Here is a 50,692-nt window from a genome sequence, read left to right on the forward strand (position 1 = left end):
CGGGGCAGCAGCAAGGCGGAAGCAGACTCATTCCTGGGCGAGACGGGAAACCTCCGTTTTCCCATTGACAATACTTATCATGGATGACCCCATTTGTTGGCCCCATTTGTTTGCGGCTCTACCATCTGCTTGAGATTCACATCATTCCTGTGTATAACCTGCCTCTGCAGGTGCGCCGGTCCGGCGCTAAGAGGAAAGACGGTGGGAATCCGTCACAAGCCAGTCCTTGCTGTATGCGAAGGCTGTAACGGCCGTCGGCATTTTCTTGCCGTCGTATCTCCGCATTTGTTTGCTGGAGTTGGTCACTGGGAAACCGGGAAGGCTGCCGTAACGCAGGATAATTCGCAAGCCAGAAAGCCTGCCTGCAGGGTGCGCGGTTCCGCGTCGCCCCCCAGAGTCAACCACTGGAGTTCTCTGTATCTGCCACGGTATCCTGCCCGGGATCGGGACAGGAAAGGTGCGGGTACGGAGCGCCGTTGCTTCTCCACGTTGTCCTTATCCGCAAAAAAGTGCGTATGTTCAAGCAGCTTGCCCGAGGAAGAACTGCTTATTCCGCAATGGGAGAGGACGCAATGGAATGGGAAAAAAACAGAGAATTCGGTCGTACCATCGGCAGATTGATCAATCACCGGCACCTTGACCAGGAAGAGGCGTATGCCGCCTTTTCCCTGGTTCTGAACGATGAGGTGTCCGAGATGCAGCAGGGCGCTTTTTTGGCTGCCCTGACCGCCAAAGGCGAAACCGCTGCCGAAGTTGCCGGTGGCTGGAAGGCCGTCTATGAACTTGATACGAACAAGGTCGATTTCGGTGATCTGCCGATCGTCGACAACTGCGGTACCGGCATGGACAGTTTCAAGACCTTCAATATCAGCACCGCCGCCTCGGTAGTCGCTGCCGCCGCAGGCCTCGCCGTCGCCCGCCACGGGGCCCGCGCCATCACCTCATCCTGCGGTACCGTCGATATGGCCGAACGACTCGGGGTCGACGTGGAATGTCCGGTCGAGGTGGTCGCCGCCAGTGTCCGCACGGCCGGCCTCGGCCTGTTCAACGGCATGAGTCCGGCGGTGCACCCCATCGCCCTTGGCCGTATCCTGTCCCAGATAGCCTTTGGCTCGCCTCTGAACATCGCCGCCTCTCTCGCCCATCCGGCCATGCCCCGTGTGGCCCTGCGCGGTGTCTATGACCGCTCTCTCCTCATGCCGGTCGCTGAAACGATGCGCACTATCGGCTACACCGATGCCCTGGTGGTCCATGGCACGATAGCCGGCAGCAGCCTCGGGATGGATGAGGCTTCCGTCTGCGGCACGACCTATGGCGTCTGGCTCAAAGACGGCCGCATCACCAGCCACCTGTGGCAACCATCGGATTGCGGACTCCAGCTCCACGACCCGGCCGGCCTTCGCGCCGACAGCGATCCTGAAACCGCCGCGGTGCGAATGTACCGCTTGCTGGCCGGCAGGGGTTCCGCCGCCCGCACCGACGCCGTTGTCTTGAACAGCGGCCTGCTCTTGTTAGTCAGCGATACCGTGAACAATCTTGAAGACGGGGTTGCCCTGGCCCGCGCAACAATCCAGTCCGGCGCCGCCCTGGCCACCCTGGAAAGCTGGGTCCGGAACCAGAACCGTGACCCGGAACAAGGGCTCGCCCGGCTGAACAACCTGCAAAGAGAGGCAGGCCGCCAATGAAAGAACTGCTCATCGTGAAGGCCGGCAGCCGGTACCTCCGCTTTCTGCCGCAAGGACATCAACTCTGCAGCTTCGATAAGGCCAGTGTATTTCCCCTCGATCAGGTGGTCCAGGTGCTGGAGCGAATGCATCGCGCCATTGGTGACGGGGCGGCGGATATCGAGCTGCGCAAATTGACCATCATCGAGGAACCGTATGCGGAGGCCATGTAACATGCGACTGACACTGAAAGAATGTCAACACATGGTGATGGAGGACCATCCTGGTCACCCGGTAACGGACGAGGATACGGTAACGCTGGCTGTTTCCTATTGTGCCATCTGCCGCACCGATGCCAAGATGTGGCGGGAGGGGCACCGTGACCTGGCGTTGCCGAGGGTGCTCGGCCATGAATTTGTCGGACGCGACCTCGCCACGGGTCAACTTTATGTCAGTTGGCCGGGCATGGTCTGCAATTCCTGCCGCTATTGCCGCTCCGGCCGGGAAAATCTCTGCGACAGCATGCGGATCATCGGTTTTCACGCCGATGGCGGCTTCAGCCGGCAGGTGGTGGTGCCGCGGGACGGCCTGATCATGGCCGATGCGACCGTCGATGAAATGCTCCTCACCTTCGCCGAACCAATCGCCTGCGTGCTCAACTGCATGGAACAGCTCAGACCGCAGGCGAACGAACGTCTTGTCATCTACGGCGGGGGTGTCGTCGGGATGCTGGCTGCGCTTGCGGCCCAGCAATCGGGTTGCCGGGTGACGGTAATTGAACGCAGTGCCGAGAAAATTTCCCGGCTGCGTGATTTCTGCGATCTCAACCGCATCAACATCGTCAAGGACACCACCGCCGCCGATTTTGATCTCGCCGTCAACTGCTGTGACAGCCACATCGCTTTCAGCCAGGCCATCACCAAGCTGCGCAAGGGTGGCCGAATGGGCTTTTTCAGTGGTCTCAGGAAACGCCAGGATCTCGAATCCGGACTGCTCAATCTCCTTCATTACAAGGAGCTCGAGATGTATGGCAGCTACGGCCCCAGACGCACGCATATGGCCCGGGCCGTCGGCTGTATCGGCAGCTGGCGCACATCGCTGCCGCTGCTGGTGGAAAAAGTCATCCCGCCGGCGGAAGCCGAGAGCGCCTTTCCTCATGTCTTGTCAGGCAACGCCTTGAAATATATCATTGATTTCCAAGAATACAGGGGTGAACGGTCCTTCGTCGCCCCGGAAAATTCGTTCGCTATCGATGCCCGCCCGGCCGTGCCAGCGCTCTCGACCTTTGTCAACGAGCTGATCTCCACCGTTACCCCGGTTGACGGCAGTTTCGAGCCGGTCGCCCGCCGCAAGATCGATCTGAAAACAAAACCCCTCGGCGCGCTTGGCCGTATCGAAGAGTTGGCTGTGCAACTTGCCGTCATCCAGCGGTCACTGATGCCGAACGTGGCTACGAAACACATCCTTGTCTTCGCCGGCGACCACGGCGTGGTCGATGAAGGCGTCTCCGCCTTCCCGGCCCGGGTGACGGTACAGATGGTCGAGAATTTCCTGGCCGGAGGGGCGGCGATCAACGTCTTCTGTCGCCAGTACGATATCGGTCTCAGTGTCGTCGATATGGGGGTCGACACTACGTTCGCTCGCCATCCGCTCCTCATCGACAAAAAGGTTGCTCGCGGTACCGCCAATTTTGCGGTACAACCGGCCATGACCAGAGAACAGGCCCTTGCCGCCATCGAAAACGGAGCCCGAGCCTTTCTGGAACAACATGCTGTAACTCCCATGAAAATCGTGGGGATGGGGGAAATGGGGATCGGCAACTCCAGCAGCGCCGCCGCTATCATCTGCGCCGCCACCGGGCTCGGCAGCGCCATGGTGGTGGGGCGCGGCACCGGTGTCGACGACGAGGGGCTCAAGCGCAAACGGGAGGTCATCGATCGGGCCTTGCGACTCCACCGCCCTGACCCCGACGACGGCCTTGAATTACTGGCAAAACTGGGCGGCTATGAACTGGCAGGAATCGCCGGGGCGGTACTTGCCGCTGCCGCGAACGGCTGCTGCGTCGTGCTGGATGGGATCATCTCCACTGCCGCCGGACTCATCGCCTACCTCATCTGCCCGGCAGTGCAGGGCTATCTGGTCGCCGGACATCGATCGGTGGAACAGGGCCAGCAGGCGGCCCTGCAACGGATGGGCCTTTCTCCGGGGATCGATCTCGACTTCCGGCTGGGGGAAGGCACCGGCGCCGCCATCACCATGAACCTGGTCGATCTGGCCTGCCGGACCATGCGGGAGATGGCCTCGTTTGCAGAAGCCGGGGTGGATAGCGGCAACATCTGAGGTGTATTTTCGTCTTTCGCCTGGGGAGAGTCTGTCAACGGCAACTTTGGTGATGAATTGCTCGATGGGGAAATCTTGGTTACCTTTCAGAGGCGAGAATGATGGTTGAGAATTGGCGACGTTGCGGCCATCACGGCTGACCTGAACAGGAACATTGAACCGGCTGCGCACAACGTCCCGCAAGACACAAAATGATGGTGGAGAAGATCGTGGAACAACAGGATTCCGGTCCCGGCGGCGCATGCCCCTATGACCAGCTGTACATTTATTATCTCAACGGCCGGGCCCAGACCGATGCGTCTTGGATGGGGCCGGATTTTATCGGCAACTGGGTCGAAGACGGGTTTTCATTTCTGTTTTTTTCCCAGCCCGCGGATGCGATGGTCCAACAACTTGTTGACAGCCAGAAGGATCTGACCCTCATCGACCAATACATCATGGGCTACAACGAATGGTTGGGGGAAAAGCCCGAGCCGGTTCAAATAGGGCGGTTCATCATTGCGCCGCCCTGGGCCCCGGCGGCCAGTTATTGCCTGCCCGCTTGCGACGCCATCCCCATCCTTCTCGACCCGGGGGTGGTGTTCGGCACCGGGACCCATCCCACCACCAGGGATTGTCTGGAGCTGTTGGATATGGCCGTCAACAACGGGCCGGCGGACCGGGCACTGGACCTGGGGTGCGGTACCGGCCTTCTGGCCCTGGCGGCGGCGAAACTGGGATGTGCAAAGATCCTGGCGGTGGATTTCAATGAGCTTGCCGTGGAAACCACCTGGCGCAACATCCGTCTCAACCAACTGGAAAACCAGATCCTTGCAGTTCAAGGGATGGCCGAGGAGATGACCGACATAGCCGCCGATCTTCTGATCGCCAATATTCACTACGATGTCATGGAAAAAATCATCCGGTCCCCCGGATTTGTCACCAAGAAACAGTTCATCTTGTCGGGCCTGCTCACATCCCAGGCGGCAAAAGTCACGGAGATCCTTGCCGGACTTCCCGTCACCATCCGCGAAACCCGCGCCCAAAACGGTGTCTGGCATACGTTTTACGGCGTCTGCGAATAGGTTTTTCTCCTGCGGCCCTCTGCCGGGAGTACGCGTGATCCGTTTTTGTATGTGATTGAACAGGAAAATTTTAATCAATAGGCTGAATTGGAGGTCCAAATTATACCCATGAACTCGATCAAGTACTATTGGGAAGACTTCACTCCAGGCTGGCAATGCGAGTCCCAGTCGAGAAAACTTACGGCGCGCGAGATCACGGACTTCGCGCGCGAATACGATCCACAGCCGTATCATATCGATGAAGAGGCGGCGAAGTCGACACCCTTCGGCGGGCTGATCGCCAGCGGCTGGCACACGTGCAGCATCGCGATGCGGCTCATGTGCGATAGTTACCTGCTCCAGACCTCGTGCATTGGATCGCCGGGACTCGATGAGCTGCGTTGGTTCAAGCCGGTGCGGCCCGGGGATTCATTGCGACTGAAGACGACCGCTCTCGATCAGACCCCATCGAAAAAGGACCCGACGCGGGGCACCGTGAAATTCCGCTGGGATGTACTCAACCAGAAGGATGAGGTCGTGTGCACCATAATGGGCAGGCAGCATTACCGACGCCGCACGCCAGCTGTGGGCCAGGATTAAGATATGTCGGGAGCGCCCAACAGATCTTTCTGAAAATTAAAAACGCGGATGTTCTTGCAATAAAAACATAAAAATCACCGGTTAATCCGGTGTATTTTATTGTTGGAATTTGTGTGGCAAATACTTATGGTCTCTTAAACGGTGTTACGTAACCTTTCGTAAACAGCATTTCTTGTACTTTTTCCCACTTCCGCAGGAGCAAGGGTCGTTTCTCCCAGGCTTACGTTTCTTTCGTGATTTATTGAGAATATCTGCCATCTTGGTCGGTGCAGCCATCCGTCGGGTTGCGGCCTCCATAGCCTCATTGAACTGCCACTTATTTTGCAGGTTAACAACAAACCTTAGTTCTCCATCATAAGATGACAGGCAAACGCCGAACCAAGTACCTGCCTTCTGCTTATACTTACGTCTCAGACAATAGTCTCTGAGACGCGCCATAGAAATTTCTTTTGGATAGTCATTGCAATGAACTGTTAAGCCAGTATCGGACCCGCCCACGGCAACCGTAAAGTCATGATGTTCGCCATCCTTTTGTGCATCTCCAACGATTTTGTCTATGCCATTACTGATATTGCGAACTGAATCTTCACCAATAGTCAGCAACATGAAGCCCAACGCAATAGTGGCTGGATGTGGCTCTCGCTCAATAGTTGTTATTAATCTACCCAGTGAGAGCTTAGAGAGCCGAGTCAACACGCCATCAGGCGTTGCTTTTCCAGAAAAACCCTCTCTTCGAACCATCATTGCTGCATCGAGGTCTATTGAAAAGTTATCCTCGAGCGTGAACATGTCATATCGGTCCTGCAACCAGAGATTGTATTTGAGGTGGTATGAGAGAACTGTGAGCTCGTTTGTTGCCAGAAGGCGCTCTGTGTATCGTGTGCGACGATTAACATAGCTCAGCAGTCGTAAAGGAGTAGAAAGCATTTCAGTCAGCGCATCGAGCGTGAATATATCCATCACAAAGGGCGGCGCTATCTGGTCATTTGTTTCAAACTTTAGGAACTGCCTTGCCTGAAACGCAAGGGCAGGGTAGTGATCTGAAACCACGCAAAAGATGTAAATCTCTTTGAATGCGCACAGATTTATCGGGCGTCCATCTTTGGGAACAAATTTGTATTGGGGATTACCAAGCACTTTTGCACAGATAAGCCCTTGATCATAGGCATCCTGGACACTCTTCTTGAAGTCATCCTTAATCTGCAGATCATTTCCCTTTCTAGCTTCAAGTGTCAGCTTTTTGGATTTTGCTTGCAACAAAATTGCCTGGTTACCAAAGATGACAAGGACATCAATTTCGCCGATACGTTTTCCTTTAGATTCGTAGATATCGACATTCGCAAAAACGTCCTTATCGCCAAATACATGCGATAGGCGTTGCTCACAGAACTCCTCGGTAAATAGTCCTCGGTTTTTGGTTGCTTTTCCCCAATACCTTTTGTCGGAGGTCATCCAATAGTACGGTGCATCATAAAGAGCTTCGAGGATATTATATTGCTGAAATAGCAAGAATGAACCTGTGCTGGTTGGAATTAGTGGAAATGCGTTAGCTATATTGAAATCACTAAGCGATTGAAACCCAGTATTTGTATCGCCTTGCGGAACAGCGAAGGCCTTGACAACCGAATCCGCAGTCTCTTCGGAAACACCTGCGTGAGCAGCTAGTTCCTCTACAGAAAATTCAAAACCCCTCAGTAGTGTCCAATCTTCGGGAGGTAAATCCATAAAGGAATAATGTACTCGAGGTATTTTGGCTGCTTGTAGATCACATATTGCCTTTACCACTTCCCTTGCGGTATGAATCGAGAAACCCTTCGTTTTCTTGATCCATTCATCATCCTTTTGATATTTTCTGACGGAAAAGTCACGATATTGAAATCCATATGCCGACTCGCCACCGTAGAAGATCGGTTCCCGGAGAGAGTCTCCACTAGCGAATGGATCAAAGCCTCCATTGATCTTTTCTGGTGTCAAATGTGCAAACCAAGGTTCGCACATCGCTTCATGAATCTCATGCAGGAGGGTTTCGGTTTTTTCTATGTACCCCTGAAAGGTATCGGGTGCTGGAAGTGAGAGGTCCATCGGGCCTTTTAAGGCTAGACCTATCAAAGTGGATATTTCAGTACGGACCAACCTACCATAGCCGTACAGGTTTTCGAGGTTCTTCGCTTCTAATTTCTCACCGACCTTAACGAGGTTATCCCTGAAACAAAACCAGCAAATGGCATGAGCATAGCCTGGCTGTATGCAAAGAGACGTTAGATCATCAAATATTTTTTGCTCTTTCCTCAATTTCAATATCCTCGATGATTCTATTGTCGAATTTTGTGTTATTCATTTCATATTTTATGAGTACAACAAGTAACTCTACAAATCTGTATATCTCGACATTTGTGACGTTATACAGAAAGCTACTGTGTTAGGCAACTTGAAAGATACCGGGACTGGATAGAACAAGTTTTGATTGAAAATTGGCCATAATCCAAGGCATTTAATTGTTTGACTCAATCGAGGTGCTTCCAGATGTTCTTTGGGGCGGAAGAAGGAAAGCAGGCTTGCCGATCCCCGCCGATGCCCTCCTGTTTTACATACTTCGCTTTCTCATGCCTCAGCCTTGCCCTCTGCCGCGCACCCGCTCGATGCACTGCAGCCGCCAGGCGTCAATCGGCACCGTGTTCGATTCCCAGCGGCCGTCGATCACCACCGCCGGGAAGTTCTCCTCATCGGTCCACTTGCGGATGGTGCCATTGTCCCGCTTGGTCTAGGCGCTGATTTCCTTCAGGACCTCCAGTATCCATACATTCCCCTCCATTCCTCTGCCTCCAATGAATGTCAATTCGGCCACCACCCAGCAGTCCAGGTAATGGTTGGGGCGGCACTGAATCCTCCGGAAAATATGGGGGAATATGGGGATGTCATACATATTTCGTCCTTGACGTAATCATCCCTGGCGGCAGGTCAGACCGATGTCAAAAATTGCTCGTCTAAACAATCCGATCAAGCACTATTTGACGTAGCCTGGAAATCGGCAGGCAGGTGGCGGGGAAACTGGGTATTTGGGGAAATGGTGAGGTGGTTGCTAATGTGAGGAGGCCAACGGTGATCCGGGCAACAAGGTTGCCTATCTGGTCACCGGTCATTATGATGTGGTGGCCAGAGTCATCACACCAGGTGAAGGCGGTCGCCGCAATGACCGGCCCCACTGCCGTTTCCCAGATCATAATCCAGATGGAAGCGAAGCTGCAGGCGAGCAGCGACCAGACAGTACGAAGGAGTGCGGCGGAGGGCCGCACAACGCCGCAGCTGAAGTCATCGCGTGATTGAAAAGTGAAAGAAGGAGCTCACCATGCAGGATGCCTATGGGGCGCTGGTCGAACGGTTTCGCCAGCTGGCCCGGATCGATCACGCCCTGACCTTTCTCAACTGGGATCAGCTGGTGATGATGCCGCCGGCGGGCAACGACAGCCGGGCGGCGGCGATTGCCGAGTTGACCGCCATGCAGCACGAACTGCTGACCGCGCCGGTGGTGGGCGACCTGCTGCAGGCGGCGCGGACCCAGGCCCTGGCGGCGCCGGAACAGTGCAGCCTGCGGGAGATGGAGCGGCAGTGGCAACGGGCGGTCTGCCTGCCGGCCAGTCTGGTCAAGGCCCAGTCGCTGGCCGGGTCGCAGTGCGAGCATGCCTGGCGGCAGCAGCGCCGGGACAACGACTGGCAGGGCTTTGTTGCCAATTTCCGTGAGGTCGTGCGGCTGTCGCGGGAAGAGGCACGGTTGCGCCAGGCGGTGGCTGCCGACATGTTTGCCACCCCCTACGATGCCCTGCTCGATCTGTACTGCACCGGTGACGACAGCGCCTTCATCGGCCAGGTGTTCGCCACCCTGAAAGCCGAGTTGCCGACCCTGCTGGCCGAGGTGCTGGAGCGCCGGCAACCGGCTCCATCGCTGGCCGGCACCTATCCGCCGGCCGCCCAGAAGACCCTCAGCGAGGAGATGATGCGCTGCCTCGGCTTCGATTTTTCGGCCGGCCGCCTCGATGTCAGCATGCATCCGTTTTCCACCGGCGACCGGGGCGACCACCGCATCACCACCGGCTTCCGCGAGGACGATTTCGCCGGTGCCCTGCAGGCGACGGCGCACGAGACCGGCCACGCCGGCTACGAGGCCGGACTGCCCCGCCAGTGGGACGGTCTGCCGGTCGGACAGGCCCGCAATCTCTGCCTGCATGAGAGCCAGAGCCTGCTGTTCGAGAACCAGCTGTTTCTCGCCCGGCCCTTCGTCGCCTTCCTGACCCCGATGATTCACAAGCATCTGGTTGAGAGCCGCCACTTCAGCGAAGAGCAACTGTGGCGGGCGCTGACCCGGGTCGGCCCGAGCCTGATCCGCATCGAGGCCGACGAGGTCACCTATCCGCTCCATGTCGTGCTGCGCTTCGAGATCGAGAAGGCGCTGATCAACGCCGAGATCGAGCCGGACGACATCCCCGAGTTGTGGGACCTCAAGATGCGGCAGTATCTGGGGCTGTCGACCGCCGGCAATTTCCGCGACGGCTGCCTGCAGGATATCCACTGGACCGATGGCTCGTTCGGCTATTTCCCGTCGTACACCATGGGGGCTTTGAACGCCGCCCAGCTGTTTGCCGCCATCCGCCGGCACTTCCCGGATTGGCGGGAGGCGCTCGCCAGGGGGGATGTGGCCTTCGTCCGCCAGTGGCTCGGCGAACAGGTGTGGAGCAAGGGGAGCACCATGGAATCGCAGGACATCATGCGTCAGGCGACAGGGGAGGGCACCAATCCCGGTTACTTCCTCGATCATCTCCGCGCCAGATACCTTCACCAGCAATACTGATCCGGCACCGTCGTCCGACGGGCGGGATCGACAACCACGGAATGAGCTGACAGTGAGCCTCTTTCTTCCTCTACTCGGCAAGATTCTGCCGTTGTATACCAATATCGTCCTCGGCTATCTGGCCACCCGGCTGCTCAAGGTCGACCGGGCCGGGGCGGCGGCGCTGCTGTTCTATCTGATGGCGCCGATCGTCGTGTTCAGCGCGACGATGGGGGTGCGCCTCGACGCGGCGGTGGCGTTGTTGCCGCTGTTCCTGTTTCTCTTCTCCAGCCTGATGGCCGTCGCCGCGCTGTGGCTGTTCAAACGCTTGTGGCCGGACGCGACCGGCAATATCCTGGCCTTTACCGCCGGCACCGGCAATACCGGCTATTTCGGCATCGCCCTGGCCCTGATCGTTTTCGAGCCGCGGGTTGCCGATATCTACATCTTCACGGTGCTGGCCTCGTTCTTCTACGAGTCGACGACCGGATTCTACATCACCGCCAAGGGGACATTCACGGCCCGCGAAAGTCTGATCAAGGTGCTGCGGCTGCCGGTGCTGTACGCCTTCCTGCTGGCGTTGATCCTCAATTTGGCGGGGGTGATGCTCCCCGAATCACTGGCCGCCTATTTCGGGCAGTTCAGGATCGCCTACTCGATCATCGGCATGATGCTCATCGGCATGGGTCTGGTCGGTTTTCGCCAGGGCGGCGGCGCCGATCCCCGCTTCCTCGCCCTGACGCTGGCCATCAAGCATCTGCTCTGGCCGGCGCTGATTGCCCTGATCATCTGGACCGACAGCCGATTTTTCGGGTTGTTGCACCGCGACCTGTACCGGGTCATGTTCGTCTTCGCCATTGTCCCGCTTGCCGGCAACACCGTGACCCTGGCCGTGCTGCTCAAGGCCCGGCCGGAAAAGGCGGCGCTCGCCGTGCTCCTCTCAACCCTGCTGTCCATCGTCACCATCCCGTTCATGCTGGCCTGGTACGGGATGGAGTGAGCGATGCCGGCGGTGGTACGGCTCTTCACACTGCAGAGGTTCTGAATTCAGCGGCTCAGGTTCAATTTATCTCTTCTCTGCCTGTTCGCCGCACCTTTGAGATCGTCGGCCTGGAGAGCTCTGCAACGGAGATGACTCGGAATAGTCCTGATTTGCAGGTTTGCTTAAATGGTTAACCTTGCCAGGAGAAATTTCTTCCCCTGGAAAATGGAGTTGGATTGGTTGGAGATACAGGGAAATTTGGTGTAAATCATGTTATTTCAGTCTGTTGGTATCAATCCCCGGCTTCTGCCTGAGACAAATGACCTGGGTAAAAGACCCGGTGTGAATCCGTCGCAGAGGACGGTCGGAGGGTTTGGTAAACGGTTGGAAGTTTGGCTAGAAAATCTTGCTGGATAGGGGACAAACAGTTACGCTGCAACTAGCAATTGGAGGAGCTCCGGTCAGAGAGCCGATTTTTGAGGGATGCCGTCAAAAGCAGCTGCGTGTCACCTGTCTCCTCCCCTGGGCACCGGGGTGAGATCCTGCAGTCGATCCCCCACCCGGGACATGGAGACCCCTCTTATTACGATCATCTACCAAAAACAAATAAAAAGGAGGTTCCGGTGAGCACTGACAGTCCCTATCAAGCAAAACCATGGCTGGCGCACTATGAGGCAGGCGTCCCTGAGCATGTTCAATATGAGACCGTCTGCCTGCCGGACTACCTGAAGCGGTCGGCCACAGCGTTCCCGGATAAAACGGCTCTGACGTTTCAGGGGTACCGTGTCAGTTTTGCCAAACTGAACGACATGGTCGATCGCTTCGCCGCCAGTCTGACCGACTTCGGTGTGAAACAAGGCGACAGTGTGGCCATTCTCTTGCCCAATGTGATTCCGTGTGTGGTGGCGTACTATGCCATCCTGCGCATCGGCGCCATTGCGGTAATGAACAACCCGCTCTATTCGGACCGTGAGCTGGAGCATCAGTTTTGCGACTCGCGGTCAAAGGTGCTGATCACCCTCGACCTGCTCGGCAACCGGATGATAGATCTGCGACCCAGAACCAGCATCAAACAGATTGTCATCACCAGTATCGGTGACTACCTTCCCTTCCCCAAAAACCTGCTTTTCCCGTTAGTCGGCAAAAAAAAAGGGCTGTCCGCCGATGTCAAAGCGGCAGACAACCTCTATAAGTGGAAGGCCCTGCTGGAACGCCCGTCAGCCTCGATGCCGCAGGTAACGCTGGATTTCAACGATGTGGCCATGTACCAGTATACCGGAGGCACCACCGGCGTCTCCAAAGGAGTCATGCTCACCCACGGCAACCTGAGCCAGCAGGTCCAACATGTTTCGGCCTGGTTCCCGAGCTTCGGCAGCGATGAGATCATGTTGGGTGCTCTGCCGTTTTTTCATGTCTTCGGTCTCACCACCGCCATGAACCTGGCCATCTTCAAAGGATGGAACAACATCCTGGTGCCCAAACCCCAACCTCCGCAGCTGTTGGAGGCCATCAGCAAATTCAAGCCCACGTTTGCGCCTCTGGTGCCCACCATGTACATCGGCATGCTCGAACACCCCGATATCGGGAAAACCGACCTCACCTCCATCAAAGGCTGTTTCTCCGGCAGCGCCCCGTTGCCGGTGGAGGTGATCAAGGCGTTCGAGGCCAAAACCGGTGCGATCATCGTCGAGGGCTTCGGTATGACCGAGTCCTGTCCCGTTACCCACATCAACCCTTTCAAGGGTAAGCGCAAGGTCGGCAGCATCGGCATTCCCCTTCCCGACACCGAATGCCGCATCGTGGCCCTCGGCGATGCGACTACCGACGTTGCGATAGGCGAGACCGGCGAACTTCTGGTCAAGGGCCCACAGGTCATGAAGGGCTACTGGAATCGCCCCGATGCCACGGCTGAAGCCATTACCGACGGGTGGCTGCATACCGGCGACATCGCCATAATGGATGAGGAAGGCTACTTCTACATTGTTGATCGCAAAAAGGACATGATCATCTCCGGCGGTTTCAACGTCTATCCGCGAGACATCGAAGAGGTCTTTTTTGAGCACCCCAAGGTGGTGGAAGCCACAGCTATCGGCATTCCGCACCCCAAACGGGGCGAAGCGATCAAGGTATTTGTCGTTTTGAGGGAGGGCCAGACCGCCACGGTTGAAGAGCTGCTGAAATATTGTGAAGACAAGCTGGCCAAGTACAAGTGGCCCACGGAAATCGAATTTCGCGATGAGTTGCCAAAAACCAGCGTGGGCAAGGTCCTCAAAAAAGAGCTGCGCGTCATGGAGCAGCAAAAAGCCAGGTAGCTCGGGAAATCGCGTCGCTGATCAACGCCCGGAGGGATGGTATCGAACGGAAGCCATCCTTCCGGAGCCTTTTAAAAAACAGGATCTGCAATGTTCCAGCCAGTGGGTTTTGCGAGTGGCGAAAAAGCGATCCCGGCAAGCAGCCGTACTTTATCCGGCCCGGAGATACAGGTACCTTTTCCCGAGACAGCACTGGGCAGTTGGTGTGATCTTTCGGACCTTCGATAATCCGTAGAGAAAAGACCATGCAGGTCGGTTTCCCACTTTCTTGGCAATTGAAGATGTGCCGTTTGCTTATAATTTCTGAATGAGGATCCCGGGTAGATTCGACGCTGCCGGCATCGTCTTTTCTCCGCAGAGCTGGACGTTCATTTTCACAGTAAAGACAGTAACCAATTGAACAAAAAACGAATCAGATACAGAAGACTGACCAGAAATTCCTTCCCTTCCTCAACCAGTTTACCAAAAAGAGAATCTTGTGCTTCACCTTCGTCCTCATCTCCGCGCATCAGCCTCTTCGCTCTGGCTTCGGGATCGGGATGACTGGACAAAAAGGTGTGTTGCCTGGCTAATTCAGCGAGTTTATTGAGGGCCGAGACAGCAGAAGAAATCTGATACCCTTCAGTTTGCAGAAAAGCAGCACCATACATATCAGCTTGCCGTTCTTCATGTTGAGAAAACTGAGCATGAGTGAGTTGCTCAGCAAAGCTGCCAATAACAGAACTGGCGATTTGCCCTACCTGGTTATCCTGAGAGGCCAATCCTTTTCGCAGGGCACTTGTAGCATAAGCCAGCACAACCTTTTTCCTGGAATGGTCTTTTACTACATGCCCCATTTCATGACCGATCACGAAAAGCAATTCCTCGTCGTTCATGAGATCCATCAGGCCGCTATATACTCTGATGGTTCCATCGGCCATCGCAAATGCGTTGACCTCATTAGCAAGATATACTTTGTAATTAAAGGATCTTCCATCTCTCTGAGTATGATCGGCAATTAATTTTTGAAGGCGTTTATCGTAGGGGTTCCCAACTGGAGCAATATCATGTTTGCTATCTGAAACAAGAGCGGAACGTCTTGCCAGATCTTTCACCTCTTGATCAGAAAGGGTGATGGCTGTAACGGCTTCCGTAGTTGCCTCCGTCATCATCAAAACGTTGGTATCTTCGCAAGACGTAAGAAGCGTTATTGAAAGGAAAATGAGCAGGTATCGTATCATTGAGGATTTCTCCTTCGTAACCCAGCGTTGATTGCATTTTTTGCATTGAGAGCAAAGGTAATGCAGCACGTAGACGATGCAAGTTTCTCCAAGTTTCTCCCCACACCCTTACACGATGAAATCCGTCAAATAATCAAAGACATGGAGCAGAATCCTCTGACATCTGAGAATTTATAGATACGATCCTTGGTTGGATGGCTGAACTCCTCTCTCAATCAAAACAGGTGGGAATGAATGGCTATTGATAGGACATCTTTGACATACAATGATTCATTACCGGCTTTGAATCCAGCGTCAGTGAATCTAAAGTGAGAGTTCCCATGTGGTGCAGAAGTTTCTTCCGCACCACATGTTTTTTTGAAAAGCAGGCCCAAACCGGATGCACCGTAAATTTTTGATCCCCGAAAATCCGGGGTGACACGCGGTTGAAGGATCGGGGGAGAAAACTTTGCAGGATCGAGGTCAAGCTGCTACGATGGGAGTCGTAATCGGGGTGTTTTCTGTCAGGACGCCTGATTTTCAAAGGCAGCCGTAAAATGCACGTACTCATCATCAACTGTTGTCAGGTGAAACCAAATGTTCCCATATAATGCCGACAATCGTAGCCTTGTTGAAACTGCTCTCGGTAACAGGAAAGCTGATCTTGTTATCAGGAATGGAGAATTGGTTGATGTCTATACAGGGCGCGTTCTTCCCAAATATTCCGTAGCCGTGAGCGGCAGCTGGATCACCTATGTCGGTCCGGATGCTGATTATGCGATCGGAGAAAATACCCGCGTCATTGATGCCGAAGGGCGCATTGTTTCACCCGGCTTTATCGATGGCCACACCCATATTGCAAATTTTTTTGATATTGCCGATTTTCTCAAATACGCAATTCCGGGCGGTACAACAACATACATAACCGAGGTTGAAAGTTACTGCTTCGGCCTCGGTGTGCAGGGATTGAACATTTTTCTGGATCAGATAAAGGACCGGCCGGTCAAATTGCGCTGCACGGTCCCGGCAATGGTTTCAACGAGTCCTGCCTCCGGTCACTTCGCCATACAACCTGATGAGATGCGGGAATTGCTGAAAAACGAGAACGTGCTGGGTATGGGAGAATCGTACTGGCAGAACGCGATTCTCACGCCGGATAACCGTATACTCGAACTGATGCAGGAGACCGTCAGGGCCGGTAAATCGGTGCAGGGGCATGCTGCCGGAGCCGCAGGTAAAAAACTTGGCGCCTACGCCTGCGCCGGTGCCGTATCCTGTCATGAATCCGTGTCTCCTGAGGATATCGTGCACAGGCTTGAAATGGGGTTTTGGACATTTCTCCGTCATGGCTATATCAGGCAAGATGTGGGGAACTTGAAGCCACTTATCGGAAAAATGGATTTCAGAAGATGTATATTGTGCACAGACGGCATCGATCCCGAGCTCCTGTTGAGACACGGTTATTTTAACAATGTAATCCAGTATGCAATCAGTCTCGGCGTCCCTCCTGTCGAGGCAATCCGGATGTCTTCCCTGAACTGTGCCGAGCTCTATCACATGGATCATCTGATCGGAGGAATTGCCCCTGGCAGATATGCGGATATCCTTGTTCTGCCGTCACTGAATGAAATCAGGCCGGAGATGGTGATTTCCAACGGCAGCGTAATTTTCGAAAATGACAAAGTAACTGCCGAACTCAGGCGGATTCCTTACGATACAAAAATATTTACCACAGTGAATGTCCCGTTGACGAGACCGGAGGATTTCGCCGTTCCTGCCGCCGGTTGTTCGATTCCGGGTCAGGTGAGAACGATCGATATCCAGGCCAACGGGCTTGTGGCGAAAGAGGGCCTGGCGGAAGTTCCTGTTGCGGACGGGATGATTGCGGCTGATCCTGAAAATGACCTGCTGAAGCTGGTATTCATCGACCGGGCCACGGGCAGAGCCGATATGTTCATCGGTTTTGTGCGGGGGATTGGCATGAAGTCCGGGGCGGTCGCGACGACACAGGCCTGGGATGCGTCTGCAATCATCGCCGCGGGAGCGAGCGACGAGGACATTGCCCTGGCTGTGAACACTGTCATCCAACATCAGGGTGGGGCGGTGATCACCGCCGGGGGCGCGATTGCGGTAGACATCCCGTTCCCTGTCGCCGGCTATACCTCCACTGCTCCTGTGGAGGACATACATGCAGCGATGATCGATTTCCAGAGAAAGATGGAAGAACTCGGATCAACGCTGCGATCGGCGCATCTCACTCTTGTAACACTCACGTCTGCCGCAATACCGTTTATCCGTATTACCGAAAAAGGTTACTTCCGTTTTCGCGAGAATGATTACGTTGGAATATGAGCCCATTGCCGGAGATCATGATTATCGACAGATTCGGGCAACAAGATTCTGCAGACGGACATGGGCTGCAGCGATATCGGCGAGACAGGCAAAGGCCTTGACCGCTTCAGCGTGGGCCGGATTGAAACCGCTGCATAAAGGGTGACGACCGAGCAGCGCGGTGACGAAGGCGCGCTCCAGCCGATCGCCCGGCTCGTCCGACCGGTGTGTCTCGGCCAGATCATACCAGGCCCGAAACCGGGGCGAATCCAGAGACTGCCGCGCCTCCTGCTGAAGTCCCAGGGTCGCGCCAAAACCATGCCGGAACAGATCGGTTATGCTCCAGACTTCCAGCAGATCGGCCGCCTTGGCTGCTGCGCCGTCCGGCAGACCGGTTCCCCCGTGGACCAAAAGCGATTCCATCCCCAGGGAAATGGTGTCCCGCACCCGCTCGGCAATATCCGTTATCTGTTGCATATCTCGAGCATTCTCTCCATAGGCAATAATCGCGCTGTTGATGGCCCAGACGATTTCCTGTTCCAGACCTGACAACCGTTCCTTGTCGGTAATCAGGGACAGGGCCTGCTGCAACAGGGAGGTTGCGACCAAAGGGCCGGCATACACGGACGGCAGCCGGGAGATGGTGTTGTCCGTCGGTTTGAGCGGACGCGGCAAGGGCTGACGAGTGGCCGGCCGGGAGAAGAGGACAGCGGCCTCTTCTGGTGGCGCAAAGCCGATATCCTCCATGCGGCCGTTGCGGAAGCGCAAGGCCTCCTCTTCGATCTGGGTCGGCAGATCCACGCGGGAAGCGCTCAGCAGTTGATGGGACGCAGCAGGATCGTATTGGTACAGGGCGTCCAGCAACGAAAAAGGATGGGTCTTCTGCGCCACCTCATTCTTGACGTCGAGGACAAAAAAGCCGTCCGGGGTCGCGGCACGGGGCGTGTCTTTCTCTGTGTCCTCTTCGGGAACCTGATCGGTATCAGGATCATACACCGTGACGGTCTGGGCCAGATACAGGAGCTGCACGACATAGTCGAGGGAGAAAAAAGCCCTGGCCAGGGCTTCGGGACCGGCCAGCGCAAAGGCCGTCAGCCATTCATCAAGATTGTCGACGGCAAAGTCGTAACGATTCCAGCAATCCAGATCGATGCAGGCCTCCAGTTGTTGCTGATTCAACTCGAGGAGGATGGGCACGGCCTGATCCAGACCGATCTCTCTGACGATGTAATAGGCCTCCAGAGGTTCGAGGGCAGCGACTTCATCGGCCAGGTCGGCGGCAGCCAGAATCCGCTCGCCCCGGCGGGACAGGGAACGGATCAGATCGGCGCGGAACGGAGTCAATTCAACGATCGTGTTATCGGTCATGTTTTTCACATCAGATAGAACTGATTCAACTGATCAACGCCATGAAGCGTTCAGGGGGCAGAAGACTCTTCCGCACCCCTGATTTTTCTCTCCCCAGTGTCGATACCCTATATATTCCGCAGCAGCTCGATCGTCTCTTCGATCTCCGCACCGGTAACCGTGCGGCGGATCGTCTCCATCTCCGTCATCTTGCCGGCGAAGCGAATACCCTCGGCGGCGCTGATCCATTCCAGCTGCAGCCGTTCGGGGCGAATGCCCATCTTGCTCATCTTCTTGCGGATGCGGTTGATCCGCTTTTCGGTCCAGTGGTTGGCGTCGATATAGTGGCAGTCGCCGATGTGGCAGCCGCTGACCAGCACCACCGGCGCGCCCTTGCGGAAGCCGTTCCAGACGAATTTCTCATCGACCCGGCCCGAGCACATGACCCGCACCAGGTGGACGTTGGCCGGGTACTGCAGGCGTGACACCCCGGCGTAGTCGGCGCCGGCGTAGGAACACCAGTTGCAGGCAAAGACCAGGATCTTCGACTCCGGCGCCGTCTGCAGCATCGCATCGACCTGGCCCATGATCTGCCGGTCGGTGTAGTGGTTCATGGTGATCGCATCGAAGCTGCACTCGGCGGCGCAGGTCCCGCAGCCGGCACAGGCCGCCGAGTTGACCGCCGCCGGCTGCCTGCTCTTCTTGTCGACGGTGATGGCGTTATACGGGCAGACCTGGGCGCAGATGCCGCAGGACGTACACTTGTCGGCGCTGACCTCGGCGGTGATCGGCTCGGTGGTGATCTCGCCCCGGTGCATCAGCCGGATGGCCCGCACCGCCGCCGCCGAGGCCTGGGTGACGCTCTCCTTGATGTCCTTGGGGCCCTCGGCGCAGCCGGCATAGAAGACGCCGCGGGTGGCGGCGTCCACCGGCTGGAGCTTGGGATGGGCCTCGAGGTAGAAACCGTCGGGCGTCAGCTGCAGCCCCATCATCTCCTGGAGGCGCTGGGTCGACGGCGCCGGCTGCATCCCCTGGGCCAGCACCAGCATATCGAGGTCATGGAACTCCAGGTTGCCGTTGGCGCTGTTTTCCACCGCCACGCGCAGCCCCCTGGCGGCCGTTTCTTCCACCGAACCGGGCAGGCCGCGGATGAACTGCACTCCCAGCCGGCGGCTGCGGGCGTACAGCTCCTCGAAGCCTTTGCCGAAGGCCCGGATATCGATGTAGAACACCTTGACTTCCATCTCCGGGTAGTGCTCCTTCAGCACCAGGGTCGATTTGATCGTGTTCATGCAGCAGGTGTTCGAGCAGTAGCTGCCGCCCTTGCGGGCGGAGCGGGAACCGACGCACTGGACAAAGCCGACCGACCGGGGATGCCGCCGGTCGGTCGGCCGCACCAGTTCGCCCTGCGATGGGCCGCCGGCATTGACCAGGCGCTCGAACTCGAGGCTGGTCAGGACGTTTTCGAACCGGGTGTAGCCGTACTCGTCGAGCTCGGTCGGGTCGTAGGGTTTGAGGCCGGTGGCGACGATGATGGTGCCGACGCGTTCGACGAGCTCTTCATCCGACATGTGGAAGTTGATGCACTGCTTGTCGCAGACGTCGACGCACTTGGAGCAGACGGCGGGGTTGTGGCCCAGGCACTCCTTGATATTGATCAGGTACGAGGAGGGGACGGCCTGTGGGAACGGGCTGTAGATCGCCCGGCGCGAGGCCAGTCCGATATTGAACTCGTCGGGGCGCACCACCGGGCAGACCTTGGAACATTCGCCGCAGGAGGTGCAGGCGGCCTCATCGACATATTTGGCCCGCTTGATGATCTTGACGTCAAAATTGCCGACATAGCCTTTGACATCGACGACTTCACTCAAGGTCAACAGCTTGATCCGGGGATGCCGACCGGCATCCGTCATTTTCGGACCGAGTATTCAGATCGAGCAGTCCATGGTCGGAAAGGTCTTGTCGAGCTGGGCCATGACGCCGCCGATCGAAGGTTGCTTCTCGACCAGCGTCACGTAGTAGCCGCTGTCGGCCAGATCGAGGGCCGCCTGGATGCCGGCGATGCCGCCGCCGATGACCAGTGTCCGCTTGGTCAGGGGCAGGGTGTCCCCGGTCAGCGGCTGCAGGTGCCGCACCCGGGCGATGGCCATGTCGACCAGGGTCTCGGCCTTGCGGGTGGCATTGTCGACATCCTTCATGTGGACCCAGCTGCACTGCTCGCGCAGGTTGGCCATCTCCATCATGTAGGGATTGAGGCCGACCGATTGCACCATCTGCTTGAAGGTCGGTTCGTGCAGCCGCGGTGAACAGGAGGCGATCACGACCCGATCGAGGCGGTTGTCGAGGATGTCCTGCTTGATCTGGTGCTGCCCCGGCTCCGAACAGGCATAGGGGATGTCCTTGGACAGGACGACGCCGTCGGCGTCGGCCGCAGTCGCGGCAACCTGCGGACAGTTCACCGACTGGGCGATGTTCAGGCCGCAGTGGCAGACGTAGACGCCGATGCGGGGCTCGCTGCCGTCGCCGCCGGGTTTCTGGGTGACACTCTGTGTTGTCATGTACTTTTCTCCGCTCTTCTTCTATTTCCAGCGTATGGTTTTGGCTATGACGCTGGTCAAATCAAGCATTTCCATCTGCAGCTCGTCGCCGCGGAAGGGGTCCTGCATCGCACACCGCAGATGGATCTGGCATTTCGGGCACGCGGTGACCAGCAGCTCGGCCCCGGTTTCCCGGGCCTGTTGCAGCCGTTTGACCTGCATCGCCTTCGAATACGCGTCACAGCCCATCCAGGCGGTATTGCCGCAGCACATCGCTGCACTGCCCGACTCGCGCATTTCCGTAAAGCCGGTCGGCTGCAGCCGGTTCAGCAGCTGCCGCGGCAGTTCGGCCCGGTCTTCGAGGCGGCAGAGACGGCAGGAGTCCTGGAAGGTCACGGCCTGGTCCAGGGCGGCGAACTCCACCGCCCCGCGATCGATCTCCCGCTCGAGGAAGTCGTAGAGATGGAGAACCTCGAAATTGAGTTCCAGGCCCTGATCGGGATAGGTGGTCTTGAAGGTCATGTAACACTCCGGGCAGGTCGTGATCATGGTGGTGATCCCAAGCGAGTTGAGCCGCTCGACATTGAGGCGGGCGACCTGGCCGAAATGCTTCTGCTCGCCGGACCACAGCAGGTCGTGGCCGCAGCAGCGCTCGTCGGTCAAGAGGCGGGGCGACACGTCGAAGAAGTTGAGCAGGCGGATGCCGTCGAACAGGATTTTCTCCGTCTGCACATCGAGGTGCTTGCCGAAGAAGATGTCGAAATACGGGGCACAGCCGCCGTAGAACAGCACCGGCGATCGCTGGTCGATCTGCAGGTCTTGCGGCAGGTTGCGCCAGCGGTTCGGGACCATCTCGGATGAGGCCATCGAGCGCATCAGCGAATGGAGAAAACCGCCGTGGGCCTCATCGCCCTGGATCGACTGTTGCCGGTAAAGGTGGCGCAGGTCCTTGATGAAGGCGGGAAAGTTCACCGCCGACGGGCAGCGCTGATAACAGAGGCCGCAGGTCAGGCAGGACCAGACATTCTCCTGCACCCCCGATTGGTACAGATCGTGGTTGATCACGGCGGTGGCGATGCCGCGGGCGGAAAACGGTTTGCCGACCAGGGCCAGCGGACAGGCGGACGAACATTTGCCGCAGTCCTGGCAGGCGTGGATATCATAAGTGGCAATCAGCCGGGCGACTTCGTCGCGGGGCAGGGTTGCCGGGTCGTCGGCGGCCGGAGCGGTCGCCAGCGAGGTAATCGTCGTCGGTCCCATCTTCCTGATGTCATCTGAAAAGACGTGCAGGAAGGTCAGCAGCCCGTCGGCCTGATCGGGCAGGAAGGTGGCGGCGCGCAGCCGCTCCTGGCCGATGCCCATCAGGTCGAGGATCTTGCCGGTGTCATGGGCGTTGCGGGCGGCGGTCCGGGTGCCCGTGCCGTAGCGGCAGGTCCCCGGCGCGCAGCCCACCAGGGCGACGCCGTCGGCGCCCATGGCAAAGGCCTTGATCAAGAGCGAGCGATCGACCCTGCCGGTGCAGGGAACGCGCAGCATCAGAACTTCCTCGGGAATGTCCCGTTTGTCATCCTGCAGGCTGAGAAAGGCCGCGTGCGGCCCCCAGTTGCAGAGAAAGAGCATGATTTTGGTCGGACGGGTCATTGGCGTTGCACTCTTATTGGGCGGCATCATTCTGGAGTATTTCCTCAAGGGCCTGGGCGAGATATTCCGTGTTGCGGAACGGGCTGTCGGCCGCTCCCGTCGGGCAGACGGAGATGCAGTTGCCGCAGCCCTTGCAGATGGCTTCATCAACCCGGGCCTGCCAGCCGCCGGCCTGGTTGCCGGCAAAGGTGACGGCATGGTACGGGCAGACTTCGGCACAGCGGCCGCAGCCCCGGCAGCGCCCCGCGGCGATCGTCACGGTAAAGCCCTTGCTCTGGCGGGGGCCTCGGGGCAGGGCGGCGGCGGCCATGATCGCCGCCGCGGCCCCTTTTTTCAGGCTGGAGACGTTGATCCCCGAGGGCTCGGCGAGAAAAAGCCCGGGAACGGCGGTGGCGCAGGGGGAGGTGAAGGGAATGTCGGTAACGCCCTGCTGCTGGAGGACCGGTTCGATATACTTGTCCGGCAGGCCCTCCTGGTAGCTGTAGGGAATGCGCCGCCGGGCCCGTTCGCCCATGATTACCGTGCCGGCCCGGATGACCTGGCGCTCATCGCCGGATTGAACCAGGATCTGGAAATCGCCGACGGTGCCGCGCAGCCCGGTCACCGTCCAGCCGGCGAAACGATGGATGTTGGTGTGCTCGAGCCCAGCGGTGGCGGCCTGATCTCCGGGGTCGAAATGGAAGACATCGTGGTCCATGGCGGCCAGGTGGCCGGCGCTGGTGACGGTTGCCTGGGAGTTGCCGATGACCGCGGCGGCAAAATTGTAGTTGCGGTCGACGGCCGGCAGCGGCCTGAGGTTCTTGACCCGTTCGATCGAGCGGTGCAGCAGTCCCCTGAAACGCTGCATGGCCAGCGACGGGTTGGTCGCCACCAGGCGCAGGATCTCGCCGCGCAGGTTGCAGGTCTCCACCATCGAACGGCTGATGCCGGTGCCATGGAACAGGCTGTCCTTCAGCCGGCTGCGCTGGTCGGTGCAGGCGCTGCAGACGAAGTTGAGCGGACAGCAGACGCAGGAGGCGAGGACGATTCGGGTCAGCCCTTTTTCCCTGGCGGTCCTGATGATGGTTTCGACGCCGTCGCTGATGCAGGCCGCGGCCACGGTTTCGACATGGACAATCGTCGGATCCTGCGCCTGCCGTTTCTGCAGGTAGGCGGACATGCCGTCGAGCCAGCCCAGCGAGTCGTTGCAGCGGCAGGCGAAGACGCCGATGCGGATCTCGGCGGCGAGGCCGGCGTCCGGCATCGAGAAGGCGGTGGCGTGGCCCTTGGTGCGCTGATTGGTGCCGCCGAGCAGGAGCATGGCCTTGGCGGCGGCGTCGATGCCGCGCACGATCATGTCGTTGACATCGGTGCGGGCGGCCTTGGGACCGTAGGCCCGGATGATGTCCTCGCCGCGGATGGCTGGGGCCATGGTGGGATCGGCGATGACGACGACCCCGCCCTGTTCGACGACCTCGGCAGCACCGTGCTGATGCCGGATGGCGCCGACGGCGCCGCAGGCCTCCAGGCATTGCAGGCATTCGGAACAGACGCCGCACTGGAGACAGCGGCGCGCCTCGGCAACGGCCTGCTGCTCGGACAGGCCCAGCGCGACTTCCTGGAAATTGCCGACCCGCTCCGCCGGTTGCCGTTCCGGCATCTCCCGCCGCTTCTGGCGCGGGGTATTTTGGGAGATCGGGGTGAAGTCGCGGTCGACTGGTCGGGTCGCAGTGGCGGTTACGCTCTCGCCGGACAGATCGCCGTGGATCGTCGTTGCCGCCTGTACCCCGGAGGCCATGGCGTGGACAACGGTCGAGGGGCCGGTGACCGCATCGCCGGCGGCGTACAGCCCGGGCAGGGTGGTCCGCTGCCGCTCGTCGACCGCGATACAGCCCCGCGCCGATACCGCAAACGGGGTGGTGCTGCCGGCGCCGAAGCTGCCGACCTGGCCGACGGCGACAAAGGCGGAATCAAAGTCCATCGTCCACGGGGCCACCGTCTCATCGACCACCGGCCAGGCGATGCCCTGGGGATCCGGAGGGCCGGGTCGGGTCGCCCGGCATTCCAGGGAAGTGAGACGACCGTCCACGCCGTGAAAGGCCGTGACCTGGGTCCGGTCCCTGATGGTAATGCCCTCTTCCAGTGCCTCGCGGATCTCGTCCCTGTCGGCCGGGATCTCCTCCTCGCTGAACCAGGACAGCATGGTCACCTTGGCGCCGAGCCGGGTCAGGGTCCGCGCCAGGTCGAAGGCCGAGTTGCCGTCGCCGATGACCGCGACTTTCCGGTTCAGGTCGCTGATGTCCTGATGCCGGCGGCGGGTCAGAAAGGAAAGGCAGCCCTCGACGCCGTCCAGGTCCTCGCCGGGGACGCCGAGCTTGCGGTCGGTCCAGCTGCCGACGGTCACCAGGACGGCGTCATGGCCGGCCTGCAGTTCGGCGATTCTCGCGGCAAGATCGATATCCTGCCCGCAGGCAAAGGTTACGCCCATCTGTTCTATCGCCTGCAGTTCCCGCTCGAGCACCGCTTCCGGCAGGCGGTGGGCGCCGATGCCGTAGCGCAGCAGGCCGCCGGGCTGTTCCCGGCGTTCGAACACGGTGACCCGGTAGCCTTTTTTCGCGAGCTCGGCGCCAGCGGCGATCCCGGCGGGGCCGGAGCCGATCACGGCGACCTTCTCTGTACGGGGGGCAATGGTCTCGCCATCCTTGCGGTCGACGATCGCCTGCCCACCGTCCCGGCCCTGTTTTTCAAGATAATCGGCGAGGAAGCGCTTGATGGCGCGGATCGACACCGCCTCGTCGAGTTCGCCGCGGCGGCAGCTGTCCTCGCAGGGGTGGGTGCAGATCCGGCCGCAGATGGCGGGCAGCACGTTCTTGTCGCGGATCAGCTCCAGGGCCTGGTCGTATCGGCCCTGCGCCGCCAGGGCCACATAGCCCTGGGCATTGACGCCCAAGGGGCAGGCGGCCTGGCACAGCGGTTGCCGGCGTTTGTCGATGACCGGGCGGCCGGGCAGACTGTGGCGGGAATGGAAGGTGATGGCCTTGGCGCTCTCACCGTTCACCGGACAGACCTCGACACATTTGCCGCAGAGCGTGCAGCGGCCGGCGTCGACGTAGGTCTGGTCCTTGACCACCCGGACACTGAACCCCTGGGGCGTATGCTTGATGGTCGCCACCGTGGCCGGCAGCAGAGTACGGATGCGGCTGTTGCGCAGGATCCGGATCAGGCCGGGACGGTGGGCGAAGTTGAAGGTCAACCCGGACGGCAGGCGATACGGTTCGGCGGACAGCTTGACATGAAGGTCGGGGGCCGGATCGACCAGGGTGACAGGGACACCCAGTTCCCCCAGCTTGTTGGTGGCGGCGATGCCCTCCGGGGTCGCCCCGAGGACAATGACCCGCTGCAGTCGTTCTTTTTCTCGTGTCATGATGCGATGGCTCCTGTCTTGCCGGCGGCGCGCTTTTCCTTGCCCTTGAGCGTGGAAACCCCGTAATCGTAACCCTTGTTGAAGGCGTTGGTGTTCTTCTCCTCCGTTCCCTTCGGTACCGACTGGAGGACCATGTCCTGGGCCGCCTGTTTCGACACCGCCCCGGTGATGGCGGTGAAAAAACCGATCATGATGATGTTGGCCATCATCTTGTTGCCCAGGCCCTCCGCCATCCGGGTGGCGGAGATGGCATAGTGGGGGCAGGGGGCGGCGGTCTTCGGTACCAGGTCCTGGTCGGTGAGCAGGATCGCATCCGCCGTCAGCAGGTCGGTGAACTTGTCATAGCCGGCCTGGGACATGGCCACCAGGATGTGCGGGGTCTTGACGTAGGGGTAGTGAATGGGACGGTCGGAGATGATGACCTGGGCGTTGCAGGCGCCGCCGCGGGACTCGGGACCGTAGGCCTGGGTCAGGGTCGACTCCCTGTTGTCGCCGAGCGACGCGGCCATGCCGATGATGCGGCCGGCCAGGATGATGCCCTGGCCGCCAAAGCCGGTGATGATGATTTCCTGCTGCGTGGCAACGGTACTGTCGGTTGTGTTCATGATTTTGTTCCTCTCCGGACCTGTCGGTCAGTCCTCGTTGCGGCGGCAGGTGGCGTCATACAGCTCGTCGCAGGTGTCTCGATCCCTGTCGATGAACGTTCCGAGGATGACGCCGCGGCCAAAATCGATGTCCGCCCGGGCCGGGTCGGCGCCGTTGCGGATGATGGTCTTCTCCCGGTACAACCTGAGGGTATCCAGGGATTTCTGCTTGTTGCGGCGGCCGTAGTTGACGGGACAGGGGGCCAGCACCTCGATGAAGGAAAAGCCCTTCTTGAGCAGGGCCTCGTTGATGGCGTTGGTCAGGTCGCGGACATGGAGGATGGTCCAGCGGGCGACATACGAGGCGCCGGCGGCATAGGCCATCAGCGGCAGGTTGAACGGGGCGTCGGGGTTGCCGAACGGGGTCGTGGTCGTCTTGGCCTTACTCGGGGTGGTGGCGGCGACCTGGCCGCCGGTCATGCCGTAGATCAGGTTGTTGACGCAGATGACCGTCATGTCCATGTTGCGCCGGGCGGCGTGGATGAAGTGGTTGCCGCCGATGGCGAACAGGTCGCCGTCGCCGCTGAAGACGATGACGTTGAGGTCCGGCCTGGCCATCTTGATGCCGCTGGCAAAGGGGATGGCGCGGCCGTGGGTGGTGTGGAAAGAGTCGATCTTGATGTAGCCCGCGGCCCGGCCGGAGCAGCCGATGCCGGAGACCATGGTGAACTGGTTGTAGGGGATGCCGGTGGCCTTGATCGCCGTGAGGCAGGAGGAGAAGGCTGTGCCGGTGCCGCAGCCCGGGCACCAGATGTGGGGGATGCGGTCGGTGCGGATCAGGTCGTCGAGGGGATGGGCGCCCTGGTGGTCGATACCGGGCTGAGTATTGGCGCTCATGGCTGGAAGACCTCCTGGATCAGGGAGACCACCTTGTCGGGGTGGATGATTTTGCCGCCGGCGTCGCCGACCAGGTAGGTGGCGGCCTGGCCATGGGCGCAGCGCTCGACCTCGTAATGGACCTGGCCGAGGTTGATCTCGACGGTGATCAGCCCCTTGACGCGGGCGGCGATCGCGTGGATCCGCTCTTCCGGAAAGGGCCAGACGGTGATCAGTCGGAACAGCCCGACCTTGTAGCCGAGCCGGCGGGCCTCGTCGACGGCGGTCAGCCCGGTGCGCACCGAGATGCCGTAGGAAACGATGACGATGTCGGCATCCTCCATCCGGTATTCCTCGGTGCGGATGATATCGTCGAGGTTGTTGCGGATCTTGCCCTTGAGCCGGGTCATCATCTCTTCCTGGGCCTCCGGGGTCATGACCGGGTAGCCGCGCTCGTCGTGGGTCAGGCCGGTGACATGGACGTTGTAGCCCTCGCCGATGGCGGGCATCGGCGCAACCCCGTCGGGCCCGGGCTGATAGAGGCGGAAGCGGTCTTTTCGGCCCTTGGGTCTGGGGCGGGAGACCAGGGTGATCTCCCTGGCGTCGGGGATGACGACCTTTTCGCTCATGTGGCCGACAATCTCATCGGCCATTACCAGCACCGGCACCCGGTACTTCTCGCTGAGGTTGAAGGCGAGGATCGTGTGATAGAAGCAGTCCTGCGGCGACGACGGGGCGATGGCGATCAGCTCGTAGTCGCCGTGCGAGCCCCAGCGCGCCTGCATCATGTCGCCCTGGCCGGTCTGGGTGGGGAGCCCGGTGGAGGGGCCGGTGCGCTGGACGTTGACGATGACGCACGGGGTCTCGGTGCAGACACCGAGGCCGAGATTTTCCATCATCAGGCTGAAGCCGGGGCCGGAGGTGGCGGTCATGGTCTTGACCCCGGTCCAGGCGGCGCCGAGGATCGAGGCCATGGCGGCGATCTCGTCCTCCATCTGGATAAAGGTGCCGCCGACGTCGGGCAGCCGCTCGGCCATGTGTTCGGCCACCTCGGTCGCCGGGGTGATCGGATAGGCGCCGAAGAAACGGCAGCCGGCGGCGATCGCCCCCTCGGCACAGGCGACGTCGCCTGTAATATAATGGTTACCGGTTCGTACGGCTGGTTTCATAGTCAACCTTCAGCTCAAGGTAAGGTAGTGGGGACACGAAGGAAAGTCGAAGCCCATCGCTCCTGCATCTCAGGGGGCCTCCACCGAGTAGATGGCAAATTCCGGGCAGATAATCTCGCAGTAATGGCAGTTGACGCAGTCGTCCGGCCTGCTGGTCTGCGGCGGGTGATACCCTTTTTTGTTAAAGCGGTCGGAGAAGGCGAGCATGTGCGTCGGACAGAATTCGATGCAGTAGCCACAGCCTTTGCACCGGTCTTCGATAATCGTCACCAGTCCTTTGGTGATGTGGATCTCCTGGGTGTCCAGGGGCTGTCGCCAGAATGCCATAGCTGTTTCCTGAAAAAGTCGGGGTTGATCCTTGCGGTCGTCGCCGGGGGAGGTACGTGCGTGAGAGGCGTGGAAAATCAGGAGTTAACCCAGGAAGTGAAATAAAAGTCAAGCTGAATTTGACAGAAGTGACGAGAGAAACGAGACGGGGTGCGGTTTTTTGCGGGGGTGTCTTGGCGGATTATGTGCCTGGTGTGCTTTTTGTCGGTGGTCAGCAAGCGTGATCGTGTTTTTAGCGGTAGATCGGGAATACGATTCGTGTCTTCCGGGGGATGTGTGGAGGACAGTCCCGGCGATATTGACGCCCTCCTCTGTGGCAGGTGGTTTTCAGGGGGTGATGGGTGTCACTGTTTCCCTGTGTGCCGGATAGATTACATCTTTATATTCAGCGACAGCGGTTTGCGGTAGCTGGTGATGAAGCTGCAGGCGGCCGCGATCTGGGGCATGTCGGCAGTCAGTGGCTGCCCCTTCAGATTCTGGAGAAAGATCTCGTTGTTACGGGGGATGGCGGCAATGATCCGTTGTCGGTCGAGACCGGCGGTCATGGCCTCGAGCACTTCGCCGTCGACCTTGTTGAGGATGAAATAGGTCTGGACCCCTGCTCCTGCAGCGATCTGGCGGGCGCGTTCGGCCATCTGGATCGACTCGTAATTGGGATCGACAACACAGATCACCAGGTCGCAGTTCTTATCGACCTGGCGGCCAAAATGTTCCAACCCTGCTTCGGCGTCGATCAGGACGATTTCATCGGCCTTCTCCTGCAGACGTGCAAGCACCGCCTTGGAGATGCCGCCGATCATGCAGGCGCAGCCTTCGCCGAATTCCTTGATTTTGCCGACGACCAGCAGCTTGATGCCGTCTGCCTCGGCCAGACATTCTCCCGGCAGGTTGTCCAACGTCATGACCTGTTTGAAAAAATCATCCTCATGCTCATGGTCGGCGGCCTGCTTGAGCACCTCCCGCGTCCCTTTGCGCCCACCCATCGCATCCATCATGATCTCGGGTTGGTGCGCGCCCAGGAGCCGGTGCAGACAGAGGTTCGATTCATCGGCGTCGATCACCAGCACCTTTTTGCCGCTTTCTGCCAGTGCCCTGGCAAGAAGGATGGTGAGGGTGCTCTTGCCGCACCCGCCTTTGCCGCAGATCATGATTTTCATTTTGGGACTCCTGCTTCGGATGGTCTTGCAACAGTTGCAGATAAGAGTCTGCTGAACTGCTTCCGGTCAGCTGTAATTGACCATGACACAGGTGATATGCCAAGCAGGAAAGTGGCGGGGTGCATGCCGTCGCGACGAGGTTGAGGGAGATGCCGGGCGAGGTGCAGTCAAGCCCCGGCCTCGTCCTTTTCCACCCGGCCCAGCAGCCAGGCGCCGATGATGAACAGGACCAGGATGCTCAGCACCCCCCAGCGTGTGTCGCCGGTCAGCCGGCCGACGACACCCATCAGGAACGGTCCGGTGATCGCCGCGAATTTGCCGAAGACGTTGTAGAAGCCGAAAAATTCGGAACTGTTTTCGGCGGGGATGAGTTTGCCGAAGTAGCTCCGACTCAGGGCCTGGATCCCGCCCATCGATGAGGCCACCAGGAAGGCGAGGCCCCAGAAGGCCAGGGTTCGGAGTCCCATGTCGGCGATTGACGGGAGAAAAAAGGCGATCAGGGTGACGAGGGCGTAGACCGCGATCCCGGCCAGCAGCATCGTCCGGGCCGAAAAGCGCATCGCCAGCCGGCCGTAGAGCAGGGCGAAGGGAAAGGCGACGATCTGGATGAACAGCAGTACCACGATCAGCAGGGTGACCCTGAAACCGAGATCGCGGCCGTAGGCCATCGCCATCGTGATGATGGTGTCGACCCCGTCGATGTAGAAGAAATAGGACAGCAGGAACAGGAAGGCCCGGCGATGGCGGCGGATCTGCCGGAAGGTCGTGAACAGCCGGACGAAACTGTCGCCCAGCGGGGCGGCGGAGGCCGGCAGGTAATGGACCTGGCGGACATTTTTGAGCATCGGGATGGCGAAGGCGAGCCACCACAGGGCGACGACGATGAAACCGATCTTGGTCGCGACGGGCGGCAGGCCGTTCGCCATCCCAACCGTGAGCAGCAGCGCGATCACTGCCAGAAAGGGGATGACGCTGCCGATATAGCCCCAGGCGTAGCCGCGGGAGGAAATGGCGTCCATACGCTGATGGCTGGTGACATCGGTGATGAAGGCGTCATAGAAGATGTTGGCCCCGGCCCAGCCGACCCGGGCCATGACGAACAGGACAAGGCACAGCAGCCACTGGCCTTCCCGGACGATCGGCAGGGCCAGGGTAAAGCACAGGCCAATGCCGACAAAGACGAGAAAGAATAATTTCTTGCGACCGCGGTAGTCGGCCAGCGCCCCGAGGATCGGGGCGAGCAGAGCCAGGATCAGCGAGGCGGTCGAGTTGGCGAAGCCCCAGTTGGCGGTCGACGCCGCCGCCGGCAGGTGGCTGGCGGCATAATCCTTGAAGAATATCGGCATGATCGCCGTCACCATGACCAGGACGAAGGCCGAGTTGCCGACGTCGTACAGCACCCAGCTTCTCTCCTCGGCGGTCATCTTGATGGCCATTGCGGCAGATCTCCTGTACTGGTGACTTTTATCAGGACCTCACTCCGCGACGGGGTGAATTCTGCCCCTGCTCCACTGCTGCAACTCCTCCATGTACAGGTAGAACACCGGGGTGACATAGAGGGTCAGGGTCTGGGAGAACAGCAGGCCGCCGACGACCGCCAGGCCCAGGGGCTGGCGCGACTCGCCGCCGGCGCCGAAGCCGATCGCGATCGGGATGCCGGCCATCAGCGCCGACATCGTCGTCATCATGATCGGTCGGAAACGGATCAGGCAGGCGGCGAGGATTGCCTCCTCGGCGTTCTTGCCTTCTTTGGCGCGGGCCTCGATCGCGAAATCGATCATCATGATGCCGTTCTTCTTCACCAGGCCGACGAGCATGATGATGCCGACGAAGGCGTAGATCGTCAGTTCGGTGTCGAACAGCAGCAGCGTCACCAGGGCGCCGAAGCCGGCGAAGGGCAGGGCGGTGAGGATGGTCAGGGGATGGATGAAACTCTCGTAGAGGATGCCGAGGACGATGTAGATGACGACGATCGACAGCAGCAGCAGCCAGCCCATCGCCGCCTGCGACTCCTGGAACTGTTTGGCGCTGCCCTGGAAGGTCGACTGGATGCCGTCCGGCAGGGTGGCGGTCAGCGTCTCGAGGCTGCCGACCGCCTCGCCGAGCGAGACCCCGGGGCGGACGTTGAAGGACAGGGTCACCGCCGGCAGCTGGCCGGAGTGGTTGATCGACAGCGGCCCCAGCCCCGGCCGCATCGTGACGACCGAGGTCAGCGGCACCAGGGCGCCCTGGTCGGAGCGGACATGGATGCTCGCCAGATCGTCGGCATCGTCCTGGTACTGCGGCTGGATCTCCATGATGACGTCGTACTGGTCGTTGGGGGCGTAGATCGTCGAGACCGAGCGGTCGCCGTAGAAATTGTAGAGACTGCTCTCGATCCGCCGCGGCGAGACCCCGAGGAGCAGGGCCCGGTCGCGGTCGATTTCTATCTGCAGCTCGGAGTTCTTCAGCTGCAGGTCGCTCGAGACATCGGTCAGGCCCGGCAGCTGCCGCATCCGCTGCTCCAGTTCCTCCCCGGTCCGGTAGAGCTGGTTCGTGTCGGTGCCCTGCAGTGTCAGCTGGTAGAGGCTGCGGGCGCGGCGGCCGCCGATGTTGATCGGCGGCGGGTTGACCAGCATGGCGCGGATGCCGGGCACGGCATTGAGCTGCGGCCGCAGGTCGGCGATGACCTCGTCGACGCTCAGCTCCCGTTCCGCCCGCGGCTTGAGGGTTACCATCATCGTGCCGTTGTCGTCGACACTCATCATGAACCGTTCGACGTTGGGGTCGCGGCGGACGATCTCGGCCAGCTCCTGCATGTGCGTCACCAGCGACTCCCAGGAGATGTCCTGCGCCGTCTGGGTCGAGATACTGATGAAATCGCGGTCCTCCGACGGGATGAAGCCCTTCGGCACGACCCGGAACAGCTGGATCGTGGCGACAAGGATGGCGAGCGACAGCACCATCGTCGCCAGGCGATGGCGGAGAACGAAGCGGAGGCTGCGGTCATAGATCGCCAGCGATCCCAGGTACATCCGCTCGGTGGTTTGGTAGAAGCGGCCATGGCGCACCTGCTGCTGCTCGCGGAGGAAGCGGCTGCCGAGCATCGGCGTCAGGGTCAGGCTGATGATGCAGCTGACGACGACAGCGACGGCGATGGTCACCGAGAACTCGCGGAACAGGCGACCGAGGATGCCGCCGAGGAACAGCAGCGGGATGAAGATCGCGGCGAGCGATACGGTCATCGACACGATCGTGAAGCCGACCTCCCGGGCCCCGTCGAGCGCCGCCTGCATCCGGTTCTTGCCCATCTCGAGGTGGCGGACGATGTTCTCGAGCATGACGATGGCGTCGTCGACGACGAAGCCGACCGACAGGGTCAGGGCCATCAGCGAGATGTTGTCGAGCGAGTAGTCGAGCAGGTACATGACCGCAAAGGTGCCGAAGATCGACATCGGCAGCGACAGGCTGGGGATGATCGTCGACGACAGGTTGCGGATGAAGAGGAATATCACCAGCACCACCAGGATCAGCGTGAGGAGGAGGGTGAACTGGACGTCGTCGACCGAGGCCTTGATCGACTTGCTGGCATCGCGCAGCAGGGTCATCCGCACCGCCTCCGGCAGGTTGGCGCGGAAGGCCGGGAACAGGTCCTTGACCCGTTCGGCGACCTGAAGGGTGTTGCTGCCCGGCTGTTTCTGGATCGCGAGGAAGATGGCGTTGGCCCGGTCGGCGGCGGTGTACATCCAGGCCCCGTCTTTGTCGTTGGCGACGCCGTCGAGAACTGTCGCCACCTGCTCCAGCCGGATTGCCCGGCCATCGCGCACCGCCACGACGATCCGGCGGTACTGGCCGGCGGCGTCGAGCTGGCCGTCGGCCTTGAGGGTCAGCGTCCGCTGCGGCCCGCTCAGCTGGCCCATCGGGATGTTGACGTTCTGGGCGTTGATCTCCGCCGCCACCTGGTCGGCATCGAGATCGAAGGCCTGCAGCGCCTTGGGGTCGAGCTGGACCCGAACCGCGTATTTCTTGGTGCCGCGGATCGATACCTGGGATATCCCACTCAGCATCGAGATCCGCTCGCTCATCGTCTGGGCGTACTGGTCGAGGACCGACATCGGCACCGACGGGCTGGTCAGGGCGATGAACATGATCGGGATCGCCGCCGGGTTGATCTTGCGGAACGACGGCGGCGACGGCATGTCGTCGGGCAGGCGGGAGACGGTGCGGGCGATGGCGGTCTGGATGTCCTGGGCGGCGGCGTCGATATCGCGCTCGAGCGAGAACTGGATAGTGATCTGGACCCGGCCGGTCGAACTGACGGAGTTCATCGAATCGATGCCGGCGATCGCCGAGAACTCCTTCTCGAGGATCGTCGCCACCGTCGAGGCCATGGTTTCCGGGCTGGCGCCGGGCAGCGAGGCGGTCACCAGAATAGTCGGAAAGTCGACGTTGGGCAGGTCGGCCACCGGCAGCAGGCGATAGCCGATCAGGCCGGAAAGCATGATGCTGACCATCACCAGCACCGTCATCACCGGCCGGCGGATGCAGAGATCGGAGAGCCCGCCGGTCATTGGCCACCGTCCTCGCCATTGGCGCCGGCGCCGCGGTGGCCTTCATTTCCGGTCCCGGTCCCGTTGCCGACGCCGGCCGGCCGGTCGCTGCGGTCTTCGATCCGGCCGCCGTCGACCAGCTGCAGGTGGCCGTCGGTCACGACCCGCTCGCCGGCCGCCAGGCCCTGGACGATCTCGGTCTCGCCGCCGTGCCGAACTCCGGTGACGACCTGGCGGTAAGCGACGGTGTGATCATCCCTGGCGACGAAGACATGGGCGCCGTCCTGGCCGATCTGCACCGCCTGGCTGGGCACGACCGGGACGCTGCGGCGGTGGCCGAGCTGCAGCGATACCGCCACCATCCGCCCCGGCCACAGCAACCGGTCGGTGTTGGCGAAGTCGGCCTTGAACCGGATCAAACCAGTGGCCGGGTCGATACTGTTGTCGATGAAGGTCAGGTCCCCGGTCGCGACGGCCTGGTCTGAGCCGGCCAGGGCGACCTCCACCGCCAGGCCGCCCTGGCCCATCGCCTGCTGCACCTCCGGCAACCGTTCGCCGGCGATATCGAAGGCGACGCTGACCGGCGCGATCCGGTTGATAATCACCAGCGGGGTATCGTCACCCGCCTTGACCAGGTTGCCGGCATCGGCCTGGATCTCACCGGCCAGGCCGGCGAAAGGCGCCGTCAGGGTGCAGTACTGGAGGTCGAGACGGGCGCTGTCGACCGCCGCGCGGTCGGCCAGGACCGCGGCCTTCAGGCTGGCGACCCGGGTGGCGGCCTGGTCGGCCTGGACCTGGGAAACAAAGCCCTTGCCGGCGGCAGGACGGTAGCGTTCCAGCTCTTTGACGGCGTTGTCGAGTTCGGCCTGGTCCTTGGCCAGCAGGGCCTCCTTCGCCTTGAGCTGGGCCTGATAGGGGCGGGAATCAATGGTGAACAGCAGCTCTCCCTGCCGCACCTCCCGGCCTTCGCGGAAGTGGATGGTGTGAAGGATGCCGCCCACCTGGGCCCTGATCGCGACCGAGGCCGAGGCCTCGACCCGGCCGGTGGCCGTGATGACGACCGGGATGTCCTGGGTGCGGCAGAGGGCGGTCGTGACCGCGGTGGCGGCCCGGCGATCGGCGCCGCCCCTGGCGTCCTTGTCCCGGTCGTTGCCGGAACAACCGGCAACCAGCAGCAGGAGAAGAACGAAGGTCAGGGCCGGCCGCGGCAGCATCCGGCGCCAGAACTGGAACGAAGGAGAGTATGGGTAATCTGGGCTTGCGGTCATGGAGATATCCCGGGGGCTGGGGGAGTCGGTTGGGTGGCTTCGGTGATGTGCCAGCCGCCGCCCAGGGCCTTGTAAAGGGCGATGACATTGGCGGCGAGTCGCTGGTCGCTGATGATCAGCTGCTCCTGGGCGGCATAGAGGGTGCGCCGGCTGGCGAGGACGTCGGTGAGGTCGGCCAGCCCGGCGGCGTAGAGACCCTCGTTGAAGGTCAGGGCCTGACTGCCGGTTTCAACCGCCGCGGCCAGCCGGGCACGGGTCTCCTGCTCGCGGGAGTAGCCGACGAGGGCATTTTCGGTCTCGAGCAGGGCGGCGAGCACGATCTTTTCGTAGGTGGCCTCGGTCTCTTCCAACTCCGCCTTGGTGATGGTCACGGCGGCCTGGAGCCGGCCGCGGTTGAACACCGGCAGGCTGAGCGAGGGGCCGATCGACCAGTACCGGCTGCCGGAACTGACGAGGTCGGACAGGCTCGAACTCTGCAGGCCGATGAGCCCGGAAAGCGAGAACCGGGGAAAGAGGTCGGCGGTGGCGACCCCGACCTCGGCGGTCGCCGCGGCTACAAGGCGTTCGGCCTGGCGGATATCGGGGCGGCGGCGGAGCAGATCGGAGGGGAGGCCGGGCGGCAGGTTGGACGGCAGGGTGAACGCCGGAGCGGCGCCTGCCAGGCGACGGGCCATCTCGGCCGGCTGCAGGTCGAGGAGCAGGGCGAGCTGGTTGCGGCCGGCGGTGATCTTCTGCTCCAGGGTCGGGATCTGGGCGGCGACGAGAGATTTCTGGGTCTGCGCCTGGGCGGAATCGAGATCGGAGGCCAGACCGAGCTGGCGGCGGCCGGTGACGACCGCCAGGGTCTTCTCCTGGGCCGCCAGGGTGTTGCGGGCGGTGGCCAGCAACCGTTCGCTGCCGCGCAGTTCGAAATAGGTGCGGGCCACCTCGGCCTCGAGCGAGACGAGGATGTCGCGGCGGTTCTCTTCCGAGGCGGCGAGAGTGGCGGTGGCGGCCTCGATCGATCGGCGCCGGCCGCCGAAGAGATCAAGTTCCCAGGCGGCGTCGAATCCGGCCTCGAACAGGTCGCGGCTGCCGCCGTCGCTGCCGGCGTTGCCGCTGCGGCGGGAGTGGGTCGCGCCGGCGCCGGCGTCAAGGGAAGGGGCGGTCGCTGCCGTTGTCTGCCGCAGTCGGGCCCGGGCGGCGGTGATCCGGCTGGTGGCGATGCGCAGGTCGTGGTTGGCGGCGATGGCGCGGTCAACGAGGCCGTTGAGGATGGGATCGGCAAACATGCCCCACCAGCGGCGAGAGTGGTGAAGGGCGGCAGAGGTCGCCGGCCGCCGGCCGTCAGACCAGTTGTCCGGCAGGTTGGCGGCCGGCGGCCGGTATTCGGGACCGACCGGGGCGCAGGCGACGAGCAGCAGGAGCCAGGCGGTGGAAAAGAACAAGACTGGCCGCATCAGAGATCGAAGAATCAAGGTCTTTGTCTGGATGAGTGGAGTGGAAAAATGGCTGGGGGCCGTGCCGGAAACATCGTCAAGGCGTTTCAGGCCTCAGTTGATAATACCTGTTACGGTGGGAATTCCAAATATTCCTCGTGGCCATGGGCTGATTTTTTTCTCGCCGGGCCTCAATGATCTCCCCCCGTCAGAGCGCTGCGCCATCTGGCCAGCTTGTCGGCATAGCTGCAGCCGGCGTTGGCCGGGCTGGTCGATGGCAGGCGGTGGAAGGTGAGAGGCTGCCGTTCCAGATCGAGGAACGGCAGGATGCGTCGCCGGAAGGTGGCCTCGGCGGTGGTGCCGTTGAAGCAGATCGTGGCGATGTGGCGGTGGGCGGCGAGGAAACGGGAGAAATCGTTGACCTGAACCGACACCGGCTCGATATCGCTGTCGAGGCTGGTGGGTCGCCGGCATTGGCCGATGACATCCCACAGGGCGATGCCGTGATCGGTCAAGAGCCGCAGCTTGTCGGGGTAGGGAAGGTCGGGGGCGGCGCCGAACACCTGTATGATGATCGGCCAGAAGGCGTTGCGGGGGTGGGCGTAGTACTGCTGGTGCTGCAGCGACGCCCGTCCGGGGATGCTGCCGAGGATCAGCAGGCGGGCATCGGCCGCAGCCACCGGCGGGAAGCCGGCGATCATTGGCGGGGAATCTCCGCCGTGCCGCCGTTCTCCTCCCGGCGCAGTCGGGCGATCAGGCCCGGCAGGGCCAGCGGCGCATGGACCAGGTGATGGGCGCCATGAGCGGTCAGCTCCTGTTCGCTGCCGAAACCGTAGGTCACGCCGACGCTGCCGATCCGGCAGGTCGCCGCCCCGATCATGTCGTGCTTGCGGTCGCCGACCATCAGGGTCTCGGCCGGCGCCAGTCGTTCCTGCTCGAGGATATGGCCGATCAGCTCACCCTTGTCGCAGAGGCTGCCGTCGAGCCGGGCGCCGTAGATGGCGGTGAAGAAGGGGGACAGTTCGAAGTGGTGAAGGATCTGGCGGGCGAAGACCTCGGCCTTGGAGGTGGCGAGAAACAGGCGGCAGTCCTGATCCTGCAGTCCGGCCAGGGCCTCGGGAATGTCGTCGTAGACCCGGTTCTCGAACTTGCCGATGCGGTCGAAACGGTCGCGGTATTGGCGCACCGCCTCGCGGGGCAGGTCGGGTGAGCCGTCCGGCAGCAGGACGGTGAAGCTCTCGAGCAGCGGCGGACCGATACAGAACAGCAGTTCGTCGGCCGGCGGCGCCGGTCGGCCGAGTTGCTGGAGGGCGTACTGGACGCAGCGGGTGATGCCGAGGCTGGAGTCGGTGAGGGTGCCGTCGAGGTCGAGAAGGATATTGCGCATGGCTGTCAGGTGGTTGGGGGATCGTATCGATTTGAATGGCGGCTGGTTCCGGCCGCAGGTGACGTTGCGCCGGTTGCGGCGAAACTGGTATCATAACCGATTCGAATCGATTGATAAAGGCGGGAAAGCCGGAACCGGTGTCGGCCGAAGCGAGGATTTGCCGAAGAAGGTGTTGACGGTCGCTTCCTGCCTCTGGCATGATGAGATAGCACCGGTTCGCCCAGGGCCGGACAATGTTTTTCCCTCAGGATAAATGGCATGGAACTGACGATCCTCCCCCAGCCCGACGACAATTCCTGCGGTCCGACCTCGCTGCACGCGGTCTACCGCTACTATGACCTCGAAGTCGAACTGGCACGGCTGATCACCGACATCCGGTCGCTCGAGACCGGCGGCACCCTCGCCGTCTACCTCGGCATCGACGCCCTGCGGCGCGGCATGGACGCCACCATCTACTCCTGGAACCTCAAGATGTTCGATCCGACCTGGGCCGGCCTCGAGCCGCCGGCCCTGATCGCCAAGCTCGAACGGCAGCAGGAGCACAAGAACAGGAAGCGCTTTCTCCAGGCCAGTCAGGCCTACATCACCTTCCTCCAGCAGGGCGGGCGGATCCTGTTCGACCCGTTGACCCCGGAACTGCTCAAGGGCATCCTGCAGCTGTCGATCCCGATCCTGACCGGTCTGTCCGCTACCTATCTCTACAATTCGATGCGGGAGGTCAGCCGCGGCAAGCGCTCTGTCTACAACGACATCAGCGGCGAACCGATGGGCCATTTCGTCGTCCTCACCGAATACGCGGCGGTCGATATGGTCCGGATCGCCGATCCCTACAGCGGCAACCCCTTGAGCGGCTCGCAGTACTATACCCTGCCGGTGCAGCGGCTGATCAACGCCATCCACCTCGGCAGCGTCACCTACGACGCCAACCTGCTGATCGTCCAGCCGGCGAGGCGATAATGGACAAGGTCATCGTCGTCGACAATCCCGAGACCTGGAAGATCAGGGGGGCGAACCTGGCGATCGTCTCCTCCCACGAGTACCTGACCAACCCCGACTGGGCCAAGGCCAGAAAACTGCGGGTCTTCAACCTCTGCCGCTCCTACAGCTACCAGTCGAAGGGCTACTATGTCTCGCTGCTGGCCGAGGCCCGCGGCCACAAGCCGATCCCGACGGTGCGCAACCTCCTCGATGTCCACAAGCCCTTCGTCATCAAGATGGTCTCGGAGGACATGGACAGCCTGATCCAGCGCCGCCTCAGGGACCTGCGCTCGGACGAGTTCGTCCTCAGCGTCTATTTCGGCCGCAACCTCGCCGAGAAGTACGACGACCTCAGCAACCTGTTCTACCGGATGTTCGGCGTGCCCTTCCTCCGGGTCCGATTCGTCCGCAGCACCAGCCGGCTGTGGCATATCAAGAGCGTCAGGACGATCTCGGCCAAGGATATCCCGGACAATCATTTCGAATTCGTGCTGCGCCGGGCCGAGGACTATTTCTCGCGGAAACGCTACGGCTCGGGGAAGGCGGGGACACATATCGGTCGCTACGCCATGGCGATCCTGTACCGCGACGATGATCCGGCCCCGCCCTCGGACTGGAAGGCGATCCAGAAGTTCGTCCGCTACGGCGAGAAGGCCGGCTTCAACGTCGACGTGATCTCGGCCAGGGATTACAGCCGGCTGCTGATGTACGATGCGCTGTTCATCCGCCAGAACACCCACGTCAACAACGAGACCTACCAGTTCGCCCACCAGGCCCAGCGTGAGGGGATCGCCCTGCTCGACTATCCCGAGTCGATCCTCAAGATCAACAACAAGGTCTATCTCGCCGAACTGCTGCAGTCGACCGGGGTGGCGACCCCGAAGACGATGATCGTCCACCGCCGCAACCGCCATCTCGTCGAGTCGGCGCTCAAGCTCCCCTGCGTACTGAAACTGCCCGACTCCACCTTCTCCTTCGGGGTCAAGAAGGCCGAGACCAGCGATGAACTGGAGGCGCTGGTCGAATCGATGCTGAAGAAATCGGAGCTGCTCATCGCCCAGGAATTCATCTTCACCGAATTCGACTGGCGGATCGGGATCCTCGATGGCGATCCGCTCTTCGCCTGCAAGTACCTGATGGCCCGGAACCACTGGCAGATCTACAACTGGGAGGCGGAGAAGGGCAGCGAGGTCTCCGGCGGCTTCGAGGGGGTGCGGCTGGCCGACGTTTCGCCGGCGATCCTGAAGATCGCGAAAAAGGCGGTGAAGCCGATCGGCCCCGGTCTCTACGGCGTCGATATCAAGACCGTCAAGGGCCGGCCGATCGTCATCGAGATCAACGAGAACCCGAATATCGACGAGGGCGTTGAGGATTTTGGAGAGGGCGATGTCGTCTACCGCCGGATCATCGACGCCTTCATGCGGCGGATCGTCGAACGCACCGGCGGGGGGACGGCGTTATGAACACGACGCCGGTCCTGTCTCTCTTCGCCGCTTTCGGCCTCGAGATCGAGTACATGGTCGTCGACCGCGACAGCCTCGACGTCCGGCCGGTCGTCGACCGGTTGTTCCAGGATTTTGCCGGCCACCAGGTGTCGGATGTCGACAATGGGGCGATCGCCTGGTCGAACGAACTGGCGGCCCATGTCCTCGAGCTCAAGACCAACGGCCCGACTGCCGACCTGCAGCGTGCCGCCGCCGATTTTCATCGCAATGTCGAGCTCATCAACGGTCTGCTCGCCCGTCACGGCGCGATGCTGCTGCCGGGCGGGGCCCATCCGTGGATGGACCCGGGGCGGGAGATGGTGCTGTGGCCCCACGATGCCCACGAGATCTACGACCTCTACAATACGATCTTCGACTGTCGCGGCCATGGCTGGGCCAACCTCCAGAGCGCCCACCTCAACCTGCCGTTTGCCGGCGATGATGAGTTTGCCCGGCTCCATACCGCCATCCGCCTGCTGCTGCCGCTGCTGCCGGCGCTGTCCGCCGCCTCGCCGATCTTCGACGGGGAGCCGACCGGGTGGCTCGATTCGCGGCTCGACGTCTACCTTCACAACCAGGACCGCCTGCCGGCCCTGACCGGGCGGTTGATCCCGGAGCCGGTCACCAGCGAGGCGGAGTACGAAGCGCGGATCTTCGCCCCGATCATGGCGGCGATTGCGCCCTTCGACCGGGAGGGGATCATGGACCGTTATTTCCTCAACGCCCGGGGGGCGATCGCCCGTTTCGACCGCGGGACGATCGAGATCAGGATCCTCGACACCCAGGAATGTCCGCTGGCCGACTGCAGCATCGCCCGGTTGCTGATCGAATGTCTGCGCTCCCTGGCAGCCGGGGAGTGGTCCGGTTCTCGCGCCCAGGGTGCAGTCGATACCGAGATGTTGCGCGACCTGTTTCTGCGGGTCATCCGTGCCGGCGGCGAGGCGGTGGTGGCGGATCGCCACTATCTGCGGCTGCTTGGCTTCGACGAGCGGCGGATGCCGGTGCAGGCGGTCTGGGACGGGCTGTTCGACCGCTGCGCCGGGAGGATCGATGGCGGCAGCCGGGCGGCCCTGGCGCTGATCCTGGAAAAGGGGTGTCTGGCGACGCGCATCCTCTGTGCCCTCGGCGGCGATACCGGCCGCGAGCGGCTGCGGGAGGTCTATCGCCGGCTGGCCCGGTCGCTGGCAACCAACACGCAGTTTGTGCCGTGAGACTGCTGCTCAGCTGTGAACATGCCTTCCCGGCGCTTCCCGAACCGTATGTTCAACTGCTGACCGGCGCCCGGCATCTGCTGCATTCCCACCGCAGTTACGATATCGGCGCCGCCCCGGTCTGCCGGGGGTTGGAGGGGCTGGCCGAGGCAGCGTTCTACGGCGAATGCAGCCGCCTGCTGATCGACCTCAACCGCTCCCTCCACCACCGGGGGGTGTTCTCCGATTTTTCGAAGCACCTGCCCCGGGCCGCCAGGGCGGAGGTTGTCGCCCGCTACTACACCCCGTTCCGCAACGCCGTCCTTGCCGCCGTCGAGGAGATCATCGCCAGGGATGGCGAGGTACTGCACCTCTCCGTTCACTCCTTCACCCCGGTCCTGCTCGGGGTGGTGCGCTCCAACGACATCGGCCTCCTCTACGATCCACGGCGGGAGGGGGAGGGGGATCTGGCCCGAAGATGGGCGGCAGCGATGCGGAGCCTCGACCCGCACCTGTCGCTGCGGATGAACCACCCCTATCGCGGCGTCGCCGACGGCCATCCCACTGCCCTGCGGCGGCGTTGCGGCGACAGGGGGTATCTCGGTCTCGAGCTGGAGATCAATCAGAACCTGGTGGTGGACGACCGCGGACGCTCGGCAGTCGTGGCGCTGCTGGCCGACGGGCTGAGGCGGTGCGGGATCGGCCGGGGCTGAGAAGGGGAGTGTTGTCGGCCGGCGCCGGTGGCAGGTCGGGGTGATGCCAACGGCGCCGGAGACTGGTTGACGAGGCGGAGATCCCGGACGTCGGGTTATTCGGGCCGATTACTTGTTTTTATTGCCCTTGCCATTATTCCCCTTGTTGCCCTTTTCATTGCCCTTTCCGTTGCCCTTTGCATGGCCTTTGTCAGGTTTGCCTTTCGGTGGTTTTGCGGCCTGGGGTGGTTTCCCCCCCTTGTGTGCCGGCGGTCCGGTCTGTCGGTATATTTTCTGGACCGGGGGCCCGGATTGGCGATAGACCTTCTGCGCCGGCGGGCTGATGACCTGGCGATGCTGCGGCCCTGCCGGCGCGACGACGTCGTAGTGTTGTCGCGACGATTTCGGCGGTTTAGCCCGAATGTTCCATTTCTTTTGTTTTTCCCAATACTTGTTTCGCTCCCAGCTTTGCCAGTTGCGTTCGACCTCGCGGTATGGGAGAGGTCGATACTCCCAGGAATAATCGCGCCAGCGGCGTTCCTTGTAAAAACGTCGCCACTCCCGGGGGATATCCCGGTAGAAGACCGGGACGTGCTGGTAGTGGACCCAGCCGGAACTGTAGCTCCGGGAGCGGTACCAGCGGTTCTCCCATGACCGCCACCACCAGCCGTCAAAGAAGTAGATGTCTATGTCGATACTGGGCACGGCGTAGACATAGGTCTCGGGAATGACCACCAGTTGCGGGGGTTGACGGAAGGTCACGGGCGGCGGCGCCGCGACGATGACATCGACATGCACCGATTCCGATCGCTGCAGGCCGTCGACGTACCAGGTGGTTTCCCGCTCCCAGTAGCGGTTTTCCTCCCAGTCCCGCCAGTTGCGCCTGACCTCCTGGTAAGGGATCGGGCGATGGTCCCAGCGGTAGTCTCGCCAGCGGCGTTCGTGGTACCAGCGCCGCCACTCCCGGGGGACGTCGCGGTAGAAGACCGGCTCGCTTTCGTAATACACCCAGCCCGAATCGTAGCTCCGGGAGCGGTACCAGCGATCCTCCCAGGTCCGCCACCACCAGCCTTCATAAAAGTAGATATCGACATCCATATCCGGGACGGCATAGACATAGGTCTCGGGAATGACGATCATCTGCGGCGGGGCGGCAAAGGCGACCTGCGGAGGGATGGAGATGCTGACATTGACGTCGACCCGCGCCGCCGCCGCCTGCGGCAGCATCAGGGCCAAGGTCAAAACAAGTAATCCGGCAATCCTGTTCATGGTGATACTCCTTTGGCAGTCATCTTGCGGATGATGAGGAAAAAGACATGCTCAACCGCCGTTGAGCATGTCCCCCCCTGTACTCAACCTCTGATCATTCTAAGCATTCGAGGCCGGGTTGTATAGAAAAAGTTGGCGCCGGCAGGGATCGTCCCGTGCTGGGTGAAGGGTGCTGTGCCGAGAGGATCCTGAGCGGAAACCGGTCCGGGAGTCGAAGAAACCGGGAAAAAAGAGGCGGGCCTGTCAGGCGGGAACCGGCAGGAGCGCATATCTCGCTCCGTCGCCGGATAGTGTTGAAGGTTGGAGACAGGGTGGAAGAGAAAGCCGCTATAGCCGGGGTAATGCCGTCGGCGGGGAGAAAATGGCGGGACGGCAGTGGTGCAGGGGGGTTGCCGTCCCGCCGCCCGGCCCTAGAGGGCCTGGAGTTTTTCGGTCAAAACCGGCAGCAGCTGCTTGAGATCGGCGACTGCGAAGACGTCGGCGACATCGCCGATCGGGGCGTCGCGATCGGTGTTGATCGCCACCACGAACTCGGACTTCTTCATCCCGGCGAGGTGCTGGACGGCGCCGGAGATGCCGCAGGCGACGTACAGCTTCGGCGCCACGGTCAGGCCGGTCGTGCCGACCTGGCGGTTGTGCTCGACCCACTGGGCGTCGACCACCGGCCGGCTGGCGCCGTATTCGCCGCCCAGGGCCTTGGCCAGATTGGCGACCAGCGGGATGTTGTCGGGTTTGCCGACCCCGCGGCCGGCGCTGACGATGACCTCCGACTTGGTCAGGTCGACGCCGCCATGTTCGGCGGCCTCGTAGCCGAGCAGCGCGACCCGGCCCTGGCCTTCGCCTGTGACCGCGATGACCTCGGGGCTGCCGGCGGCCGCCTCGGCCAGCGAGAAGGCCCCGGCCTGGAGGGTGGCGACCGTCACCGCCCCGGTGCCGGAGACGGTCCGGCGCAGCTTGGCGTTGCAGGCCGGCACGACCAGACGGCCGTCGTCCACCGCCACCACCTCCGACACCTGCGCCGCCTTGAGGCCGGCGGCCAGCCGCGGGGCGAGATCCCAGCCGTAGGAGCTGTGGCTGAGAACGATCATCTCCGGCTGCTCCTGGGCCACGACGTCGAGGAGCAGGCGCTTGTGGGCGTCGGGGTTGTATTCACCGAAGGTCGCGACATCGGCGAGGTAGAGCTTGCCGGCAAATTTCGGCAGCTCGGCGGCGCCGTCACCGACCAGGAACATCGCGCAATCGGCCCCGAACTGACCGGCGAAGGCCAGCAGCTCGGTGTAGCTTTCCAGTAATTTCTTTTGTCTGTATTCCGCCACCAACAGCATTTTCATATCAGCCTCCTATGCCAGTACGCTGGTCTTTTCTTTCAGGATCCGGATCAGCCGGTCGGCGACCTCGCCGACATCGCCCTCGAGGAACACGCCGCCGCCCTTCTTTTCCGGGAAGGTCAACTTCACCGTCTGCAGCAGGGCGTCGGCCGGACTCAGATCGGCGGCGGCCACGGCCAGCAGTTCCTTCTTCTTCGCCTTCATGATGTTGGGCAGGGTCGGGTAGCGCGGGGTGTTGAGACCGAGCTGGCAGGTCACCAGGGCCGGCAGGGTGGCCTCGACCGTGGCCTTGACCCCGCCCTCGAGTTCACGCTTGACGGTGATCTTGTCACCGGCCAGGGCGAAACCGACGATCGTGGTGACGGCCGGCAGGCCCAGCAGTTCGGCGGCCATGACCCCGACCTGGCCGCTGCCGCGATCCTGCGACTGCATGCCGGTGAAGATCAGGTCGAAGCCTTTGTCCCCGGCGAAGGCGGCGATCAGCGAGGCGATCTGATACGGGTCGCGGCGGTGGCTCTGGTCGTCGGCGATGTGGACGCCGCGGTCGCAGCCCATCGCCAGGGCCTTCTTCATCGTTTCCTTGACCTGCTCCGGGCCGATGCAGAGCACGGTCAGGTCGGCGCCGGTGGCCTCCTTGACCTGGACCGCCTGCTCGACCGCGAACTCGTCGTATTCGTTCATCCGCCAGGCCAGATCGGAGCGGTCGTACCACACCCCGTCGGCGTCGATCTTGAATTTCGATTCCATGTCCGGAACCTGTTTGATGCAAACCAGCAGTTTCATTGTGTTCCTCCACAAGAAAGATTTTTGTTTGTCAGCCTCTTGGTAATCAACATTCGAATCGGTATCTGATTGCCCTGTCATTCCGACAGGCGGTGTCCCGGGTCAGGTCGACAAGATTTCTCGCTTCGCTTCGAAATGACAGCGGGGGCGGGATCATGACCTTTGCCCTGGCGGGAACAACGAGATTTCTTGCTGGCGCACGAAATGACACAGGAAAGGGTTTCATTTCGACCAGCAGGAGAAATCCCGGCCGCCCGCTCAGGCCGGCAGGCGTTCCGCCAGGACCTCGGCGATATCGCGGGGCCGCAGACTCTCTTCGATCCCGGCGCCCTTGACCCCGTCCTCGAACATCGTCAGGCAGAAGGGGCAGTTGGCCAGCAGCAGAGAGGTGCCGGTGGCCGCCGCCTGCTGCACCCGGGCGACGTTGATCCGGCTGCCGAGTTTTTCCTCGGCGAGGATCCGGCCGCCGCCGGCGCCGCAGCAGAAGCCCTGGTCGCGGTTCTTTTCCATCTCGGCGATTCGGCCGCCGGCGGACTCGATCAGCTGCCGCGGTGCCCCATACAGGCCGTTGTGGCGGCCGAGGTAGCAGGAGTCGTGGTAGCTGCAGTCGAAGGAGGCGGCATCGATCTTGAGCCGGCCCTCGGCCACCAGTTGCGACAGGAAGACCGGATGCGGCTGAACCTCGATCGTCAGGCCGAGATCGCGATAATCCTTGGTCAGGGTGTTGTAGCAGTGCGGGCAGGTGGTGACGATCCGCCTGGCCCCGGAGGCCTCGATCGTGCCGATGTTTTCGCCCGCCATGGTCTGGTACAGGTACTCGTTGCCCATCTTCCGGGCCGGCTCGCCGCAGCACTTCTCGTCCTTGCCGAGGATGCCGACCTTGAGGCCGGCGGCCTGGCACAGCTTGACGAAGCTGCGGGCGACGGCGATGTTGCGCTTGTCGAAGCTGGCATAGCAGCCGACGAAGTAGAGGACGTCGAAGTCCCGGCTGCTGCCGGCGTCGACCAGCCCCAGGCCCTCGGCCCAGTCGCCGCGGGCGGCATAGCCCATCCCCAGCGGGTTGCCGTTGACCTCGATCTGCTCCATCGCCGTCATGACCTCGTCGCCGGGGAATTCCCCCTCCATCAGCACCAGGTTGCGGCGCAGTTCGACGATCTTGTCGACGTGCTCGATCGCCGCCGGGCAGATGTCCTGGCAGGCCCGGCAGGTCGTGCAGGACCAGATCGCGTCGCGGCCGACGGTCTCGATCAGGTCGGCATCGGGGGCGGTGAAGGCGGTCTCGCCGATCCGGTTGACGACCTGCATCGGCGACAGCGGCTTGTCGGTGTTGTAGGCCGGACAGCGATCCTGACAGCGCTTGCACAGGGTGCAGGCGTCGGCATCGAAGATGTCCTTCCAGCTCATGTCGGTGACGGTGCGGGCGCCGAACGATTCGGTGTTCTCGTTTTCGAGATCGATCGTCGCCAGTTTGCCGACCGGGCCGCGGTTGGCGAGGAAGAGGTTGGCGCTGGTGGTCAGGATGTGGCGGAACTTGGTGAAGGGGATCAGGCCGATGAACAGCACCGCCAGCAGCAGGTGGAACCACCACAGGCCGCGATGGAGGGCGAGCAGGGTCGATTCCCCCAGGCCGCCGACCAGTCCGGCCAGTCCCATCCCGACCGGCGACCAGGCCGCCAGCGGGTTGCCGGCCTCGGTGACCGCCATCCGCGCCCCCTCGATGAAGAACCCGGTGAGCAGGATCGCGAACAGCAGGCCGTGCATGATCAGGTCATCACGACTCGTCAGCAGTCCCGCCGGGCGTATGACCCAGCGCCGGATCAGCAGGGCGAAGAGCGTCACCAGGGCGGCGAGACCGGCGAGGTCGAGGACCAGGCTGAAGAGCTTGTAGAAGGCGCCCTTGAGGAAGACGACATCGAACAGCAGGTCGGTGAAGTCGGCCTGGATCACGATCAGGGCGGTGCCGACGAACAGCAGGGCGAAGCCCCAGAAGAACAGCGAGTGGGCCAGGCCCGGTCCCTTGACCCGCAGGACCCGGGTCTGGAGCAGCACGTCGCGCAGCATGGCGGCGGTGCGGGCCAGCGGCTGGTCGAAGCGATCCTTCGGTTTGCCGAGCTTATACGTTTCGGCCCGGCGCACAAAGCCATAGACGAGGGCGGCTATGGCGGCTATGGCCAGCAGGTACATCGGTACGAGGGTGGCGGCGCCGTGGCCGACGTTCCAGTAAATTTCGCGGGTGAATTCCATGGCGATCACAAAAAAAACGGGAGTGCCGAGCGACATCTCCCTGGGTCAGCGGGACGGCAGGGGCCGGCCTTGCGAGCCGGTCCCTGCCGATGGGCGGAAACGATCAGCGGACAGTCATCAGCGGGTCAGGGCCGCGCCGATAACGAGACGCTGGACCTCGCTGGTTCCCTCGTAGATCTCGGTGATCTTGGCGTCGCGCATCATGCGTTCGACCGGGAACTCACGGGTGTAGCCGTAGCCGCCGAACAGCTGCACGGCCTGGGTGGTGACCCGCATCGCCGTCTCGCTGGCGAACAGCTTGGCCATTGCCGATTCCTGCGAATAGGACAGGTGGGCGCTGGCCCGGTAGGCGGCGTTGTAGACCATCAGCCGGGCGGCCTGGACCTGGGTCGCCATGTCGGCGAGTTGGAACGACACACCCTGGAAGGCGGTGATCTTCTTGTTGAACTGCTCCCGCTGGGTGGTGTAGTTGATGGCGGCCTCGAGGGCACCCTGGGCGATGCCGAGGGCCTGGGAGGCGATGCCGATGCGGCCGCCGTCGAGGGTCTTCATCGCCACCTTGAAGCCGATCCCTTCCTCGCCGAGCATGTTTTCGTGGGGAACCCGGCAGTTCTCGAACACCAGCTCCATCGTCGGTGACGAGCGGATGCCCATCTTCTTCTCCTTCTTGCCGAACGAGAACCCCGGGGTTCCCTTCTCGACGATGAAGGCGCTGATGCCGTGGTGCTTCTGGGCCTCCTTGTCGGTCCGAGCGAGGACGACATAGGTGTCGGCGTCGCCGGCGTTGGTGATGAAGATCTTGGTGCCGTTGAGGATCCATTCGTCACCCTGGCGGACCGCGGTGGTCCTGGTGCCGCCGGCGTCGGACCCGGCCGAGGGCTCGGTCAGGCCGAAGGCGCCCAGGGCCGTGCCCTCGGCCAGCGGGACGAGGTACTTCTTCTTCTGCTCCTCGGTGCCGAACAGGTAGATCGGGTTGGAGCACAGGGACAGGTGGGCGGAAAGGGTGACGCCGGTCGAGCCGCAGACCCGCGACAGCTCCTCGACGGCGATGGCGTAGCTGATGTAGTCGGCGCCGGCGCCGCCGTATTCCTCGGGGAAGACGATGCCGGTGAGGCCGAGTTCGCCCAGACGGTCAAACATCAGGGCACGGTCGAAATGCTCCTGCTCGTCGCGCTCGGCGGCAGAGGGGGCGACCTCGGTCTCGGCGAATTGGCGTACCATGTCACGGAGCAGATTCTGTTCTTCAGTCAATTCAAATTTCATGGCAAAACTCCTGTCGGTTGGTATTCAGCCATGCCGCCGTCTGGCGGCATGGCGTTAGTCCTGTTGTCGCAGCTGCAGGATCGGGTTCACGCTTTCGGGGGGTACTCGTAAAAACCGCGGCCGCTTTTGCGGCCCAGCCACCCGGCCTCGACATATTGCCGGAGCAGCGGGCAGGGGCGGTACTTGGGATCGCCGAGGCCCTTGTGCAGGGTCTCCAGGATCGCCAGGCAGGTGTCGAGACCGATCAGGTCGGCCAGGGCCAGCGGCCCCATCGGGTGGTTCATCCCCAGTTTCATGACCGTATCGATCGCCTCGCAATCGCCGACGCTCTGGTACAGGCAGAAAATCGCCTCGTTGATCATCGGCAGCAGGATGCGGTTGGCGATGAAGCCCGGATAATCGCCGGCCTGGGCCGGGACCTTGCCCATCCTGACCGCCAGATCGACGGTGTCCCGGTAGGTCTCGTCCGAGGTCGGCAGGGCACGGATGACCTCGACCAGCTTCATCACCGGCACCGGGTTCATG

Annotated in this window: 38 protein-coding genes, 1 pseudogene and 1 riboswitch; of the genes and pseudogenes, 16 read left to right on the forward strand and 23 right to left on the reverse strand. The window is 61.4% G+C overall.

Going from position 1 to position 50,692, the window contains the following annotated elements; genetic code table 11:
* The first annotated feature begins 151 nt into the window (after window positions 1-151).
* Window positions 152-380, forward strand: a riboswitch (cobalamin riboswitch).
* A gap of 192 nt (window positions 381-572) precedes the next feature.
* From trpD to HNQ81_RS14685, 6 genes and pseudogenes are all read left to right on the forward strand, one after another.
* Window positions 573-1,685: an anthranilate phosphoribosyltransferase gene (trpD, locus tag HNQ81_RS14665; RefSeq protein ID WP_183352061.1), complete on the forward strand. Its 1,113-nt coding sequence runs from the start codon at window positions 573-575 to the stop codon at window positions 1,683-1,685.
* A complete protein-coding gene (locus HNQ81_RS14670; RefSeq protein WP_183352062.1) occupies window positions 1,682-1,897 on the forward strand; it encodes a hypothetical protein in 216 nt (71 codons plus the stop codon). Before trpD ends, HNQ81_RS14670 begins: the two co-directional genes overlap by 4 nt.
* Window positions 1,898-1,934: 37 nt before the next feature.
* Window positions 1,935-2,720 (forward strand): annotated as a pseudogene (locus HNQ81_RS18190) (alcohol dehydrogenase catalytic domain-containing protein); the annotation flags it as partial.
* 210 nt (window positions 2,721-2,930) lie between these two features.
* Window positions 2,931-4,004, forward strand: a complete 1,074-nt coding sequence (gene cobT, locus HNQ81_RS18195; RefSeq protein ID WP_353740490.1) for a nicotinate-nucleotide--dimethylbenzimidazole phosphoribosyltransferase — start codon at window positions 2,931-2,933, stop codon at window positions 4,002-4,004.
* A gap of 209 nt (window positions 4,005-4,213) precedes the next feature.
* Window positions 4,214-5,068, forward strand: a complete 855-nt coding sequence (locus HNQ81_RS14680) for a 50S ribosomal protein L11 methyltransferase (RefSeq protein ID WP_183352064.1) — start codon at window positions 4,214-4,216, stop codon at window positions 5,066-5,068.
* A gap of 108 nt (window positions 5,069-5,176) precedes the next feature.
* On the forward strand, window positions 5,177-5,647 hold the full coding sequence (locus tag HNQ81_RS14685; protein WP_183352065.1) for a MaoC family dehydratase: 471 nt from the start codon (window positions 5,177-5,179) through the stop codon (window positions 5,645-5,647).
* A gap of 144 nt (window positions 5,648-5,791) precedes the next feature.
* Here HNQ81_RS14685 and HNQ81_RS17685 read toward each other — a convergent pair whose 3' ends face one another.
* Window positions 5,792-7,939 carry a YecA family protein gene (locus HNQ81_RS17685; protein WP_183352066.1) on the reverse strand — a complete coding sequence of 716 codons (2,148 nt, stop codon included), beginning with the start codon at window positions 7,937-7,939 and terminating at the stop codon, window positions 5,792-5,794.
* Between the two features lie 1,054 nt (window positions 7,940-8,993).
* Here HNQ81_RS17685 and HNQ81_RS14695 point away from each other — a divergent pair.
* The 4 genes from HNQ81_RS14695 to HNQ81_RS18200 all read left to right on the forward strand — a co-directional run bounded on the left by HNQ81_RS14695 (window position 8,994) and on the right by HNQ81_RS18200 (window position 13,972).
* Window positions 8,994-10,490, forward strand: coding sequence for a carboxypeptidase M32 (locus HNQ81_RS14695; RefSeq protein WP_183352067.1), 1,497 nt, complete (start codon window positions 8,994-8,996; stop codon window positions 10,488-10,490).
* 52 nt (window positions 10,491-10,542) lie between these two features.
* Entirely contained in the window at window positions 10,543-11,469 is a 927-nt protein-coding gene (locus HNQ81_RS14700) for an AEC family transporter (RefSeq protein WP_183352068.1), read from the forward strand.
* Window positions 11,470-12,074: 605 nt separating this feature from the next.
* Window positions 12,075-13,763 carry an AMP-binding protein gene (locus HNQ81_RS14705; protein WP_183352069.1) on the forward strand — a complete coding sequence of 563 codons (1,689 nt, stop codon included), beginning with the start codon at window positions 12,075-12,077 and terminating at the stop codon, window positions 13,761-13,763.
* A gap of 20 nt (window positions 13,764-13,783) precedes the next feature.
* A complete protein-coding gene (locus HNQ81_RS18200; RefSeq protein WP_353740491.1) occupies window positions 13,784-13,972 on the forward strand; it encodes an SOS response-associated peptidase family protein in 189 nt (62 codons plus the stop codon).
* Window positions 13,973-14,137: 165 nt separating this feature from the next.
* Here HNQ81_RS18200 and HNQ81_RS14715 read toward each other — a convergent pair whose 3' ends face one another.
* On the reverse strand, window positions 14,138-14,983 hold the full coding sequence (locus HNQ81_RS14715; protein WP_183352070.1) for a M48 family metallopeptidase: 846 nt from the start codon (window positions 14,981-14,983) through the stop codon (window positions 14,138-14,140).
* Window positions 14,984-15,559: 576 nt separating this feature from the next.
* Between HNQ81_RS14715 and HNQ81_RS14720 the strand changes: the two genes are divergently transcribed.
* A complete protein-coding gene (locus HNQ81_RS14720) occupies window positions 15,560-17,314 on the forward strand; it encodes an adenine deaminase C-terminal domain-containing protein (protein WP_183352071.1) in 1,755 nt (584 codons plus the stop codon).
* A gap of 21 nt (window positions 17,315-17,335) precedes the next feature.
* On the opposite strand, the gene HNQ81_RS14725 is transcribed toward HNQ81_RS14720, so the two are convergent.
* The 15 genes from HNQ81_RS14725 to HNQ81_RS14795 form a co-directional block, all read right to left on the reverse strand.
* The gene (locus HNQ81_RS14725) at window positions 17,336-18,661 is read right to left on the reverse strand and encodes a DUF6178 family protein (protein ID WP_183352072.1); all 1,326 of its coding nucleotides are present in this window, start codon (window positions 18,659-18,661) and stop codon (window positions 17,336-17,338) included.
* Window positions 18,662-18,768: 107 nt separating this feature from the next.
* On the reverse strand, window positions 18,769-21,198 hold the full coding sequence (gene hdrA2, locus HNQ81_RS14730; RefSeq protein ID WP_183352073.1) for a CoB-CoM heterodisulfide reductase HdrA2: 2,430 nt from the start codon (window positions 21,196-21,198) through the stop codon (window positions 18,769-18,771).
* A 21-nt stretch (window positions 21,199-21,219) separates the two neighbouring features.
* Complete coding sequence (locus HNQ81_RS14735) at window positions 21,220-22,818, reverse strand: hydrogenase iron-sulfur subunit (RefSeq protein WP_183352074.1); 1,599 nt, start codon at window positions 22,816-22,818, stop codon at window positions 21,220-21,222.
* 13 nt (window positions 22,819-22,831) lie between these two features.
* Window positions 22,832-26,221 carry an FAD-dependent oxidoreductase gene (locus HNQ81_RS14740; protein ID WP_183352075.1) on the reverse strand — a complete coding sequence of 1,130 codons (3,390 nt, stop codon included), beginning with the start codon at window positions 26,219-26,221 and terminating at the stop codon, window positions 22,832-22,834.
* The gene (locus tag HNQ81_RS14745) at window positions 26,218-26,826 is read right to left on the reverse strand and encodes a 2-oxoacid:acceptor oxidoreductase family protein (RefSeq protein WP_183352076.1); all 609 of its coding nucleotides are present in this window, start codon (window positions 26,824-26,826) and stop codon (window positions 26,218-26,220) included. Before HNQ81_RS14745 ends, HNQ81_RS14740 begins: the two co-directional genes overlap by 4 nt.
* A gap of 27 nt (window positions 26,827-26,853) precedes the next feature.
* Window positions 26,854-27,702: a 2-oxoacid:ferredoxin oxidoreductase subunit beta gene (locus HNQ81_RS14750; protein WP_183352077.1), complete on the reverse strand. Its 849-nt coding sequence runs from the start codon at window positions 27,700-27,702 to the stop codon at window positions 26,854-26,856.
* Entirely contained in the window at window positions 27,699-28,850 is a 1,152-nt protein-coding gene (locus tag HNQ81_RS14755; protein WP_183352078.1) for a 2-oxoacid:acceptor oxidoreductase subunit alpha, read from the reverse strand. Before HNQ81_RS14755 ends, HNQ81_RS14750 begins: the two co-directional genes overlap by 4 nt.
* A 69-nt stretch (window positions 28,851-28,919) precedes the next feature.
* On the reverse strand, window positions 28,920-29,177 hold the full coding sequence (locus HNQ81_RS14760; protein WP_183352079.1) for a 4Fe-4S dicluster domain-containing protein: 258 nt from the start codon (window positions 29,175-29,177) through the stop codon (window positions 28,920-28,922).
* Window positions 29,178-29,548: 371 nt separating this feature from the next.
* Window positions 29,549-30,334 carry an ATP-binding protein gene (locus HNQ81_RS14765; RefSeq protein ID WP_183352080.1) on the reverse strand — a complete coding sequence of 262 codons (786 nt, stop codon included), beginning with the start codon at window positions 30,332-30,334 and terminating at the stop codon, window positions 29,549-29,551.
* Between the two features lie 167 nt (window positions 30,335-30,501).
* Window positions 30,502-31,770, reverse strand: a complete 1,269-nt coding sequence (locus HNQ81_RS14770) for an MFS transporter (RefSeq protein ID WP_221270886.1) — start codon at window positions 31,768-31,770, stop codon at window positions 30,502-30,504.
* 39 nt (window positions 31,771-31,809) lie between these two features.
* Window positions 31,810-34,884 (reverse strand): efflux RND transporter permease subunit, encoded by a 3,075-nt coding sequence (locus HNQ81_RS14775; RefSeq protein WP_183352081.1) that lies wholly within the window; start codon window positions 34,882-34,884, stop codon window positions 31,810-31,812.
* On the reverse strand, window positions 34,881-36,131 hold the full coding sequence (locus HNQ81_RS14780; protein ID WP_183352082.1) for an efflux RND transporter periplasmic adaptor subunit: 1,251 nt from the start codon (window positions 36,129-36,131) through the stop codon (window positions 34,881-34,883). The genes HNQ81_RS14775 and HNQ81_RS14780 overlap by 4 nt, the downstream gene beginning before the upstream one ends.
* On the reverse strand, window positions 36,128-37,570 hold the full coding sequence (locus tag HNQ81_RS14785) for an efflux transporter outer membrane subunit (RefSeq protein ID WP_183352083.1): 1,443 nt from the start codon (window positions 37,568-37,570) through the stop codon (window positions 36,128-36,130). The genes HNQ81_RS14780 and HNQ81_RS14785 overlap by 4 nt, the downstream gene beginning before the upstream one ends.
* 170 nt (window positions 37,571-37,740) lie before the next feature.
* Complete coding sequence (locus HNQ81_RS14790; protein ID WP_183352084.1) at window positions 37,741-38,250, reverse strand: DNA-deoxyinosine glycosylase; 510 nt, start codon at window positions 38,248-38,250, stop codon at window positions 37,741-37,743.
* On the reverse strand, window positions 38,247-38,936 hold the full coding sequence (locus HNQ81_RS14795) for an HAD hydrolase-like protein (RefSeq protein ID WP_183352085.1): 690 nt from the start codon (window positions 38,934-38,936) through the stop codon (window positions 38,247-38,249). The genes HNQ81_RS14790 and HNQ81_RS14795 overlap by 4 nt, the downstream gene beginning before the upstream one ends.
* On the opposite strand from HNQ81_RS14795, the gene HNQ81_RS14800 reads away from it, so the two are divergent.
* Genes HNQ81_RS14800 through HNQ81_RS14820 form a run of 5 tightly spaced genes read left to right on the forward strand, consistent with a single transcriptional unit; the run spans window position 38,935 to window position 43,301 of the window.
* Complete coding sequence (locus HNQ81_RS14800; protein ID WP_183352086.1) at window positions 38,935-39,189, forward strand: hypothetical protein; 255 nt, start codon at window positions 38,935-38,937, stop codon at window positions 39,187-39,189. The two genes, HNQ81_RS14795 and HNQ81_RS14800, sit on opposite strands and share 2 nt — an antisense overlap.
* Before the next feature lie 5 nt (window positions 39,190-39,194).
* Window positions 39,195-39,893 (forward strand): cysteine peptidase family C39 domain-containing protein, encoded by a 699-nt coding sequence (locus tag HNQ81_RS14805; RefSeq protein WP_183352087.1) that lies wholly within the window; start codon window positions 39,195-39,197, stop codon window positions 39,891-39,893.
* A complete protein-coding gene (locus HNQ81_RS14810; protein ID WP_183352088.1) occupies window positions 39,893-41,377 on the forward strand; it encodes a RimK family ATP-grasp domain-containing protein in 1,485 nt (494 codons plus the stop codon). The genes HNQ81_RS14805 and HNQ81_RS14810 overlap by 1 nt, the downstream gene beginning before the upstream one ends.
* Complete coding sequence (locus HNQ81_RS14815) at window positions 41,374-42,609, forward strand: carboxylate-amine ligase (protein WP_183352089.1); 1,236 nt, start codon at window positions 41,374-41,376, stop codon at window positions 42,607-42,609. The genes HNQ81_RS14810 and HNQ81_RS14815 overlap by 4 nt, the downstream gene beginning before the upstream one ends.
* Window positions 42,606-43,301: an N-formylglutamate amidohydrolase gene (locus HNQ81_RS14820; protein ID WP_183352090.1), complete on the forward strand. Its 696-nt coding sequence runs from the start codon at window positions 42,606-42,608 to the stop codon at window positions 43,299-43,301. The genes HNQ81_RS14815 and HNQ81_RS14820 overlap by 4 nt, the downstream gene beginning before the upstream one ends.
* Before the next feature lie 108 nt (window positions 43,302-43,409).
* Here the strand turns inward: HNQ81_RS14820 and HNQ81_RS14825 are convergent, their stop codons facing one another.
* The 6 genes from HNQ81_RS14825 to HNQ81_RS14850 form a co-directional block, all read right to left on the reverse strand.
* Complete coding sequence (locus tag HNQ81_RS14825) at window positions 43,410-44,549, reverse strand: hypothetical protein (RefSeq protein WP_183352091.1); 1,140 nt, start codon at window positions 44,547-44,549, stop codon at window positions 43,410-43,412.
* A gap of 410 nt (window positions 44,550-44,959) precedes the next feature.
* Window positions 44,960-45,880, reverse strand: a complete 921-nt coding sequence (locus HNQ81_RS14830) for an electron transfer flavoprotein subunit alpha/FixB family protein (protein WP_183352092.1) — start codon at window positions 45,878-45,880, stop codon at window positions 44,960-44,962.
* Window positions 45,881-45,889: 9 nt separating this feature from the next.
* The gene (locus tag HNQ81_RS14835; RefSeq protein ID WP_183352093.1) at window positions 45,890-46,660 is read right to left on the reverse strand and encodes an electron transfer flavoprotein subunit beta/FixA family protein; all 771 of its coding nucleotides are present in this window, start codon (window positions 46,658-46,660) and stop codon (window positions 45,890-45,892) included.
* A gap of 258 nt (window positions 46,661-46,918) precedes the next feature.
* Window positions 46,919-48,904, reverse strand: a complete 1,986-nt coding sequence (locus tag HNQ81_RS14840; RefSeq protein ID WP_183352094.1) for a heterodisulfide reductase-related iron-sulfur binding cluster — start codon at window positions 48,902-48,904, stop codon at window positions 46,919-46,921.
* 117 nt (window positions 48,905-49,021) lie between these two features.
* Window positions 49,022-50,167, reverse strand: coding sequence for an acyl-CoA dehydrogenase (locus tag HNQ81_RS14845; protein ID WP_183352095.1), 1,146 nt, complete (start codon window positions 50,165-50,167; stop codon window positions 49,022-49,024).
* 86 nt (window positions 50,168-50,253) lie between these two features.
* Window positions 50,254-50,692: 3-hydroxyacyl-CoA dehydrogenase family protein (locus HNQ81_RS14850; protein ID WP_244960488.1), on the reverse strand; the 439-nt coding region annotated here is incomplete at its 5' end.

The organism is Desulfoprunum benzoelyticum (genome assembly GCF_014201505.1).
Lineage (GTDB): Bacteria > Desulfobacterota > Desulfobulbia > Desulfobulbales > Desulfocapsaceae > Desulfoprunum > Desulfoprunum benzoelyticum.

Bases quoted from the DNA above. Each gene is read 5' to 3' on its own strand.
- HNQ81_RS14825 (WP_183352091.1), bottom strand. From the start codon at position 44,549: ATGAACAGGATTGCCGGATTACTTGTTTTGACCTTGGCCCTGATGCTG.
- HNQ81_RS14735 (WP_183352074.1), bottom strand. From the start codon at position 22,818: ATGACCCGTCCGACCAAAATCATGCTCTTTCTCTGCAACTGGGGGCCG.
- HNQ81_RS14740 (WP_183352075.1), bottom strand. From the start codon at position 26,221: ATGACACGAGAAAAAGAACGACTGCAGCGGGTCATTGTCCTCGGGGCG.
- HNQ81_RS14720 (WP_183352071.1), top strand. From the start codon at position 15,560: ATGTTCCCATATAATGCCGACAATCGTAGCCTTGTTGAAACTGCTCTC.
- HNQ81_RS14815 (WP_183352089.1), top strand. From the start codon at position 41,374: ATGAACACGACGCCGGTCCTGTCTCTCTTCGCCGCTTTCGGCCTCGAG.
- HNQ81_RS14670 (WP_183352062.1), top strand. From the start codon at position 1,682: ATGAAAGAACTGCTCATCGTGAAGGCCGGCAGCCGGTACCTCCGCTTT.
- HNQ81_RS14765 (WP_183352080.1), bottom strand. From the start codon at position 30,334: ATGAAAATCATGATCTGCGGCAAAGGCGGGTGCGGCAAGAGCACCCTC.
- HNQ81_RS14755 (WP_183352078.1), bottom strand. From the start codon at position 28,850: ATGAAACCAGCCGTACGAACCGGTAACCATTATATTACAGGCGACGTC.
- HNQ81_RS14725 (WP_183352072.1), bottom strand. From the start codon at position 18,661: ATGACCGATAACACGATCGTTGAATTGACTCCGTTCCGCGCCGATCTG.
- HNQ81_RS14760 (WP_183352079.1), bottom strand. From the start codon at position 29,177: ATGGCATTCTGGCGACAGCCCCTGGACACCCAGGAGATCCACATCACC.
- HNQ81_RS14770 (WP_221270886.1), bottom strand. From the start codon at position 31,770: ATGGCCATCAAGATGACCGCCGAGGAGAGAAGCTGGGTGCTGTACGAC.
- HNQ81_RS14750 (WP_183352077.1), bottom strand. From the start codon at position 27,702: ATGAGCGCCAATACTCAGCCCGGTATCGACCACCAGGGCGCCCATCCC.
- HNQ81_RS14775 (WP_183352081.1), bottom strand. From the start codon at position 34,884: ATGACCGGCGGGCTCTCCGATCTCTGCATCCGCCGGCCGGTGATGACG.
- HNQ81_RS14845 (WP_183352095.1), bottom strand. From the start codon at position 50,167: ATGAAATTTGAATTGACTGAAGAACAGAATCTGCTCCGTGACATGGTA.
- HNQ81_RS14695 (WP_183352067.1), top strand. From the start codon at position 8,994: ATGCAGGATGCCTATGGGGCGCTGGTCGAACGGTTTCGCCAGCTGGCC.
- HNQ81_RS14805 (WP_183352087.1), top strand. From the start codon at position 39,195: ATGGAACTGACGATCCTCCCCCAGCCCGACGACAATTCCTGCGGTCCG.
- HNQ81_RS14790 (WP_183352084.1), bottom strand. From the start codon at position 38,250: ATGATCGCCGGCTTCCCGCCGGTGGCTGCGGCCGATGCCCGCCTGCTG.
- HNQ81_RS14840 (WP_183352094.1), bottom strand. From the start codon at position 48,904: ATGGAATTCACCCGCGAAATTTACTGGAACGTCGGCCACGGCGCCGCC.
- HNQ81_RS14795 (WP_183352085.1), bottom strand. From the start codon at position 38,936: ATGCGCAATATCCTTCTCGACCTCGACGGCACCCTCACCGACTCCAGC.
- HNQ81_RS14685 (WP_183352065.1), top strand. From the start codon at position 5,177: ATGAACTCGATCAAGTACTATTGGGAAGACTTCACTCCAGGCTGGCAA.
- HNQ81_RS14715 (WP_183352070.1), bottom strand. From the start codon at position 14,983: ATGATACGATACCTGCTCATTTTCCTTTCAATAACGCTTCTTACGTCT.
- HNQ81_RS14800 (WP_183352086.1), top strand. From the start codon at position 38,935: ATGGCTGTCAGGTGGTTGGGGGATCGTATCGATTTGAATGGCGGCTGG.
- HNQ81_RS14810 (WP_183352088.1), top strand. From the start codon at position 39,893: ATGGACAAGGTCATCGTCGTCGACAATCCCGAGACCTGGAAGATCAGG.
- HNQ81_RS14785 (WP_183352083.1), bottom strand. From the start codon at position 37,570: ATGCGGCCAGTCTTGTTCTTTTCCACCGCCTGGCTCCTGCTGCTCGTC.
- HNQ81_RS14830 (WP_183352092.1), bottom strand. From the start codon at position 45,880: ATGAAAATGCTGTTGGTGGCGGAATACAGACAAAAGAAATTACTGGAA.
- trpD (WP_183352061.1), top strand. From the start codon at position 573: ATGGAATGGGAAAAAAACAGAGAATTCGGTCGTACCATCGGCAGATTG.
- HNQ81_RS14745 (WP_183352076.1), bottom strand. From the start codon at position 26,826: ATGAACACAACCGACAGTACCGTTGCCACGCAGCAGGAAATCATCATC.
- HNQ81_RS14780 (WP_183352082.1), bottom strand. From the start codon at position 36,131: ATGACCGCAAGCCCAGATTACCCATACTCTCCTTCGTTCCAGTTCTGG.
- HNQ81_RS14835 (WP_183352093.1), bottom strand. From the start codon at position 46,660: ATGAAACTGCTGGTTTGCATCAAACAGGTTCCGGACATGGAATCGAAA.